This is a genomic window from Streptomyces sp. NPDC059499 (assembly GCF_042749285.1).
In the GTDB taxonomy this organism is placed as follows: Bacteria; Actinomycetota; Actinomycetes; order Streptomycetales; family Streptomycetaceae; genus Streptomyces.
On the sequence record NZ_JBHYTT010000002.1, the window covers coordinates 551,881 to 609,117 of the forward strand.

The window sequence follows — 57,237 nt, forward strand, 5'->3', positions numbered from 1 at the left end:
CGTGGTCGCGGGCATGCTCACCGCGGTCAGCGGTGACCTGCTCGGCAAGGTGATGTTCAAGCAGCAGCCGATGAAGATGGCCGCGGCGGAGGCCCTGTGGGAGGGGGAGCACGGCGCGCCCTTCTCGCTGTTCGCGGTGGGCGACGTCGCCGAGGGGCACAACACCGTAGAGGTCTCGATCCCCGGAATACTGTCCTTCCTCGCGGACGACAGCTTCACCTCGTACGTCCCGGGCATCAACGACATCAACAAGGCGGAGCAGGAGAAGTTCGGCCCGGGTGACTACCGGCCGAACATCCCCGTGGCCTTCTGGAGCTTCCGCTGGATGATCGGCTTCGGCATGGCGTCCTTCGGGCTCGGACTGCTGGGGCTGTGGCTGACGCGGAAGAAGTTCATGCTGCCCCCGGCCCTGCGGACCGGTGAGGACGAAGTGCCGAACCTGGTGCTCTTCAAGAACAAGGCGCTGAGCCCGAAGCTCACCCGGCTCTACTGGATCGTCGCCCTGTGGACCATGCTCTTCCCGCTGATCGCCAACTCCTGGGGCTGGATCTTCACGGAGATGGGCCGCCAGCCATGGGTGGTGTACGGCGTGTTCCAGACCCGCGATGCCGTCTCCCCCGGTGTCTCGCAGGGGGAAGTGCTCACCTCGATGATCGTCTTCACCGCGCTCTACGCGGTGCTCGCCGTGATCGAGGTCAGGCTCCTCCTGAAGTACGTCAAGGCCGGACCGCCGGAGCTCACGGAGGCCGACCTCAATCCGCCCACCAGGATCGGCGGCCACGACCACGACGCCGACAGGCCCATGGCCTTCTCCTACTGAGAGCAGCGGAGCTGAGAGATGGAACTCCACGACGTCTGGTTCGTGCTCATCGCCGTCCTCTGGACGGGGTACTTCTTCCTGGAGGGATTCGACTTCGGAATCGGCGTACTGACCAAGCTGCTCGCCCGTGACCGCAAGGAACGGCGCGTACTGATCAACACGATCGGGCCCGTCTGGGACGGGAACGAGGTGTGGCTGCTCAGCGCGGGCGGCGCGACCTTCGCCGCCTTCCCCGAGTGGTACGCCACGCTGTTCTCCGGTTTCTATCTGCCGCTGCTGCTCATCCTGGTCTGCCTGATCGTGCGCGGTGTGGCCTTCGAGTACCGGGCGAAGCGGCCGGAAGAACGCTGGCAGACCAACTGGGAGCACGCGATCTTCTGGACCTCCCTGATCCCGTCGGTGCTCTGGGGCGTGGCCTTCGGGAACATCGTCCGGGGCGTGAAGATCGACGCCGACATGGAGTACGTCGGCAACCTCTGGGACCTGCTCAATCCTTACGCGATTCTCGGCGGGCTGGTCACGCTGTCCCTCTTCACCTTCCACGGTGCCGTGTTCGCCGCGCTGAAGACCGTCGGGGACATCCGGGAGCGGGCGCGCAGGCTGGCGCTCGGACTGGGGCCGGCTGCCGCGGTACTGGCCCTGGGCTTCCTCGTCTGGACCCAGGCGGACAACGGCGACGGCTGGAGCCTGGGGGCGCTGATCATCGCCGTGGCCTCACTGGCCGGCGCGGTCGGAGCCATCGCCAGGGGGCGGGAGGGCTGGTCGTTCGCGCTCTCCGGACTGACCATCGCGGCCGCGGTCGCCATGCTCTTCCTGACGCTCTTCCCGAACGTCATGCCGTCCTCGCTGAACGACGCGTGGAGCCTGACGGTGACCAACGCCTCGTCGTCCCCGTACACACTCAAGATCATGACCTGGTGTGCCGCTGTCGCGACTCCGGTGGTGCTGCTGTACCAGGGCTGGACGTACTGGGTGTTCCGCAAGCGCATCGGCACGCAGCACATCGCCGATCCGCACTGAGGGGCGACAGACGGCAGACGGCGGGCGGCATTCGGCAGGTGAAGGCCGAGAACTCGGAGCCGACGGCCGAAAGGCACAGACGCTGCGTCAACAGGTGCTGCGTCGAACGACTGGCATGAGCTCACTGGGGAGCTGTTTCACGTGAAACCGATCGATCCGCGTCTGCTGCGGTACGCCCGTGCCACCCGTCTGTTCCTGGCGGCCGTGGTGGCACTCGGACTGGTCGGCGCAGCCCTGGTGATCGCGCAGGCCATGCTTGTCGCCGAAGTGGTGGTGGGCGGATTCGAGGACGGGCTGACCGTTTCCGGACTCCGCACACCGCTGCTGCTGCTTGCCGCGGTCGCGCTGGGCCGGGCGCTGGTGGCATGGCTGACCGAACTGGCCGCGCACCGGGCGAGCGCCGCGGTCAAGTCCGAACTGCGCGGCAGGCTCATGGAGCGGGCGGCAGCCCTGGGCCCGGACTGGCTGAGCGGTCGGCGCACCGGATCGCTGGTGGCTCTCGCCACCCGGGGTATCGACGCGCTCGACGACTACTTCTCGCGCTACCTCCCGCAGCTGGGACTCGCGGTCGTGGTGCCGCTGGCGGTTCTGGCACGGATCGTTACGGAGGACTGGGTCTCGGCCGCGATCATCGTGGTGACGCTGCCGCTCATCCCCCTGTTCATGATCCTCATCGGCTGGGCCACCCAGTCCCGCATGGACCGGCAGTGGCAGCTGCTGTCGCGGCTGTCCGGCCACTTCCTCGATGTCGTCGCGGGGCTGCCGACACTGAAGGTCTTCGGCCGTGCCAAGGCGCAGGCCGAATCGATTCGCGCCATCACCTCGCAGTACCGCGTGGCCACGCTGAAGACGCTGCGGATCGCCTTCCTGTCGTCCTTCGCGCTGGAGCTGCTGGCGACCCTCTCCGTGGCGCTGGTAGCCGTGACCGTCGGGATGCGCCTCGTCCACGGGGAACTCGACCTCTACACCGGGTTGGTGGTTCTCATCCTGGCGCCCGAGGCCTTTCTGCCGATGCGGCAAGTGGGTGCTCAGTACCACGCCGCAGCAGAGGGGCTTTCGGCCGCCGAGGAGATCTTCGCGGTGCTGGAGACCGAACTCCGGCCGGTGGGTGCCCAGGATGTCCCGCCCTCGCTGCGGCTGGAACTGGAGCAGGTGACCGTCCGGCACCGGGGCCGTACCGAACCCTCGCTGGATGCCGTGTCCCTGGTGGTGGAGCCGGGGGAGACCGTCGCCCTGGTCGGCCCCAGCGGGGTGGGTAAATCCACGCTCCTGAACCTGGTGCTGGGGTTCGCGGTGCCCGACGGGGGACGGGTGCGGGTCGGCGGAACCGACCTGTCCGAGCTCTCCCCCGAACGCTGGCGCGAACAGATCGCGTGGGTGCCGCAGCGCCCGCATCTCTTCGCCGGAACGATCGCGGAGAATGTACGGCTGGCGCGTCCGGGCGCCGACGACGACGCGGTCATGGCGGCACTGAGGGACGCGGGGGCGTACGACTTCGTGGCCGGCCTGCCGGACGGTGTGCGGACACTGCTGGGTGAGGACGGCGCCGGACTCTCCGCGGGTCAGCGCCAACGGCTCGCACTGGCACGGGCGTTCCTCGCCGACCGGCCGCTGCTGCTGCTCGACGAGCCGACCGCGAGCCTGGACGGCGAGACGGAAGCGGGCATAGTCGACGCGGTACGGAGGCTGGCGGCGGGGCGCACGGTACTGCTGGTCGTACACCGCCCCGCGCTGCTCTCGGTGGCGGACCGGGTGGTGGCGCTGGAGCCGCGGCAGGCCGGGGTGAGCACCGCACGTTCGGCGGTGGCGGACCCGAGCGGGCTGGACGGGGCCGACAGGCGTGATGACCTGGAGGCTCGGACTTCCGGTGAGCCGATGCCGGCGGGCGACCCCGGGCTGCTCAAGGACACCGCCCCGAGGACCGGCGGCCGGGTGCTGGCCAGGGTCAGGGAGGCTGCCGGTGCCCAGCACAGGAAGCTGGGGCTCGCGCTGCTGCTGGGCAGCCTCGCCGTGGGCTCGTCCGTCGGCCTCATGGCTGTCTCCGGCTGGCTGATCTCGCGTGCGTCGGAGCAGCCGCCGGTGCTCTATCTGATGGTCGCGGTCACCGCGACCAGGGCCTTCGGTATCGGCAGGGCCGTGTTCCGCTATGCCGAGCGGCTGGTGTCCCACGACGCGGTGCTCAGGATGCTCGCCGAGCTCAGGGTCGCCGTGTACCGAGGGCTCGAACGTGTCGCACCGGCCGGCCTGCGCACGACACGGCGCGGCGACCTGCTGTCCCGGCTGGTCTCCGATGTGGACGCGTTGCAGGACTACTGGCTGCGCTGGCTGCTGCCGGCGGGAACCGCGCTCGCGGTCGGCGCCGGGGCCGTCGGTTTCACCGGCTGGCTTCTCCCGGAGGCCGGCGCCGTTCTGGCCGTCGGCCTGCTCCTCGCGGGCGTGGGCGTGCCGCTGGTCAGCGGGGCCTGCGCCCGGCACGCGGAACGCCAACTGGCTCCGGCCCGGGCCGCGCTGGCCACTCGGATCACCGATCTCCTCGGTGGGACGGCGGAGCTGACCGTCGCCGGTGCGCTGCCCTCCCGCATGCGTCGGTTGCGCGCGGCCGACGGCGTACTCACCCGGATCGCCTCGCGCGCCGCGACCGCGACCGCGCTCGGCGGCGGACTCTCCGCGCTGATCTGCGGGCTCACCGTCGTCGGTGCCGCACTCGTCGCCGTTCCCGCGGTGTTCGACGGACGGCTGGCCGGCGTGGAGCTGGCCGTCGTCGTCCTCACCCCGCTGGCGGCGTTCGAGGCTGTGACGGGACTGCCGCTCGCCGTGCAGTACCGCCAGCGCGTCAAGCAGAGCGCCGAGCGGGTTCACGAAGTGCTCGACGCCCCTCTGCCGGTCCAGGAGCCCACCGCGCCGGCCGAGGCGCCGGCCTCGGTCTTCCCGCTCTCCGTCAGGGCGTTGTCGGCGCGCTACGAGGGAGCCGAAAGGGACGCCCTGCACGCAGTGGACCTGACGCTGCTTCCGGGAAAGAGGGTGGCTGTCGTGGGGCCGTCGGGCTCCGGGAAGACGACACTCGCCCAGGTTCTGCTCCGTTTCCTGGACGCACGGGAGGGGACGTACCGGCTCGGCGGCGTCGAGGCGGCCGCGCTGGACGGGGACACGGTCCGGACGTTCGTCGGGCTGTGTGCCCAGGATGCCCATGCCTTCGACAGTTCCATCCGGGAGAACCTCCGGCTCGCCCGCACCGGCGCCACGGACGGCGAACTGCGGGACGCACTCGCCCGGGCGCGGCTGCTGGACTGGGTCCGGTCGCTGCCGGACGGCCTCGACACCCTGGTGGGCGAACATGGTGCCCGGCTCTCCGGCGGCCAGCGGCAGCGGCTGGCGCTGGCACGTGCACTCCTTGCGGACTTCCCCGTTCTCGTCCTCGACGAGCCCGCCGAGCACCTCGATGTGGCCACGGCGGATGCGCTGACGGCCGATCTGCTGGACGCCACTCAGGGACGTACGACCGTGCTGATCACCCATCGGCTGGCGGGACTCGACGCGGTGGACGAGGTGTTGGTGCTGGACGGAGGCCGCGTGGTGCAGCAGGGGACGTACGCCGCGCTGGCCGCCCAGGACGGGCCGTTGCGCCGAATGCTGGATCGCGAGCAGGAGCCGGAACAGCTGAAAGAGACGCGGCGGGAGACGCTGCCCGTGGAGGTGCGGGTGTGACGGGTGGAGACGTCAGCCGACTTTCCGGACGAATCATGACTAACTAGGCTCGGCTCATGCCTGAGCAGGACGCGAAGGACTCACCCGATGCCTCGGCGCAGGCTGACGAAAGCCGGCAGGGACTCTCCACGGAGCTGACCGCCCGTGTTCCGCAGCTGCTGGACGCCATGCGCTCCCTCGGTACGGGGCTGCAGCTCCATTCCACACTCGAGCGCATCTGCGAGACCGCGGCCGAGCTCACCCACGCCCGCTATGCGGCGATCGGCGTGGTCGACGAATCGGGCGACGGTCTCTCCGACTTCATCAGCCACGGGGTCCCGGCAGAGATCGCTCACGCCATCGGGCACCCGCCCGATGGCCGTACCGGGCTCCTGGGCGCGCTGATCCGCGATCCGGTTCCCATCAGGCTGTCGGACGTATCGGCCGACCCGCGCTTCACAGGGTTCCCGCCCGACCACCCCAGGATGCGGACCTTCCTCGGGGTTCCGATCCGCGTCCAGGGCGACGTCTTCGGGAATCTCTACGTGGCGGAGAAGCACGACGGGGCCGACTTCGACGACCACGACCTGCACATGCTGCGGGTGCTCGCCACGGAGGCCGGGATCGCCATCGGTCACGCGCAGCTGTACGAGGCCGCGCGCCAGCGGGAACGGTGGATCGAGGGTTCGGTGGCCGTCACCACGGCTCTGCTCTCGGGTGGGGACGCCGACGACGCGCTGGCCGTCGTCGCCGAACAGTCACGCCGTCTCGCCGATTCCGCCGCAGGAATCGTCCTCCTGCCGGCCGAGGAGGGCGGCCTGGAAATCGTCGCCGTCGCCGGTACCAAGCCGTCCGCCTCGCTCGGAGTGATCATTCCGGCACGAAGCCCTGTGGTTGCGGCGCTCCTCAGGGGCGAGGCGGTCTTCATGGATGACGCGGCGACCGACCCCCGCATGATCACCAGGCTGTCCCACCAGTTCGGCCCGCACATGCTGCTGCCGCTGCGCAGCGGCGGACGGGTGCTCGGCGCGCTCGCCGTGCCGCGGGAACGGGGCGGCCGCCCGTTCACTCAGGCGGAGCGGACGCTGGCCACCCAGTTCGCCGCGCAGGCAGCCCTCGCCCTGAAGATGGCCGAGGCCCAGCGCGACCGGGAGCGGCTCGCGGTGTACGAGGACCGGGACCGGATCGCCCGGGACCTCCACGACCTCGTCATTCAGCGCCTGTTCGCCGCCGGGATGATGCTGGAGCGTGCGCAGCGCCGCTCGTCCGTCCCCGCGGTGCGGAACGGCGTCGGACGGGCCGTCGACGAACTGGACGTGACCATCCAGGAGATCCGCACCGCCATCTTCGCGCTGCAGCAGGAAACGGCCGAGGAACCGTCCGGACTGCGGACCCGTGTGCTGCGGGAGATCAACATGGCGGCGGTGCCCCTGGGCTTCAAACCGACGCACCGCTTTCTCGGGCCCGTCGACTCGCTGGTCGGCGAACTGGCGGGCAAGAACCTCATCGCGGCGCTGCGCGAGGCACTGTCCAACACCTTCCGGCACGCCGGTGCTTCCAAGGTCGAGGTGAGCGTGGACGCGACCGCGATCCTCCCGGACGGACGGGACGCGGTGCGGCTCTCGGTCGTCGACGACGGCGTGGGTATCCCGGACAGCGGGCGGCGCAGCGGACTGCGCAACCTCGCACGTCGTGCGGAGTCCCTGGGGGGAGCGAGCTGGTTCGGACCGGGGGAGGACGGTGGCGGTGCGGTGGTGGTCTGGGAGGTCCCGCTCTGACCGTGCCCGGGTCAGCGGGCGGGCCGGTTCAACGGGCCGGTTCAGCGGGCGGCTCAGCGGGCGGCGAGGATCCGCTCGATGACGACCGCGACACCGTCCTCGTTGTTGTTGAGGGTCACCCCGGAGGCGGCAGCCACCGCGGCCGGGTGGGCATTGCCCATCGCGAACGAGGCGCCGGCCCAGCTCAGCATCTCGACATCGTTGGGCATGTCCCCGAAGGCGACCACTTCGGCCCGGTCGATGCCACGCTGCGCACAGCATGCGGCGAGCGTGCCGGCCTTGGAGACCCCGAGTCCGCTGATCTCCAGCAGGGCGGTGGGACTGGAGCGGGTGAACGAGGCGCGGTCCCCCGCAGCCTCCCGGGCCAGCGTGAGGAAAGTGTCCGGAGCCAGCTCGGGGTGGTGTGCCAGGACCTTCAGGACCGGGGCGGCGGAGCCCGGCGCCTCCTCGTGGAGCAGCTTCTCCGCAACGGCGACCGTGGCCCCCGGGTCCATGTGGAAGGGCGGGTAGGCAGGTTCGTAGTGGATGCCCGTGGTCAGCTCGACCGCGAAGGAGACCCCCGGTGCGGCCTCCCGCAGGACATGAACCACGTCCAGGGCCACGTCGCGCTCCAGCGGACGGACCTCGATCAGCCGGCCGTCCCTGTGCAGATCGGCGACGGCGGCCCCGTTCGCGCAGATCGCCATGCCGTGGCCGTGCACATGAGCGGTCACGACGTCCATCCAGCGGGCGGGACGTCCGGTGACGAAGAAGACTTCGATCCCCGCCTCCTCGGCTGCCGCGAGGGCGGCGACGGTACGGTCCGACAGGGTCTTGTCGTCGCGCAACAGGGTGCCGTCCAGGTCGGTGGCGATCAGCCGGGTCACGGCAGGCAGAGGCGAGTCGATAGCTGAAGTCACCTGCCCATTCTCCCGCATGGAGTTGCACGGGCGTGCAGAGGGGCGCACATCTGAGATGGCGCGCCCCTGAACTGCAGAACATGTCGAGGGCATATGCCGACGGCGTTTCGTCGGGAATCGTCGCCCGAACGCCGGAGAGCGCAGCTCCGCAGGAGGGTGTGGCGCAGCCGGACGCGGGCCCGGACGGTCAGCCGAGCTGGGACAGGCCCTCGGTGGCGATCCGCTCGAACACCTTCTCGTCGACGGCGAAGTCGGAGTCGGGCACCGGCCAATGCACGACGATCTCGGTGAAGCCGAGCTCGGCATGCGTACCGGCGAAGTCCACGAACGCGTCGAAGGACGACAGCGGACGGTCCGGCGTGAACCCGGTGAGCAGTACCTTGTCCAGCTCCGAGACATCCCGGCCCACGGACTCGCAGGCCGCGCCGAGCCTGGAGACCTGTCCGCGGATGGCCGCGACGGACTGCTCCGGGGTGCCGCTCTCGTACAGCTTCGGATCGCCCGTCGTCACCCACGCCTGTCCGTACCGAGCCGCGAGCTTCAGTCCCCGCGGTCCCGTGGCGGCGATCGCGAAGGGCAGCCGGGGGCTCTGTACGCAGCCCGGGATGTTCCGGGCCTCGTTCGCGGAGTAGAGCCGCCCCTCGTGCGTCACCGAAGGCTCCCGCAGCAGCCGGTCCAGGAGCGGCACGAACTCCTCGAAGTGGTCGGCGCGCTCCCGCGGTGTCCACGGCTCCTCGTCGCTCCTGCGCAGAGTCGTGGCGTCGAAGCCGTTTCCGCCGGCGCCGATCCCGAGCGTGATCCGCCCGTCGGAGACGTCGTCCAGCGTGATGAGGTCCTTGGCGAGTGTCACCGGGTGCCGGAAGTTGGGAGAGGTGACCAGGGTGCCGAGCCGCAGCCGCGATGTGGCGGCAGCGGCGGCCGTCAGGGTCGGGACGGCGCCGAACCACGGGCCGTCGCGGAAGGTCCGCCATGCCAGATGGTCGTAGGTGTACGCCGCGTGGAAACCCAGTTCCTCGGCGCGGACCCACAGCGCCCGGCCACCGTCGTGCCAGCGGCGGATGGGGAGGATCACGGTGCTCAGGCGGAGTGAGGACGTCATGCACCCGACTCTACGGCGACGCGTGGCACCCTCCGCATCGGTATGGCTCCGCGCGGGCGATGGTGCGGGCGCGGGCGCGGGTGCGGGCGGGGCAGGGCAGGGGGCGGAGCGGGCGCCGGGCGTCCGGTCCCGGCGGCGGTACTGCTCGTGCGGTCACTCGCCCAGCCGCAGGAACTGCGGTGGCACGGAGTCGGTGAGCCACACCCCGTTGGTACTGACGTGAAAGACGTGGCCCGCCCGGTGCATGGCTCCCGCGTCCACGGAGAGGATGACAGGCACTCCGCGCCGGGCGCCGACGCGGGTTGCCGTCTCGCGGTCGGGCGAGAGGTGGACGTGGTGGCGGGCCATGGGCCGCAGCCCTTCGGTACGGATCACGTCGAGTACCCGGCCCACTGTGCCGTGGTAGAGGTACGCGGGTGGCTCGGCCGGTGGCAGGCCGAGGTCGACCGTGACCGTGTGGCCCTGGTTCGCCCGGATGCGGTCGCCGTCCACGGCGAAACGCTGCTTGTCGTTGGCGGCGACGACATGGTCGAGCTCCGCGCGGGTGACGGGGAATCCGTGTCCGGCGCACGCCCGCATCAGTTCGTCGATCGGCACCCAGCCGGAGGGATCGAGGGTGATTCCGATCCGTTCCGGCTGATGCCGCAGGTGTTTCGACAGGTACTTGGACACCTTGACGGTGCGTCGTTCGTCCATCCCGTCAGAGTGCCCGCAGCGTTCGTCCCGGCGCACCCCGATTTCGCTCAGAGTTCGTGACACTCATGGGGCTGCTCATGTTTGATCCACAGCCAACTCAAGTTATCCACAGGGGATTTGGCGATTCTGTGGACAAGTGTTGTGGCATTTAGGGCTTTTGTTCAAGTCCTTCTGTTATGGCGTGAGATGCGGTCAAGGCATCCAATGCCCTGGTGTGAACCTCCCGTTCAGCTGCCGCGGCTACGAAGGCGGCGATGCCCTGCGGCCCAACAAGGTCCTGGACCGCCTGCATTGTGGAAGCCGGAAGGAGCACCGGTCGCGGTGCGGGGCGCTCAGCGGGGACGTCGGGTGCGGTGAGGTGATTCTGCAGATGGCGTACTGCCAACCGTCCCATGGCGCGGGCCAGTTCGGCATCCACCACTTGCTGGGCGAGCGGGCGCAGGTGGCGCACCATCGAGGCGGCCTCCGCCGCGTCCGTGTCGGTTCGACTTCGATGGTCCGCGTAGCGGGCGAAGACGTGTTCGGCGGTGAACTCCAGGAAGCGGCAAGCGATGTGCTCGACCTGCTGCCGGAGTTCCCCCAGGTGACCGGAGATTGCGGAGAGAGGCACTCCGGCGGCGTGCAACTCCACGGCCACCGAAAGTTCTTGGGGACTCGGAACCAAAAACTCGTCGACGCTCCCCGGGGCGGGCTCGAGTACGCCGAGAGCAACCGCGTCCGCCACCGCTTCGGCGAACCCGTCCGTCACCGCACCCTCGACCGACGCGCTGCCCGGCATCCCACCGAACTTCGCCTCCAGCTCCACCCTCGTGATCCGGCCCGCCTCCTCGTCCGACCACGGGCCCTGCACCTCGGCGACCAGACCGAGCACTCCGCCGAGCCCGCGCCCCGTGTCCCAGGCGTCCAGCAGCTCCCTGATGCTGGTCAGGGTGTAGCCACGGTCCAGCAGGCCGGCGATCTGCCTGAGGCGGGTCAGATGTATCTCCCCGTACACGTTGGCCCGCCCGCGCCGCTCCGGTGCGGGCAGCAGGCCGCGGTCCTGGTAGGCGCGGATCGTACGGACGGTCGCACCACTGGCCTGCGCCAGGTCCTCGATCCGGAACTCCGGGACGACCGGTCCCCTGCCGTCCGGGTTCGCCGGAGCGTTCCGGCTCTGCGCTCCTGACGGTCGGGGCTCGCTCACAGCGGCGGCTTCAGCCGGGCGATCCCACGCAGCACTCCGGGGCTGATCCGCGAGAGCAGCCGGGAACCGCGGGCCTCGGGCGTCACCGGCACGACGGCCCGGTTGTGCACCACGGCTCCGAGAATCGCGTCGGCGACCTTCTCCGGAGGGTAGTTGCGGAGCGCGTACAGGCGGCCCGTGCGCTTCCGGAGGCGGTTCTCCTCAGCCGCATCCGTCCCGGCGAAGCGAGCCGTCCCGGTGATGCCGGTGTTGACGATGCCCGGGCATATCGCACTGACGCCGATCGACTGCTCGGCCAGCTCCGCACGGAGGCATTCGCTGAGCATCAGCACGGCGGCCTTCGAGGTGCTGTACGCGGGCAGGGTCCTCGACGGCTGGTAGGCGGCTGCCGAAGCGATGTTGACGATATGACCGCCCTGGCCACGGGCGGCCATCTGCCTGCCGAAGATCCGGCAGCCGTGGATGACACCCCACAGATTGACGTCGAGGACGTTCCGCCAGTCCTGGCTCGTGGTCTCCAGGAAGGAACCGGACAGTCCGATGCCGGCGTTGTTCACCAGGACGTCGACGACTCCGTACTCCGCCGCGACCTTCTCGGCGAGCTTCTCCATCGCCTGCTCGTCGCCGACGTCCACCACCTCGCTCCAGGCGTCCTGCGCACCGGACCGCAGGGCCTCCTGCGCCGCCCGGGCCGCCCCCTCCGGGTCCCGGTCCACGACCACCACGCGCGCGCCCGCTGCCGCGAACGCCAGGGCGGTGGCGCGGCCGATGCCACCGGCCGCGCCCGTCACCAGGACCAACTGCCCGCTGAACCGGTCCGCGTGTGCCCCGGTCGCCACGGTCTCCGGCGCGGCCGCGCCACCCTTGCCTGCCGCTTCGCCGGCAGTGACGAAGTCGCTGATCCAGGCGGACAGCTGATCCGGCCTCGTACGCGGGACCCAGTGCTTGGCAGGAAGGGACCGACGCACCAACCGAGGTGCCCAGAGGCCGAGTTCGTCGTAGAGCGTCGCCGAGAGGAAGATGTCACCGGTCGGGGTGATCAGCTGGACGGGCACATGGGCGACCGCGTCGGTGCGAGGTCTGCGCAGGCGGGCCCGGACGTTGTCGCGGTAGAGCCAGGCCCCGTGCGACGCGTCCCTCGGAAGCGAGGGCGTCGGATAGCCGTCCGCGGGCACCTTCTCCATCCGCCGCAGAATGCGCGGCCACTGCTTGCCGAGCGTCCCGCGCCAGGCGAGCTCGGGCAGGACGGGCGTGTGCAGGGCGTACACGTACCAGGACTTGGCGCCCTGGCCGAGCAGCTGACCGAGGCGCCGTGGCGTGGGGCGGGACACCCGCTGCTTGATCCAGTGCCCGAAGTGGTCCAGGGACGGGCCCGACATCGAGGTGAACGAGGCGATGCGGCCCTTGGTCCGCTCGACCGTGGCGAACTCCCAGGCCTGGACCGAACCCCAGTCGTGGCCGACCACGTGCACCGGCCGGTCCGGGCTCACCGCGTCCACGACGGACAGGAAGTCATCCGTCAGCTTCTCCAGCGTGAAGCCGCCGCGCAGGGGTCTGGGCGCCGTCGACCGGCCATGTCCCCGCACGTCGTACAGCACGACATGCCAGTGCCCGGCCAGCCGCAGCGCGACCTGCGACCAGACCTCCTTGCTGTCCGGATAGCCGTGCACCAGGACGATGGTCGGCAGTGTCGGGTCGCCCAGCTCGGCGACGCACAGCTCGACTCCGCCCGTACGAACCCAGCGCTCGCGCGCGCCTTGCAGATTCACGCAGCCCCCTTGGTCTGTGCGGTGTCGCGATACGTGCCCGTAACGTGACACCGATGAATGTGACAATCCCTGACGGCTGCGTCAAGGGGTGCGCCGGGCCTGTGGACAACGGCCTGTGGACAACGGGATGTGGACAACCCGGTGCGGACGCGGACGCCGTAAGGGCGGGCACGGTGTGAGGGCGGCACGAGCAAGGCGCCGGGGCCGTGTGTCCCGGCTCGGGATGGTGTGCGGCTCCCGGCTCCTCCCTCGTGGGGTCCCCCCTACGGGTCCGTACGCCTGGAGTCGGACGCGGATACCACCGTCAGGTCTGACGACTCCTGTGGTGCGCGCCACTACCTTCGAAGACGTGACTGTGATCGCGACCGAAAGCCTGAGCAAGCGGTTCCCCAGGGTGACCGCTCTTGACCGGCTCTCCTTGGACATCGGACCGGGCGTAACCGGCCTGGTGGGCGCCAACGGAGCCGGCAAGTCCACATTGATCAAGATCCTGCTGGGTCTGTCCCCCGCCACCGAGGGCCGGGCCGCGGTGCTCGGGCTCGACGTCGCCACCAGTGGCGCCGCGATCCGGGAACGGGTCGGGTACATGCCCGAGCACGACTGCCTGCCCCCTGATGTATCGGCGACCGAGTTCGTCGTGCACATGGCGCGGATGTCCGGACTGCCGCCGACGGCAGCGCGCGAGCGCACCGCCGACACGCTGCGCCACGTCGGTCTGTACGAGGAGCGCTACCGCCCCATCGGCGGCTACTCGACCGGTATGAAGCAGCGGGTGAAGCTGGCGCAGGCTCTGGTCCACGACCCCCAGCTGGTCCTCCTCGACGAGCCGACCAACGGGCTGGACCCGGTGGGCCGCGACGAGATGCTCGGTCTGATCCGTCGTGTACACACCGACTTCGGTATCTCCGTGCTGGTCACCTCGCACCTCCTGGGCGAACTCGAGCGCACCTGCGACCACGTCGTCGTCATCGACGGCGGTGCTCTGCTGCGTTCGAGCTCCACCAGCGACTTCACCCAGATCACGACGACCCTGGCGGTCGAGGTCACCGACAGCGACGACCACCCGGACGGCACCGACGCCCTGCGCCGGAGTCTCACCGGAGCCGGGGTCAAGCTCATCGGCCTGGACGGTCTCGACTCGGAGGGTCTGCCCGGCGCGGGCCACATCCTCCTGGTCGAGGCGACGGGCGAGGAGACGTACGACCTGGTCCGCGACAGCGTCGCCGGACTCGGACTCGGTCTCATCCGGATGGAACAGCGACGGCACCACATCGCCGAGGTCTTCCGTACCGAAGAGGCACCGCAGGCCATGACCGCGACAGCCGGGGCCGTACAGCAGAAGGGGAGCGGTCGATGAGCACCGAGACCGGGACCGTGACCGGGAGCGACACCTCCCGGATCCACAACATCGGGTACCGCTCCTACGACGGGGTCCGCCTGGGCCGGGCCTATGCCCGCCGTTCGCTCTACTCCCAGTCCCTGCGAGGCTCGTTCGGGCTGGGCCGTTCCGCGAAGTCCAAGGTGCTGCCGATGCTGCTGTGCGGGGTGATGTGCCTGGTGGCGCTGATCATTGTCGCGGTCGCGATCGCCACGCCGAACATGACGAAACTTCCCATCAAGTACACGGCGTTCGCGATCTACCTGCAGGCGGTGATCGGGCTGTTCATCGCCTCGCAGGCACCGCAGTCCGTGTCGAGGGACCTTCGCTTCAAGAGCGTTCCGCTGTACTTCTCGCGGCCGATCGAGCGCGTCGACTACGTGGTCGCCAAGTTCGCGGCCATGGCTTCGGCCCTCTTCATCCTCACCGGCCTGCCCCTCATCATCCTTTACGCGGGCGCGCTGCTCGCGAAGTTCGACTTCGCCGACCAGACCGCGGGCTTCGGGCAGGGGCTGGTCTCGGTGGCGCTGCTGTCCGTGCTGTTCGCCGGGATCGGACTGGTGGTGGCCGCCCTTACGCCGCGCCGCGGGTTCGGTGTCGCCGCGGTGATCGCCGTACTGACCATCACCTACGGTGCGGTCTCCACGGTCCAGGCGATCGCCTGGTCGACGGACTCCATGGGAGCCATCACCTGGCTGGGTCTCTTCTCCCCGATCACGCTGATCGACGGGGTGCAGACCGCGTACCTCGGTGCCACCACCAACTTCCCCGGCGGAGTGGGCCCGGGTGCCGGTGCCGGGGTGGCCTATCTGATCGTTGTACTCGCGCTCGTCGCCGGCTCGTACGCCGTACTGATGCGCCGCTACCGGAGGGTCGGGCTGTGACCACCATCGAGATCGACCACACGTCGCGCTGGTTCGGGAACGTGGTCGCCGTCAACGACGTGAGCATGACCGTGGGGCCCGGTGTCACCGGGCTGTTGGGCCCCAACGGTGCCGGAAAGTCCACGCTGATCAACATGATGGCGGGATTCCTGGCTCCCTCGACGGGCAAGGTCACGCTCGACGGCAAGACCATCTGGCGCAACGAGGCGGTCTACAAGGCGATCGGGATCGTGCCGGAGCGGGAAGGCATGTACGACTTCCTGACCGGCCGGGAGTTCGTCGTCGCCAACGCGGAACTGCACGGGCTCGGCGACGCGGAGGCGCGCAGGGCGCTGGCCACGGTCGAGATGGAGTACGCGCAGGACCGCAAGATCTCGACGTACAGCAAGGGCATGCGCCAGCGCGTGAAGATGGCGTCCGCCCTGGTTCACGAGCCCTCGGTACTGCTCCTCGACGAGCCGTTCAACGGCATGGACCCGCGCCAGCGCATGCAACTGATGGAGCTGCTGCGGCGGATGGGGGCGGAGGGGCGCACGGTTCTCTTCTCCTCCCACATCCTCGAGGAGGTCGAGCAGCTCGCCTCGCACATCGAGGTCATCGTGGCGGGGCGGCATGCCGCGTCCGGTGACTTCCGGAAGATCCGCCGGTTGATGACGGACCGGCCGCACCGCTATCTCGTGCGGTCGAGCGACGACCGGGCACTGGCTGCCGCGCTCATCGCCGACCCGTCGACCGCGGGGATCGAGATCGACCTGAGCGAGCAGGCCCTGCGTATCCAGGCCGTCGACTTCGGGCGCTTCACCACGCTGCTGCCGAAGGTGGCACGCGAACAGGGCATCCGGCTGCTGACCGTTTCGCCGTCCGACGAATCCCTCGAATCGGTCTTTTCCTATCTCGTAGCGGCCTGAGTAGTGGCCTGAAAGGAGCTGTGAAGCGTCATGTACGACCCCACAGTCGCCCGGCTCACCTACCGGGCCCTGCTCGGCCGGCGCCGGGCCGCCATCCTGTTCATCCTGCCCGTTCTGCTGGTGGCCATCGCCGTGGCGGTACGGGCGTTCGCCGGGGCCGATGACGACGTCGCCTCCGGTGTGCTCGGCGGTTTCGCCATCGCCACGATGGTGCCGCTGATCGGCGTCATCGCCGGGACCGGAGCCATCGGACCGGAGATCGACGACGGTTCGATCGTGTATCTGCTCGCCAAGCCGGTGAAGCGGCCCACGATCATCTTCACCAAGCTGATCGTCGCCATCGCCGTGACGATGCTCTTCTCCGCGCTGCCGACCTTCGTCGCGGGCATGATCCTCAACGGCAACGGCGGGCAGATCGCCGTGGCCTACACGATCGCGGCGCTGGTCGCCTCGATCGCCTACAGCGCGCTGTTCCTGCTGCTCGGCACGGTCAGCAGGCACGCGGTGGTCTTCGGCCTGGTCTACGCGCTGGTCTGGGAAGCCCTCTTCGGCAGCCTGGTACCGGGGGCCAGGACCCTCAGTGTGCAGCAGTGGTCCCTCTCGGTTGCCGAGAAGGTCGCCGGGGAGGGCCTGGTGACCTCGGACGTCGGCCTGCCGCTCGCAACGGTTCTGCTGGCGGGCGTCACGATCGTGGCCACGTGGTACGCGGGGCAGAAGCTGAGGGCCCTGAAGCTCGCCGGCGAGGAGTGAGACCGCTTCCACCCGCCTGGTATGCCGTGCAACCCCCGTCCGATGGGCGGGGGTTGTCCTATGAGCGGACAGTGGAACGCGTAACTGTACGGTTATCGGCTCGTTGACCTGGATGCGTGGAGGCAACTGGGATCTGTGGCGTCGAGCTTTCGTGAATCAGGGGAATGCCGGCATGGGTGGGGCTGTGTCCCGCTGTACCGGTCATCGAGTGAGTGGCAACCGTGAGCGTCCTCCGCCCTCGTAGCCCGGGGACAGGGCCGTCCGTCGTCGTTTCCGCGGTACGAAAGGTATGCCCATGCCCACGGAAGTTGCCCTGCTCGAATCGCACGCCCTGCGCGTGGAGCAGATGGGGCGCGTCGACGCCCTCGACAAGGTCAAGAGCCTTGTCATGCTCCCTGACGGGATTCACGTTCGCACAGATGACGTGGCTCGTTACTTCGAAGTATCCACAGAGGTCATCAAGAAGGTGACGCAGCGCCATCGTGCTGAGGTGGAGGAGAACGGACTCAGGCTCCTCCGAGGGTCTGAGCTGCGCGTCTTCCATAGGGACATGATGTCCCTATGGGGCGGGGAGGTACGTGAAAGTTATCCACAGGCGGCTACGCAGCTCACGCTGTACACCCGCAGGACCGTGCTCAACGTCGCCATGCTTCTTCGCGACAGCGACATCGCCCGCTGCGTCCGGACCTATCTGCTCGATGCCGAGGAGGACCTCCGGGCGTCCATCGCCTCGCTCGACCAGCGGGTCACCCGTGTCGAGGGGTGCCTCGTCGGCGTCGGCAGCGCGCTCCAGGAGCTCGGTCCCGTACTGGGCAGGATGTCGCACCGGCTCGATGTCCTCGACCGGAAGCTGGACGTCACCCACCAGGTCGTCGGGGCCATCAGCCTCCGGCTCACCGACGTCTCCCAGGACATCGTCCGGCTGGACGCCCGCATGGACGACTTCGCCCGGCACCTCAAGGACCTGAGCCGCAGCAAGCACAGCTGACATCCGGTTTGGGGAGGGCGGCCGCCGGGGGCCGGGGAAAAGCAGTGGCCCCCGGCGGCCGCCCTCGGGCACAGTGAGGGGGACGGCGCACGCGAACAGGGCGCCCACGAAGACCGGGAGAGGAGCGCGGCGATGACCGAGAGTCCGAGTCCGTCGAGTTCCCAGCAGGGTGGTCCGCAGCCGGTACCGCAGTAGCTGACGCATCAGCTGCGCGTGAACCGCTGAGCAGGGCCCCCGGGGTGGCTTTCCCTGCGCATCGCGCGGCCACCCTCCCGGAGGATTGGCCGAGTGGTAAGGCAGCGGCTTGCTAAGCCGTCGTCGGGGGCGTGCCCCCGCGCGCGTTCGATCCGCGCATCCTCCGCCACCATGAGCAGCAGAACCGGACCCATCGCAGAACCGGCCCTGCCGCAGGAACCCCCGCCGCAGGAACCCCTACGCGCGCGTGGCCGTCCTGAGCAGCTCCTCGAGCACCACCGCGATGCCGTCGTGCTCGTTCGACGCCGTGATCTCGTGCGCCACTGCCTTGAGGTCGTCGTGCGCGTTGGCCATGGCCACACCGTGCTGCGCCCAGCCGAACATGGGGATGTCGTTCGGCATGTCACCGAAAGCCAGCGTGTCCGCGGCCTTCAGCCCCAGGCGGCGGGCGGCCAGCGAGAGCCCGGTCGCCTTGCTGAGGCCGAGGGGAAGGATCTCCACGACACCCGGGCCCGCCATCACGACGTCCACCAGGCTGCCGACGGCGCCGCGCGCGGCCTTGGCCAGGGCGTCGTCACCGAGTTCCGGGTGCTGGATGTAGACCTTGTTCAGGGGGGCGGTCCACATCTCGGCGGCGTCGTCCACGAACAGGGCGGGGAGCGGTCCTTCCTGCACCCGGTAGCCGGGTCCGACCAGCACCTCGCCGTCGAGTCCGTCCCGGCTCGCCGCCAGCGCGAGCGGGCCGACCTCCGCCTCGATCTTGGACAGGGCGAGACCCGCGAGCTGCCGGTCCAGGGTCAGGGAGGTCAGCAGCTTGTGCTCGCCCGCGTGGTAGACCTGCGCGCCCTGGCCGCACACCGCGAGGCCGTCGTAGCCCAGGTCGTCCAGGATGTGCCGGGTCCAGGGGACCGCGCGTCCGGTGACGATGATGTGCGCCGCGCCGGCCGCGGTAGCCGCGGCCAGCGCCTCGCGTGTGCGCTCGGAGACCGTGTCGTCGTCACGCAGCAGCGTGCCGTCGAGATCGGTGGCGACGAGCTTGTAGGGGAAGCTCACTTGGAGACCGGCTCCAGAACCTCGCGCCCGCCCAGATACGGACGGAGCATCTCCGGAACCCGTACGGAACCGTCCGCCAGCTGGTGGTTCTCCAGGATGGCCACGATCGTGCGCGGTACGGCGCAGAGCGTGCCGTTCAGAGTGGCCAGCGGCTGGACCTTCTTTCCGTCGCGCATGCGGACGGAGAGGCGCCGGGCCTGGAAGCCGTTGCAGTTCGACGCGGAGGTCAGCTCCCGGTACTTGCCCTGGGTCGGGATCCAGGCCTCGCAGTCGAACTTGCGGGAGGCCGAAGCACCCAGGTCGCCGGTGGCGACGTCGATCACCTGGAAGGGCAGCTCGAGGCCGGTGAGCCACTGCTTCTCCCAGTCGAGGAGCCTGCGGTGCTCGGCTTCGGCGTCCTCGGGGTCGACGTACGAGAACATCTCGACCTTGTCGAACTGGTGGACGCGGAAGATGCCCCGGGTGTCCTTGCCGTACGTACCGGCCTCACGGCGGAAGCAGGGCGAGAAGCCCGCGTACCGCAGGGGCAGCTTGTCGGCGTCGATGATCTCGTCCATGTGGTACGCCGCGAGCGGGACCTCGGAGGTGCCGACCAGGTAGTAGTCGTCCTTCTCCAGGTGGTACACGTTCTCCGCGGCCTGGCCGAGGAAACCGGTGCCCTCCATCGCGCGCGGCCGGACCAGCGCGGGGGTCAGCATCGGGATGAAGCCGGCCTCGGTCGCCTGTGCGATCGCCGCGTTGACCAGGGCGAGTTCGAGCAGCGCGCCGACCCCGGTCAGGTAGTAGAAGCGCGAGCCGGAGACCTTGGCGCCGCGCTCCATGTCGATGGCGCCGAGCGACTCGCCGAGCTCCAGGTGGTCCTTGGGCTCGAAGCCCTCCGCACCGAAGTCACGGATCGTGCCGTGCGTCTCCAGGACGACGAAGTCCTCCTCACCGCCGACCGGCACGTCCTCGTGGACGATGTTGCCGAGGAGGAGGAGCAGCCGCTTGGCTTCGGCGTCGGCCTCGTCCTGCGCTGCGTCGGCCGCCTTGACTTCGGTCTTCAGCTGATCGGCCTTCTTGAGGAGTTCGGTGCGCTCCTCGGGTGTTGCCTTGGGGATCAGCTTCCCGAGCGACTTCTGCTCGGAGCGGAGTTCGTCGAAGCGGACGCCGGACGACCTGCGCAGCTCGTCGGCGGAGAGCAGGGCGTCGACGAGGGCGACGTCCTCTCCACGGGCGCGCTGGGAGGCGCGAACACGGTCGGGGTCCTCACGGAGCAGGCGAAGGTCAATCACCCCCCAAGGCTACCGGTGCGGGGATCCGCAGCTCGAACCGATATCGACGAGCGTGTCCGTTTGCCCGAATTGCCGGGATTGGTAATCCTGGCGGAGAATCATCGGGGCTGGTGGCGGGCATTCCACGGCAAACGTCGGGCGGGCCAAGGGGGCGGTCGCCAATGTCATCGATGTCGCCAATGTCGTCAATAAGGGGCCCGATTGCTCCGAAAGTGGAGCAAGTGCCTTCACGCCCCGGTGCATCGTCGGTGCTTCGGGCGGGAGTTGAGGGTGTGGGCCGGGGTCTTGTCCACAGGGGTGCGTAGGTTCATTTAGTTATCCACAGGCTGTGAAGAAGATCTGTGGACATCGGAAGAGATCGTTCCGAATGCCGCATGAAGGTGGATGGATTCCTTCCGAAACCTGGTTCGCGCACTCATTCGGGTGGGAATTGATCGCTCTGGGGAGTTGATCAATGGAATTGGGCCGACAGGTGCAGGACTGGGGGGCTGCGGGGGATCCGGGCTCGCTGGGGTGATTTGTCGACCATGTCGTGTTGCGCTGTCGACTTGTCCCCAGGTTGCGAGGGTGCCTGTGGATAACTTTGCGCCGGGCATGAGATCCGAAAGTAGAACCGGGCGGTCACGCGCGACGGGTCCCTCCCCGCCCCTGTTCCCGCCCTGGCGACTTCTGCCGTGTCCTGGCTTGTCAGGCCCGGCCGTCCTGGCTGCGTGCGAGCCAGTCCGAGGCCTCGGTGAAGTCCCTGTCGGACGTCCCGGGGCGCACGGCACGTACGTCCTCGGGCGTCACTCCGGCTCGCGGATACGAACCCAGGAAGCGCACCTTCGGGCAGATCCGCTTCAGCCCCATCAGGGCCTCCCCGACCCGGCGGTCCGCGATGTGTCCTTCCGCGTCCACGGCGAAGCAGTAGTTCCCGATGCCCTCCCCCGTCGGCCGTGACTGGATCAGCATGAGGTTGACGCCTCGCACGGCGAACTCCTGGAGTAGTTCGAGGAGGGCGCCCGGGTGGTCGTCGCCGAGCCAGATGACGACCGACGTCTTGTCCGCACCGGTCGGTGCCGACGGCCTGGCGGGCCGCCCCACCAGGACGAAGCGCGTCTGCGCGTTCTCCGCGTCGTGGATCTCCGTGACCAGTGGCTCCAGCCCGTAGGTCGACGCGGCGAACTCACCGGCGAAGGCGGCGTCGTAACGCCCCTCCTGGACCAGTCGGGCACCGTCCGCGTTCGAGGCGGCGGACTCCCACACCGCGTTCGGCAGATGGGCCGCCATCCAGTTGCGTACCTGCGGCTGCGCGGCCGGGTGAGCGGTGACGGTCTTGATGTCCGACAGCTTGGTCCCGGGGCGCACCAGCAGCGCGAAGGTGATGGAGAGCAACACCTCGCGGTAGATCATCAGCGGTGCGCCGCTGGCCAGCTCGTCCAGCGTCGCGGTGATCCCGCCCTCGACGGAGTTCTCGATGGGGACGAGTGCCGCCGCCGCCTCCCCGTTGCGTACCGCGTCCAGTGCCGCCGGTACGGAGAGCATCGGGGCGAGCTCACGGGTGGCGGCTTCCGGAAGGGTACGGAGGGCAACCTCGGTGAAGGTGCCTTCGGGGCCGAGATAGGCGTAGCGCGTGGCTGACATACGGTCACCCTAATGGGCCGTACGGGAGGGCCCGAGCGAACTCACCCTTCCAGCAGACGCTGCCCCACGTACTCGCCGGGCGCGGTACCACCCGGAACGGCGAAGACGCCGCTGGCCTCGTGCCGGATGAACGGTGAGAGCGCGTCCCCCCGGTCGAGTTTGCGCTGTACCGGAACGAAGCCCCTGAACGGATCGGCCTGCCAGCAGACGAAGAGCAGCCCGGCGTCCGGAGTGCCGTCCGTGGAGATGCCGTCGTGGTACGAGAACGGGCGTCGCAGCATCGCGGCTCCGCCGTTCTTCTCGGGGGAGGAGATCCGGGCGTGGGCGTTGTCGGGGATCAGCAGCCTGCCGTCCCGGCCTGCCTTCTCCAGGTCCATCCCGGTGGTCTCCGAGCCGCCGCTCAGAGGTGCGCCGTCCGCCTTGCGCCGCCCGATGACCCGCTCCTGGCGGTCGACCGTGAGCTTCTCCCAGTCGTCCAGGAGCATCCTGATCCGCCGTACGACCGCGTAGGAGCCGCCCGCCATCCACTCGTGGGCAGAAGCGGAGGAAGACGAGCCCTCCGATGCACCTGAGGTGCCTGCGGCGTCTGCCGACGGGACGAAGATCCGCCGGTCGAAGTCGCTCTCCTCCGGCTTCGGGTTGCCCGTCCCGTCGATCTGGCCCATCAGGTTGCGGGCGGTCATCGGCCGGGCGGTTGCTCCCGGAGTGCGGTTGAAGCCGTTCATCTGCCAGCGCACCCGCGCCGTCGCGCCGGCCTCCTTCTGGATGGTGCGCAGCGCGTGGAAGGCGACGAGCGCGTCGTCGGAGCCGATCTGCACCCAGAGATCACCGTTGGACCGCTTGGCGTCGAGGTGGTCGGAGGAGAACGGCGGCAGGGGGTCCAGTGCGGCAGGCCGGCGGGAGACCAGGCCCGTGCGTTCGAAGAAGGTGCGGCCGAATCCGAAGGTGACCGTCAGAGAGGACGGTCCGGCGTCCAGGGCGACCCCCGTGTCGTGGCCGGTGCCGCCCCCGGCCGGCTTGCCGGCCATCAGCAGCTGCGCCAGTACCGACCACCGGCGCATCAGGGCGGCGGCTTCCTTCCGGCCCGCGCCGGGCGCCAGGTCGAAGGCGATCAGATGTCCGCGGGCCTGAAGCGGAGTGGTGATCCCCGGTTGATGTTTCCCGTGAAACATCGCCTCGGTCGAACCGACGGCGGTGAGCGGGGCCGGTTCGTCGCTCGTCGCCGCGTATCCGCCGGCGCCTCCGGCCGCGCCCAGCACCAGGCCGGTGGCTCCGGCTGCTCCGGCGCTGCCGATCAGCCGCCTGCGGGAGATACCGGCGCCACCGACGCCTTCGCTCTTCCTGCCCTTGTTCCTGCTCATCCTGCTCAGCCGATCTTCACGTTCTTGTCGACGGTCGTCTGGTCGATGTCCGACGTGCGCACGGTCACCGTGACCTTCCAGTCGCCCGCCATCGGGATCTGCACACCGCCGGCCGTCCAGTGTCCTGTGGTGATGCGCTCGGGGACGACCGGCAGGGGGCCGATGTCCTTGGACTCCAAGGTGAAGGCGAGCTTCACCTCGGGGACATCCATCGGGCGGTCGCCCGGCCCGTCGACCCAGACGTGCACGTTGTTGGCGCCGGTCCCGCCGGGGGTGACGTCCAGCCGTACGGTCCCCTTGCCGTTCTGGCCGCCCGTGTCGAACGGCATGCTCAGGTTGATCTGCCCGCCGGTCAGAGGCGCGGCGACCGCTGATTTGCTGCGGGCTGCCTCCTCCTCGGTGCGTCCGGGCTCGGTGGACGTCAGGATCGTCGTGACCGCGAGCAGCACCACGGCGATGCCCGTCTCCACCATGACCGAGCGACGCAGTCCGGAGCGCTCCGGATCGGCGTCCCGGGCGCGCTTCTCCTTCGTCGCCGTCAGTGCGGCGCGCTGCCTGGTGAGTTGGACGGCGCGCTCGGGGTCCACCTCTCCGGCGTTTCCGGCCGAGGGACTCTCCGCCTCGTCGTCGGCTTCGGAAGTCCCCGCCTCGGCCGCAGGCTCCTCGTCCCCGGCCAGCCGCCCGGTCCACCGCCGTGAGATCCACGCGACGCCGACGAGTACGGCAACCAGGGCCACCTTGATGAGCAGCAGCTGCCCGTACCGGGTGCCGGTCAGCGCGGACCACGAACCCAGCTGCCGCCAGGACTGGTACAGCCCGGTCGCGGTGAGTACGAGCACGCTGCCGAAGGCCATGCGGGAGAACCGCCGTACCGCGCGGCTCGTGATGTCCGGTGTCCTGTACAGGGCGACCAGCAGTGCCGTGAGTCCGCCGAGCCAGGCGGCGACGGCGAGGAGGTGCAGGACGTCGACCGGCATGGCGATGCCCGGCTGGATGCCGGTCGAGGCGTGCTCGGCCAGGGCCCACGTCCCTGCGATCCCGGCAGCGATGACCGCTCCGCCGATGGCGAGCCCGAAGGTGAGGTCCTGCTTCTCCTTCTCGTCCTCGCGCTTGGCGTACGCCCCGAACAGGACCGCGACGAAGAGCGCGGAGGCGCCGAGGAGGAGCAGCCGGGAGACGAGCGCAGCCCCCGGTTTGGTGTCGAGCACGGACTGCAGACCGTCGAGGTCGAAGGCGTCCGCCAGCTTCCCGGAGCCGGTGTAGGGGCTGCGCAGGAGCAGCATGGCGAGGGTGGCCGCGGTGAGGGTGACCCAGCCGCGTACGACGAGACGCTGCAGGGGCCGGGCGCCCGCCCCGCGCTGCCAGCAGGCGAGCACGAACGCGGAGCCGCCGGCGAGGAGGATGAATCCGGCGTAGGCGGCGTAGCGCGCGATGCCGTAGAGGGTTCCGACGAGGCCGCCGCCGGCTCCGTCGGAGGGCAGGGCCACCGTGGTCTGCGACGGAGCGCCGACGGAGAAGGTGAAGGCGCCGGAGACCGGGTGGCTGTCCGCGGAGACGGCCTGCCAGGCCACGGTGTAGGTGCCGTCGGGCAGGCCGCTGTGGAGGGTGATGCCGTACTGCACGGTGCCGTTCCGCAGCTCGCGGGGGCTTCCGGTGTCGGCCCGCTTCCCGCTCGGGTCGAGGACGCGGATCGAGTCCTCACCCATGGCGATCTGCTCGGAGAAGTTGAGCGTGACCTCCTTGGGGGCGGTGGCGACCACCGACCCGTCCTGCGGGTTGCTCCCGGTGAGGGCGGCGTGCGCGGACGCGGGACTCGCGCCTGCCAGCACCAGGCCGAACAGCAGGCTGATCAGCGCGGCGAGGAGCGCGACCGCGGCGAGCGGCCGTCGTATCGGGGAGAGCCCGAAGGGCGGGGCGGTGGCTGTCATGGGGTGTCAGTACCTCACTGCTTCTTCGGGTTGTAGGTGGTCGCCTTCACGGGAACGTCGACCTTGATGGGGTCGGCCGTCTCGAAGTGCAGTTCCAGGGAGACCGTTTCGCCCTGCTTGGGCCGCTGCTTGAGGTCCGTGAACATGATGTGGCTGCCGCCGCGTTCGAGGTCGAGCTCGCCACCGGCGGGCACCTCGAACGAGGAGGCCATCCGCATGGCCTGGTTCTTCGTCTCGTGGATGGTGACGTGGTCCGAGAGGGGGCTGCTCACCGAGGTGAGCCGGTCGGTACCGCCGTCGTTCTTCACGACGAGGAAGCCGGCCGCCATGTCGCCGACAGGCTGCGGCATGAAGGCACCGGTCACCTCGAGTGCGGGCTTGTTCTCCGAGGAGCACCCCGTCAGCGCGAGACCCGTGGTGAGGACGAGGGCACCGAACAGAGCCGTGCGGCGGTTCACGGCTTCTCCCCCTTGATGATCTTCGGGAGGTCCTTGGCGTAGTCGTCGGCCGTGGTGTCCTCGCCGTACAGCACGTACCCCTTGTCGGTCTTCGGGGAGAACGCGATGACCTGGGCACCGTGCATCGACACGACGGTGCCGTCCTTCTCCTTCTTCGGCGGGTCGATGCCGATGCCGATCTGCCGTGCTCCCGCCTGGATGGTCGGGAAGTCGCCGGTGAGGCCGGTGAAGGCGGGGTCCTGGGCCTTGAGCCAGCTGCCCAGGGACGCCGGGGTGTCCCGTTCGGGATCCGTGGTGACGAAGACGACCTGGAGCTTGTCCCGGTCGGCCGCGGGCAGGGCCCGCTTGGCGAGAGCGATGTTGCTCATGGTCAGCGGGCACACGTCGGGGCAGTTGGTGTAGCCGAAGTAGATGAGTGTCGGCTTGCCCTTGGTCTGCTCACGGAGGTCGTACGACGTGCCGTGCGTGTCGGTGAGGACGAGGTCGGGCTTGGTGAACGGCTGGTCGAGCACCGTTGCGGCCTTCGTCTCGGACTCGACGGAGACGTCGACGACGGGCTTGCCCGCCGACGCGTCGCCACTGCCGCAGGCCGAGAGGGTCAGTGCGGCCACGGCGGCGAACGCCGCGGCCAGCACTGTCTTCTTGTTGCGCATGGAGAGTTGTTTCCTGGTCTGTGGTGCGGGTGGGGCCGGTGGGTCAGGCGCTACGGCGACGGCCCGCGAGCACGCCGAACGCCACGCCCGCGATGCCGATGACGATGCCGACGATGCCCAGAACGCGTGCGGTGCTGTCGGACGACGAGGAGGCCGAGGACGAGGACGCGGTCTTCGAGGACGCGGTGGTGTCCTTGGACTTCGCGGCGTCCGCGTCGCTGCCCTTGTCGTCCGCGGCGGCACCGTGGGCGTCGGCCGAGGCAGCGGTCAGCTTGAGGACGGGCGCCGGGCTCTCGGGCTCGTCGCCACCTGCGGTGGGCTCCTCGATCCAGCGGACGACTTCCTTGTTGCTGTACGTCTGCAGGGCCTTGAAGACCAGCTGGTCGGCGTCCTCGGGGAGCTGTCCGACCGAGAGCGGGAACTGCTGGAAGTAGCCGGGAGCGATCCCGGTGCCGTCGGCGGTCCAGGTGACCTTGGAAACGGCCTCGTTGATCTTCTTGCCGTGCACGTCGAGCGGCTTGGCCAGCTTGCTCTTGGTGATCTCGATCTTCCAGCCGGGCAGGGCCTGCGCGCTGACGGAGGCCAGCGGGTGGTCGGTCGGGAAGTTCACCTCGAGCTTGGTGGTGGAGGCGTCGTCGCGCTCGTTGGGGACCTTGAAGTTGATGGTGGCGTAGCCGCCCTTGGCGGCCTCGCCCTGCGGCTGCACGCTGACGTGCGCGGAGGCGGTACCGGCGAGCAGCAGGACGGTGGACGCGGCGACGCCGCCCGCGATGGCGATGCGTGAAACGTTCATGGCAGAGATCACTCCACAGGCACAAGGGAAAAGGTGGTCCGGCACGCGGGTGCGCGACGGCATCGCGACAGCTCTCCCCCGGGTACGGATCCGGGATCCGGGGCCGGGCGAGGAGTCGCGTCAGGCTGCGCGTACGTATACGGGTGGAGGCCCGCGCCTGATCACCATGTGCTGCAGAGGATCCCCGGTCGCGGGCGCCGGAGCGTCCACGGCGGTACGGGGAAGGAGCGGCCCGGTCGCGGGGCGCCCCGGAAGTCCCGCACGCAGTGTGCGTACGAGGGCCATGGCTGCCCGCAGTGCCCGCAGCCTGGCTCCAGCCGCCAGCTGCCGGCCGCCGTACGCCGAGAGCCTGGCCAGCCGGAAGAGCGCGACCTCGCCGCGCCGCAGGAGCCAGCCGGTGGCGAGTGCGGCGAGGAGGTGCCCGAGGAACATGGGCAGACTCGGCAGGAGGTCCGGCATCAGGGCGCCCGCGCCGGCCGCGGAAGCGGCGTCCGTGGCCGCCGCCCCGCCGGATGCGAGGTGGGTGTGTCCGTGCGTCACGGTCGCGGGGTCGATGCCCGCGGTGGTGACGATGCGGTGGGCCTCACCGGCGCTCAGCTGTGCCGGCCCGGCACCGCAGACCAGCCCGGCGGCGAACCGGATCAGTGAGTCGTCCCCGGACGACGTCGCGGGGCCGGGCGTGTGGCGGCCCGGTCCGAAGAGGACGTGCAGGGCGATCTGTCCGGTCGCGAGGGCGGCGGTGATCGACGGGAGTGACCGCTCGCGCCCGGCGAGCAGTGCCGCGGCGGCGAAGACTCCGAGGAATCCGGCGAGGAGTGTCCACCCGGGCACGGCCGTACCGGCGGCCAGCGTGTGTCCTGCCGCGGCCAGCACGACGCAGACCGCGGTGAACACCGCGGTCCTCAGAAGCCGCAGACCGGCTCCGGCGCGTGCGACAGGCATAGACATGGCCGGGACATCATCGCACTGCGCCCCCTGCTCCCGTACGGCAGGTCCGGAAGGTCGGCAACTGTCCGCATCGCGGGTGAACGGGGAGTGTTGCACCTGTTCAGGAGCGCTCATCGGAGTATCCGGTGCCGGGCATACACCGGTATACGGAACATTCGCATCCGCCGAATGAGCGCTGTCACAGCCGATCCGTGCTTACGAAGTGCTCTGCGCGGCAATACGTATCGGTATGTCGAGCCGCAGCCAGGAGGCTGGAGCATGAGCATGTGGTGGTCACTCCATTTGCGGCGCGAAGCTGCGAGCGTTCCGCTCGCCCGTCGTTTTCTGCTCGGCACCATGGAGACCGCGGGGGTGGATCCGGACATCTCCTACGACCTGTCGGTCGCGCTCAGCGAAGCCTGTGCGAACGCCGTGGAACACGGCGGCGACCTGGGAGACGCCGGTGACCTCGCCGGCCTCGGTCCCACCGATGACGAGCAGCCCGTACGTGGTTCCGGCCAGTACCGGGTCACCGCCTATCTGGACGGCGAGAAATGCCGTATCGAAGTCGCCGACTCGGGGCCAGGTTTCCCCGCCCGGCGCACGCTTCGCACCGCCGCGCAGCAGTCCGCCGGGTCTCCGTCGGATCCGCAGCAGTCCGCCGGGCATCCCCCGGCGGGTCACCCGCCGCCCGCGCGCTCCACAGGCGGGTGCCCGGCGGGAACGCAGCCCCTCATGGCGGAGAGCGGCCGGGGACTCGGCCTGATCGAGGAGCTCGCCGATCACGTCCACTTCGGCAACCGCCCGGGGCGTGGAGCGGTCGTGAGCTTCGACAAGATTCTGAAATGGCGGGAGGGCGCGCTGCTCATGGTGTCCTGAGCAGCGCGCCCTCCCGGCGCACGGGGCGCGGCCCCGCGCCCCGTGCGTGTCAGCCCTTGAGCCGGCCCATCCACGCCTCGACCTCGTCGGCCCGGCGCGGCAGTTTGTCGGACAGATTACGGTTGCCGTCCTCGGTGACGAGGATGTCGTCCTCGATCCGGACGCCGATGCCCCGGTACTCCTCGGGCACGGTCAGGTCGTCGGCCTGGAAGTACAGTCCGGGCTCGACCGTGAGGCACACGCCGGGCTCCAGGGTGCCGTTGACGTACGACTCGGTGCGTGCGGCGGCGCAGTCATGGACGTCCATGCCGAGCATGTGACCGGTGCCGTGCAGGGTCCAGCGGCGCTGCAGGCCCAGCTCCAGGACCTTCTCCACGGTCAGGTCGCCCAGCAGGCCCCACTCGACGAGCTTCTCGGCGAGGACGCGCTGCGCGGCGTCGTGGAAGTCGCGGAAGGCGGCGCCGGGCTTGACGGCCGCGATGCCCGCTTCCTGGGCCTCGTACACGGCGTCGTAGATCTTCCGCTGCAGCGGGGTGAACGTGCCGTTGATCGGCAGCGTCCGTGTCACGTCGGCGGTGTAGAGCTCGGTGGTCTCCACGCCGGCGTCCAGGAGCAGCAGCTCACCGGAGCGGACGGCTCCGTCGTTGCGGACCCAGTGCAGCGTGGTGGCGTGCGGGCCGGCCGCGCAGATCGAGCCGTAGCCGATGTCGTTGCCCTCGACCCGGGCGCGCAGGAAGAAGGTGCCCTCGATGTAGCGCTCACTGGTCGCCTCGGCCTTGTCGAGGACCTTCACGACGTCCTCGAAACCGCGTGCCGTGGCGTCGCAGGCCTTCTGCAGCTCGGAGACCTCGAAGGCGTCCTTCACCAGGCGGGCCTCGGAGAGGAAGACGCGCAGTTCCTCGTCGCGTTCGGCGGTGACCTTGTCGGTCAGGGCGCTCTCGATGCCCGCGTCGTGACCGCGGACGTTGCGTACCGGACCGGTGGCCTCGGCCAGCGCGGCCGCGAGCTCGCGGACGTCCTTCGCGGGGATGCCCAGCAGCTGCTCGGCCTCGGCGAGGGAGTGGCGGCGGCCGACCCAGAGCTCGCCCTGGCCGTCGAGCCAGAACTCACCGTTCTCGCGGTTGGAGCGGGGCAGCAGGTAGACCGTCGCGTCGTGCCCGGCCGTGTCGCCGGAGCCGGTCGGCTCGAGCACCAGGACGCTGTCCTGGTTCCGGTCGCCGGTGAGGTAGGCGTACTCGGTGGAGGGACGGAACGCGTACTCGGTGTCGTTGGAGCGGGTCTTCAGGTTGCCCGCGGGAATGACGAGCCGCTCGCCGGGGAAACGCGCGGAGAGCGCGGCGCGGCGGGCGGCGGTGTGCTCGGCCTGGGCGATCGGCTCGAGGCCGTGGAGCTCGGTGTCGGCCCAGCCGGACTTCATGCTTTCGGCGAGCTCATCGGAAATGCCCGGGTACAGGCCGTTCTTCCGCTGCTTGATCGGCTCTGCTTCGGTGGCTTCCGGGGTCTCCGGGGTGAGCTCCTCAGACACGATTTGTCTCTCCTTATACGACACTGGACCCCATCCATCGTACGGGCGTACGGAAGGGGGCCCAGGGCCGGAAGACCTCTTACCGGTCCGATGCGGCCGTCAGTCGAAGTGCGCGGCCAGCAGGACCACGTCCTCGGTGCTGTCGCTCCGGTCCAGGCCCTCGGGCAGGACGGTCCGCAGAACATGGTCGGCGACGGCTCCCGGGTCGTGACGCAGCGCCTTCGGTACGCCGGCGGCCGCCGCGTGCAGTCGTGCGAACGCCCGGTCCATGGGATCGCCGGTGCGGCGCAGCAGCCCGTCGGTGTAGAGCAGCACGGTCTCGCCGGGGGCGGGCGTGAACTCCACGCTCGGCGCCTCCCAGCAGGCCAGCATGCCCAGGGGTGCGGAAATTGTCGTCTCGACGAACTCGGTGCGCCGGTCGCCGATGATGAGCGGCGGGGTGTGTCCGGCCCCGGCGAGCAGGATCGTGCGGCGCTCGGGTTCGCAGTAGGCGTAGAGCGCGGTGGCGGCGCACGAAGGTTCGGTCAGCCGCAGCAGGAGTTCGAGGTCGGAGAGTACGGCGACGGGGTCCTCGCCCTCCATGACGGCGTAGGCCCGCAGGCCGGCGCGGAGCCTGCCCATCGCGGCCAGGGCGCTCGGACCGGAACCGCTGACCGAGCCGACGGCCAGGCCGAGCGCGTTGTCCGGGAGGGCGAGTGCGTCGTACCAGTCGCCGCCGCCCTTCGGGGCGGTCCGGTGGCGGGCGGCCAGCTGTACCCCGGGTACCCGGGGCAGCCTGGTGGGGAGCAATTCCTCGGCGATGATCGCGGCGTCCGCCCTGGCGCGTTCCAGTTCCAGGAGGCGGGCGAGGTGCTCGGTGGCGTAGCGGGCGTACAGGCCGACGAGGTGGCACTGGCGTTCCAGTGGTTCGGCGGGCTCGTCGTACAGCCAGACGGCCACGCCGAGCCGGCCGGAGGACCGGGTGGCGAGCGGGAGGGTGTAGCCGGCGGCGTACCCGAGCGTGGCGGCGACTTCGCGGCAGCGGGGGTCGATGCTGTCGTCGCCGAGGATGTCGGGGCTGGCCATGGGGGTGTCGGTGTCCGGGAGGCCGTCGAGGAAGCGGCCGTAGGGGGTGGCGCTGCGCGGCACGGTCTCGATGGTTCCGAGTTCGGCGTGGGCGAGTCCGAGGCCGATGGTGAGGGACGGGCCGCCGCCGTCGGCCGGTTCGAGGACCAGGAGTCCGCGACGGGCTCCGACCAGAGCCGCTCCGGCGCCCAGCAATTCGTGGAGGGCGGTGTCGAGGGTGCTGGTTCCGGCCAGTCGCTCGGTGAGTTCGTGCAACGTGGTGAGGTCGGAGACCCAGCCCGCCAGCCGGTCCTGGATGAACGCTCCCGGCGCGGCGGGCACAGCCTTGAGGGGTGCTGCAGTGTGCGTTGAAACAGGAACCATGGGATCGATTCCAGCCACTTTCGGAAGATGTGGGGCGCTCATGGCCGTCGGCTTTCCGACTGGTGTGTTTGGTCGAATAGCATCGCAAACCCCCATGTCATTCTGCGCCGCTATCAGTGCATCCACATGTACACGTACAAGTAAGGTGATGTCCAGCATTGTCCTTGCGATATTTGTGGTGTCCAAGGGTCTGTTAAGTTGGCCAAAAAATGCACCCCCGTGCAGCTATTTGCGGTCGACTGGGTGTGCTCGACAGGGGGCGCCCTCGGGGTGAAGTGCCGGAGGGAGCGTCATTCCGGGCATGCTGGGTACGTAACCGTTGATGGCCAGGGGCAGTTGCGATCGCCCCGGAACCCGACAGCGCGCCCGGACGTCCTCACCCGTGACGGCCGCACCCCCACCCGCGAGTGGCGGGGTTTGCACAAGGGACGGCGAGCGCGACGCGCACGCCGCCCGCGCGATGTATTGACTGGACTCGGCTCGGTTCCACACGGTTCGACTCGGCTCAGCTCCATTCTGTTCGGTTCCACTCTGCTCGGCTCGGCTCACGCTCGGCGCGGACTGCCTGTCCGTACCGCAGCCCGGTGAGCATGCACGCACAGCGAAGAGACGCACACGTGGTGTAACGAGCACGTGGTGTGATGTGGACCTCGGCGTTCAACGGAAAGGAACGAGCGCTCATGCGCGAGATCCTCGGAAGGCGACGCAGGCACCGGCCCCGGCGCAAGGCAAGTCCCGCCCAGCTCGACGCGGCGCTGACCTGTGCCACCGCTTGGAAATGGCCCGTCCTCCCCGGAGCGGGGCTGGCGACGGCAGGTGTGCGCGGCGAGCGCGGCCGCGGTTGCGCCTGCCCCGATCCCGAGTGCGCCGTGCCCGGCGCACATCCCTTCGACCCCGGTCTCCTCGCGGCGACCACCGACGCGCGCATGGTGCGCTGGTGGTGGACCAACCGGCCGGCCGCTCCCGTCGTGCTGGCCACCGGTGGCCAGGCGCCCTGCGCGCTGAGCCTGCCGGCCGTGGCGGGTGCCCGGGCGCTGACCGCGCTCGACGCCATGGGGCTGAGACTCGGCCCGGTGGTGGCGACGCCGACCCGCTGGTCGCTGCTGGTCGCTCCGTACACGCTGGAACGGCTCGGAGAGCTGCTGCACGCGAAGGACTGGGTGCCCAGCTCCCTGAGGTTCCACGGTGAGGGCGGCTACCTCATCCTTCCCCCGTCCGAGGTGGGTACGGGTCAGGTGCGCTGGGAACGGGCACCGTTGGCCGGTCCTGCAGCGCCGTGGCTCCCGGACGTGGAATCCGTCCTGGACGCGCTCGTCGAGGCGAGCAACAGCGCTCCCGACGGCGGCAGCCGGCTCGCGTACTGACGGACCGGTGACGGCTGCGGTAAACCGCTGACGCAGGAACGACGGGCGGCTCACTCGTAAGGGTGTGAGTCCGCCCGTGTTCTGCGCAGACGACCCGGGCGCGCACGGGACGAGTTCAAATTCGTCCCCGAAATCCCCGTCCCGAATCGATTGAATCCCCGTGCCGGGCGCAAAATGCGCTGATCGCAGGCTTTCTGATGACCTTTCCGCAGAAGATTACGGAAACGGTGCGGGAGGGCGGTCCGGGCGGAAGTCGAGGGCACATGCCCTTGCCGAGTCCTCGCCCCTGCGCACGACGCCTCTGTGGTGCCGGACATCTGTCCGAAAGCAAACACTCCGTCACCGCCCGTAGCCCTGAAGGGAGACGGTGCGCGCCGGTGTTCCCGGACCTTCGGTGTGCGTATCGGAACCCTTCCGCGTGCAACGGCCGAGGCGTGCAACTGGCGGCGGAGCGAGTGCGCGGAGGGGGTGCTGACATCGGGCGCGGCCAGAGTGCCGTGGCGGGGCTGATCCGCCGGTGCTCCGGCGTGCGCCCCCGCGTGCCCTACCCGGAAACGCGGACGCCCGGCCGCTGGCGACGGGGGATGCACCAGCGACCGGGCTTCCAGAACGGTAACAAGAGATCTGCTGTGAGCAAATTCGATCTCGCCTATTCGGACAGCGATTTACTTGCGAGTACGGCGAGTTGTGACCGGGGTCACCGAACCGTCCGCGGCGCCGTCACTGTCAGCTGAGCGTCACTTGGCGGTTGGTGAGCCCACCACGTGCCCGCCGCTCCTCACCGGTGAGCGGGGCGTCCGACGCGAGAGCCTCGGCGAGCTGCTCCGCGAACTTCGCCGCGGGCTTCTCGCACTCCTCGGCGCCCATCGCGGAGGGCAGGTCCCAGACCGGGACCATCAGCCCGTGCGCCCGGAACGAGCCGACCAGCCTCGTTCCCTCGCCGAGCGAGGACGCACCCGCCGCGTGCAGTCGCGCGAGCGCGTCCAGGAGCTGCTCCTCCGGGTGCGGCATGACCCAGCGCAGGTGGTTCTTGTCCGGCGTCTCGCACCAGTACGCGGCGTCCACTCCGGAGAGCAGCGTGGTCGGGATCGCCGCGGCGTTGGCGCGCTCCAGGGATGCCGACACCTCGGGGGTGGCGTTCTCCGCGTCCGGGACCCAGAACTCGAACCCCGAGTGCACGACCGGCTCGAACGGGGCGCTCGGGTCGAGGAGGTCCTGCAGCCGGGGGCCGTCGGCGGACACACGGCGGGCGGCGACCGGCGAACCGGGCTCCACCTCCAGCGCCCGCTGCAGGGTGTCGGCGAGGTCGCGGCTGAGGTCGCCGGAGGAGGTGTCGTTCTGCAGGGCGAGCAGGACGGAACCGTCGTCACGGCGCAGAGCCGGCCACGCCATCGGCAGTACGGTCGCGAGCGTCACGGACGGTACGCCCTCGGGCAGACCGCCCTTCAGCGTCAGCTCGACCGTGGCGGCGGGCACCAGTTCGCGCAGGGCGATCCAGTCGCACTCCCCGGAGAGTCCCTCGAAGGGGCGCTGGACCAGCTCGGTCACGGCCTGGGCGGCGGCGCGTCCGTGACACGCCTTGTAGCGGCGGCCCGAACCGCAGGGGCAGGGCTCGCGGGCCCCGACGACCGGGATCTCACCATCCTTGAGCTGCTGCTTCCCGGCCTTGGACTGAGGGCGCTTCTTGGCCATGGTGGGCGTTCTCCCGATCGTGACGGTGCGGTCTCCGGCGCGAGCCTAGCCGCCCCCGCCACCGCGGGGTCACACCTGCCGCCGGGCCTGCCACGGCAGTTCCGCCCCGGAGTGCGGCCGGCCGGTGCCCGCGCCGCTCCTGCCGAGCCGCTTCAGTCCGCGTCGTCGAACGCGTCGAATGCGTCGGCGAAGTCCATTCCCTCCAGCGCGCCGAGCCCGTGGTCCGCGGAGACCAGGGCCCATACGGTGACCTCACCCGAGGTGTCGTCCCGTACGCCCCACTCCTGGGCGAGGGCGCTGATGATGTTGAGCCCGCGTCCGCCGCGCGCGGTGACCGACGGGGTGGCCGGAATCGGCCTGGTCGGGCCGCCCCCGTCCGTGACCTCGACGGTCAGGCCGCCCGCTCTGTCGACGCGCCACGCGGCGCGGACATCGCCGTCACCGACCTCTGTGTGCAGGCCCAGGGGCCTGCCGTGGCGGCATGCGTTGCTGAGCAGTTCGGAAAGGATCAATACGGCGTCGTCGACGACCGTGTCCGACACCCCGTTGCTGCGAAGCTGCTCACGCATGCAGTGCCGTGCCTGCCCCACGCCTGCAGGGCCATGAGGAACGGCCATGCTCGACGACGTGGGCACCTCTTGTGCCACCACCAACGTCACCCCCGAGACCTCCTTTGCCCCACGCCACGGATTGGATGCCCCTCTGGGCTTCACCGGAAACCGGCCAAAGCCCTGGCAGTGATGCACTCGTAACGATCGATAGCGGAGCGAATGCGCCGGTGTACCCCCTGTAACTGATACTAAAAGCGACCCAGTTGCGAAAGAACCTGCTTCGGGCGGTTTGTGATGATCGCGTCCACGCCGAGGCTTACGCAGAGCTCGACGTCCTCCGGTTCGTTCACCGTCCATACGTGCACGGAGTGGCCGGCCCGGTGCAGGCGTTCGATGTACCCGGGGTGGCTGCGCACGATCCGCATCCCGGGGCCGGCGATCCGTGCGCCGGCGGGAAGCCGTCCGTCGCGCAACCGCGGAGAGACGAACTGCATCAGGAAGACGGTGGGCAGGGTGGGTGCCGCCGCCCGGATGCGGTACAGGGACCGTGCGGAGAAGCTCATGACGCGTACGGGGGAGGGCCCGCCCGCCGGGGGATTGTCCAGGCCGAACTGCTTGAGCAGCAGGAGGAGGCGTTCCTCCACCTGCCCGGCCCAGCGGGTGGGGTGCTTGGTCTCGATGGCCAGCTGGAGCGGGCGCCCGGTGGCCCGCACCTCGCTGACCAGCTCGAGGAGCCGTTCCAGCGTGAGTACGGAGGTGAGCTCCCCCGGCACCGGATCCCAGTCCGGGGACTCCTCGTGGTCCTTCCACGAACCGAAGTCGAGTGCGGCGAGGTCGGCGAGTTCGAGGGCGGAGACGGCACCGCGCCCGTTGGAGGTGCGGTTCACCCTGCGGTCGTGCACACAGACGAGCTGTCCGTCCGCGGTGAGGCGTACGTCGCACTCCAGGGCGTCGGCGCCGTCCTCGATCGCCTTCCGGTAGGCGGCCAGGGTGTGCTCGGGGGCATCGTCCGAGGCTCCGCGATGGGCGATGACCTGGATGGGAGGGGGCATGCTGTGCTGCCGTGCGTGGGTCACCGCGTCATGGTGCCACCGTGACGCGGCGGGTGCGGGCACCTTGTCACGGGGGACCGTTTTGCCTGATGTAAAGATTGGTGTGCGGATGCACAGGTCCTGCTTACAGTGGCCTGACGTGCTGTGGGAAAAGCTGACCGCAGACACGTGCACAGCGGATCTCTTGCCGAATGCCGAGTGGAACCGAGGAGTAAAGAGCTGTGAGCACCGAGAACGAGGGCAACGAGGGCAACACGGTTCCGTCCGTACCGTCTGTTCCGTCCGTACCTCCCGTGCCGGCTGCCGCTCCTGAGGGCACCCCGCCGGGCGGGCTGCCGGCGGCCGGGGCCACCCCGGCCCCTCCCGCGGACGCGCCGACGGCGCAGTTTCCGGCTGCCGCCGCGCACCAGTCCGGCCCCGAGCCGTCCATGCCGCACCACGAACAGCCTCAGCAGCCCTACGGGCCCCCGTCGCAGCAGCCTCCTGCCGGTCCGGCCTCCTGGCCGCCGCCTCCTCCGGCCGTCCCGTCGTACGCGGACGGCGGCGGCACCCCCGTGTGGGGCGCCCCGGCCGCGGCGGAGCCCGAAGGCCCTCGCAGGCGGCGCGCGAGCGGTCTGATCGCGGCCGTCGCGGCGGCGGCGCTCGTCGCGGGCGGCGTCGGCGGAGCCCTCGGTTACTGGGCCGCCGACAGCAACGGCTCCGGTTCCTCCTCGGGATCGACCACGGTGGCGGCCTCCAACAGCCCGAAGGACTTCAAGCGCGAGGCGGGCACGGTGGCGGGCGTCGCGGCGAACGCGCTGCCCAGCGTGGTCACCATCGACGCGCAGTCCGGCGACGGCGAGGGCGGCACGGGCACCGGCTTCGTGTACGACAAGGAGGGCCACATCCTCACGAACAACCACGTGGTGGCCTCCGCGGCGGACAACGGGCAGCTGACCGCGACGTTCTCCGACGGCAAGAAGTACGACGCCGAGGTGGTCGGCCGGGCCCAGGGCTACGACGTGGCCGTCCTGAAGCTGAAGAACGCTCCGGACGGACTGACTCCGCTGCCCCTCGGTGACTCCGAGAAGGTCGCGGTGGGCGATTCGACCATCGCGATCGGCGCGCCGTTCGGTCTGTCCAACACGGTCACCACCGGCATCATCAGCGCCAAGGACCGTCCCGTCGCCTCCGGTGACGGTTCCAGCAACAAGAACTCGTACATGAGCGCCCTGCAGACCGATGCCTCGATCAACCCGGGCAACTCCGGCGGTCCGCTCCTGGACGCGGGCGGTGCGGTCATCGGCATCAACTCCGCCATCCAGTCGACCTCCGGGGGCGGCGCGGGCCAGTCCCAGGCGGGCTCCATCGGCCTCGGCTTCGCCATCCCGGTCAACCAGGCGAAGAACGTCGCCGAGCAGCTGATCAAGACCGGGCAGCCGGTCTACCCGGTGATCGGAGCGACGGTCACGATGGAGGAGAAGACCGGCGGCGCCACGATCTCGGACCAGGGCGCGGCAGGCACCCCCGCCGTCACGCCGAACGGGCCCGCGGCCAAGGCCGGGTTGAAGGCCGGCGACGTGATCACGAAGTTCAACGACACGGTGGTCGAGAGCGGACCGACCCTGATCGGCGAGATCTGGACCCACAAGCCGGGCGACAAGGTCACGCTCACCTACAAGCGCGACGGCAAGACGGCAACGGCCGAACTCGTCCTGGGCGAGCGCAAGGGCGACAGCTGACCCCGGTCGGGACTGTTCGAACGCCGCACATGGGAGGGGCCGCCGAATCCTCGGCGGCCCCTCCGGCACGTGTGGCCGGCCCCCCTCCGGTCGGTGTTGCCCGGAGGGATCAGCGACCCGGTACGCTGTAGGCGCTCCGACGCAGGTCGGCGGGGCGAGGGTGGGTTGCCCGAGCGGCCTAAGGGAACGGTCTTGAAAACCGTCGTCGCAGCGATGTGACCGTGGGTTCAAATCCCACACCCACCGCAGATGAACGGCCCCTGACCAGGTGATTCGGTCGGGGGCCGTTCTTGTTCGCGTGGCGCGTCGGGTCTGGTGACCGGCCGTCAGTTTCCTGTGCGCCGGGTGCGCGGGGGGTTCACAGGGCCTCGGGGCGTTCCGATGTCAGGCGGGCCGCCGATGCGATCGCCGCGCGGGCCTCCTGTTCGGAGAGGCCCGTGCGGACTGCGGCGTCGGTGAGGGCGTCCGCGAGCGCGTCGCCGAAGCCGTGTTCGTAGGCGCGGCAAGCTGCCCAGAAGAGGCGGGTGTTGCGCTGGCCCTCGTGCGCGGCGAGCACGAACTGGACGAGGCCCTGTCCCTGGCCGGCGCGGGAGGGGCGGCTCGTGGGGTGGTGGGGGCGCGCGGGGGGCGTGAGCAGGCGCAGGAGGGCGCGCGGGCACGGGGCGGGTGAGAGATGGGCCGTGCCGGGGGCGAGCCGGTACCTGCCGTGGGTGGTGACCGATCCGGGTCCGACCAGATAGCCGCCGCTGCCACGGACGTCGATGCCCGGGGCGAGGCGGCTCGCGGAGTTGGGCACGGTGGTGCCGGACGGTCCCGTCAGCCACAGGTGGCGGCCACCGCTGGGGGTCAGCACCGTCACCGTGGCCGGGATGGTGAACAGGTGCTGGAGGGCGATCTGCTGGAGTGCGGCCACGGAGTCGTTGCCGTGTGCCCCGTCGATGTCGAGGTCGATGCCGATGAGGCGGTGGGGAGGCCGTCCGCAGGCGATTCCGTACCCGGTGGCCCGGGGCGCGGCGGCGAAGAGTGCCCGCACCGCGGCCGGGTCGGTCGTGGCGTCGTGGACGCCGTGACCGGGCAGTCCGCAGGCGCCCCGGCAGCGTACGGGAGGGTCCTCGCCGTGATGCGGGGAGCGCAGTGCGGGGAGCTTGGTCGCGGACAGGGGGAAGACGGGGAGCCCGCGTTCGGCGGCGGAGAGCGCGTGCGCCAGGGCCAGGGTGGCGGTCTGCCGGTCGATGGTGGCCATGCCTCTATGTTCGTACAGATGTTCGAAGAAGGGAAGAGGGACGGAGGGCGCGCGGGGCGGCGGAACGCTTCTTCCTGTGCGGTGCGTGGAGTGGAGGTGTGTGCCGACTTGTGGGTGTGGGAGAGGTTTATCGGGTGTTCCTCATGCTTGCGAGGGAATCGTGAACTGTGGGTGGTTCGCCATGGATTCGGTGGGCAACTTTCGTCTCGCGACGTCGTGACCAGCACCGAGGCGGTCGGCCAACTGCTTCGGAACCAGCCGTACCAAGCCGCACTTTCGGTTCCTGGAGGAAATTGACATGGCAAGCACCCGTACCGCTCGTACCCTCGCCGCCGTTGCCGCCCTGCCTCTCGCTGCCGCACTGTTCGGCGGTGTCGCGATCGCCGACAACGGCTCGTTCGCGAGCGACGGATCGAACGCGGCGGTGGCGACGATCGGGACCGCCGGGGTCGGAGGGAACAACTCCGGCAATTCATCGACCTCGCAGCAACAGGCCGTCGGCTCCGGCGCGTCGAACCACAGCAATTCGGCCCAGGTGAGCGGATCGGCCTTCACCGCGATCGACCAGTCCACGGACATCGTCGCGGTCAACTTCACGCCGCTCTGGTGAGCGCCCGGCCGAGGGTGCCGGGGGGTCGACACCCGGCCGGCTGAGCGGCGGTCCGCGGGGCGGCACTCCGGTGCGCCCCGCGGACCGCTGTCCGCCTGTCCGGGCGGGGCGCCCGGGCGGTCCTTCCCCGGGGTGAGGACCCTGAGGGTGGCCGGCGGTCCCTCCACCTTCAGGAGGTGGAGCCTGCCCCACCCCTACAACCTGAGGCGGACGCCGCTTCGGGACCTGGGGCCGATCCCCTCGGCGGGGCCCGCTCCTAGCGTGGAGACATGACCACGCCAGTCTGCACCGGCGCCTCCAGGGCAGTCGCTGCTTCCGCCGGACACCCGCGTTACACGTCGTTCTCGTCGTACGTACGGGCACGGGGCCCCGTACTGCTGCGTACCGCCCGTTCCCTCACCGCCAACCCGAGCGATGCCGAGGATCTGCTGCAGACCGCTCTCACCAAGACGTACGTCGCCTGGGAGCGGATCGAGGACCACCGGGCGCTCGACGGATACGTCCGCCGGGCCCTGGTGAACACCCGCACCTCTCAGTGGCGCAAGCGCAAGGTCGACGAGTTCGCCTGCGAGGAACTGCCCGAGAAGGAGGCCGCTCCCGCGCCGGATCCCGCCGAGCAGCAGGTGCTGCACGACGCGATGTGGCGTGCCGTGATGAAGCTCCCGGACCGCCAGCGGGCCATGGTCGTCCTGCGGTACTACGAGGACCTCAGCGAGGCCCAGACGGCCGATGTCCTCGGGGTGTCCATAGGTACGGTCAAGAGCGCCGTGTCCCGTGCGCTCCGGAAGCTGCGCGAGGATCCCGGGCTCAATCCGGTCCGATGACGCCGGACACGTGCCCGTGACGGCCCGATTTTGCCGACCGACACCGATTCGTACTCCCGGGACTAGTGACATACCAAGTGGTATGTGAGCAGAATCAGCGCAACCTTACTGCCGCGTAGCGCCCACCGGGAGGACGCCGTGCTGAGCACCATGCAGGACGTACCGCTGACTGTGACCCGCATCCTGACGCACGGGATGACCATCCATGGGAAGTCACAGGTCACGACCTGGACCGGCGAACCAGAGCCGCAACGGCGCAGTTTCGCCGAGATCGGCAGGCGCGCCACACAGCTGGCCCACGCCCTGCGCGACGAACTCGGCATCGACGGCGACCAGCGCGTCGCCACCCTCATGTGGAACAACGCGGAGCACGTGGAGGCGTACCTCGCGATTCCCTCCATGGGCGCCGTGCTGCACACGCTGAACCTCAGGCTGCCTGCCGAGCAGCTGGTGTGGATCGTCAACCACGCGGACGACAAGGTCGTTCTCGTCAACGGTTCGCTGCTGCCGCTCCTCGTGCCGCTGCTCCCCAGCCTGCCGTCCATCGAGCACGTGGTCGTCGCCGGGCCGGGCGACCGCTCCGGGCTCGAGGGAATCGCGCCGCGGGTGCACGAGTACGAGGACCTGATCGCCGGCCGCCCCACCACGTACGACTGGCCCGAGCTGGACGAACGCCAGGCCGCCGCCATGTGCTACACCTCCGGGACCACCGGGGATCCCAAGGGCGTCGTCTACTCCCACCGGTCCGTCTACCTGCACTCCATGCAGGTCAACATGTCCGAGTCGATGGGTCTGACGGACAAGGACACGACCCTGGTGGTCGTCCCCCAGTTCCACGTGAACGCCTGGGGGCTGCCGCACGCGACGTTCATGACCGGCGTCAACATGCTCATGCCCGACCGCTTCCTCCAGCCTGCCCCGCTCGCCGACATGATCGAGCAGGAGAGGCCGACGCACGCGGCCGCCGTTCCCACGATCTGGCAGGGCCTGCTGGCCGAGGTCACCGCGAAACCGCGCGACCTCACCTCCATGGCGAACGTCACCATCGGCGGCGCCGCCTGTCCGCCCTCCCTGATGGAGGCCTACGACAAGCTGGGCGTCCGCCTCTGCCACGCCTGGGGAATGACGGAGACCTCACCGCTCGGCACCATGGCCAACCCGCCCGCCGGACTGACCGCCGAGGAGGAGTGGCCGTACCGCGTCACCCAGGGCCGGTTCCCGGCCGGGGTCGAAGGGCGTCTGGTCGGCCCGGGCGGCGAGCACCTGCCCTGGGACGGGGAGTCCGCGGGTGAACTGGAAGTCCGCGGCCCCTGGATCGCCGGCTCGTACTACGGCGGTGCGAACGGTGAGGACCTGCGCCCCGAGGACAAGTTCAGCGAGGACGGCTGGCTGAAGACCGGCGACGTCGGTGTGATCAGCGCCGACGGCTTCCTCACGCTCACCGACCGCGCCAAGGACGTCATCAAGTCCGGCGGGGAGTGGATCTCCAGCGTCGACCTGGAGAACGCGATCATGGCGCACCCCGATGTGGCGGAGGCTGCGGTCGTCGCCGTCCCCGACGACAAGTGGGGTGAGCGCCCGCTCGCGACGGTCGTCCTGAAGGAGGGCGCCACGGCCGACTACGCGGCGCTCAGGACCTTCCTCGCCCAGTCCGTCGCCAAGTGGCAGCTGCCGGAGCGCTGGTCGATCATTCCGGCGGTGCCGAAGACGAGCGTGGGCAAGTTCGACAAGAAGGTGATCCGCAAGCAGTACGCGGACGGCGAGCTGGACGTCACCCAGCTCTGAGCCGAACCGCTGGACACGGGCGAGGGCGGTACGGGTCTTCCCGTACCGCCCTCGTCGTACGCGTCCGTCCGTCGGCCTCTTCCGAGGCCGACCGTCAGTTGGTCCCTATCTTCGCCAGCAGATCCACGATGCGGGACTGCACCTCGTCGCTCGTGGAGCGCTCGGCCAGGAACAGAACCGTCTCGCCCGAACCGAGCCTCGGCAGATCCGCCTCGTCCATGCCGGAGGTGTAGACGACCAGCGGCGTGCGGTTCAACTGGCCGTTCGCGCGCAGCCAGTCGATGATCCCGGCACGTCGGCGACGTACCTGCATCAGGTCCATCACCACCAGGTTCGGCCGCATCCGCGTGGCGAGCTCGACCGCCTCGCTGTCACCCGACGCCCGCGCGGCCTGCATGCCGCGGCGCTCCAGCGTCTCCGTGAGCGCCAGCGCGATCTCCTCGTGCTCGTCGATCACCAGCACCCGCGGCGGATGCTGGTCACTGTCGCGCGGGGCGAGTGCCTTGAGGAGCACGGCGGGGTCGGCACCGTACGCGGCTTCCCTGGTCGCCTGCCCCAGACCGGCCGTCACCAGCACCGGAACCTCCGCGGCCACGGCCGCCTGGCGCAGCGACTGCAGAGCCGTACGGGTGATCGGACCGGTCAGCGGGTCGACGAACAGCGCGGCGGGGAACGCCGCGATCTGGGCGTCGACCTCCTCGCGGGAGTGCACGATCACCGGACGGTAGCCGCGGTCGCTGAGGGCCTGCTGGGTGGAGACGTCCGGGGCGGGCCAGACGAGCAGCCGCCGCGGGTTGTCCAGAGGCTCGGGGGGCAGTTCGTCGTCGACGTGGAGCGGCTGGGGCCGGTTGGCCACCTCGACCGCGCCACCGGGTCCGTCCAGCGGCTCCGGCCCTTCGGCGCCCTCGTCGGGAGCGCCTATGGCGTACGAGCGCCCCTCGGCCGCGGGGGCGGACAGCAGCTGACCCGAGCCGGAGCCCTGGGTGGTGCCGCCCGGTGCGGCACCCGCCGGCGCGCCCGCGGATCCGGGCCTGGCCGGAGCGACGGGCGACGGGACGGGCTGCGGCGCCGCGGGCGGCACCGGGGGCTCGGCCTCCGGAGGGGCGGCGAGCTTACGGCGGCGTCCGGCACCGCCGAGCGTCTGGTTCTGCTGGTGCGCGAGGTGCTGCGCGAACGGCACACCCTGGCCCAGCGTCCGCACGCTGAACGCGCGTCCCTGCGTCGAGTCCGACGACGCGGGCGACGGCGCCTCGGCGGGCAGCGGCTGGCGCCGCGCGTCCGGTACGGGGACCCGCACGGCCACGGGGGCGTCCGCAGGGCCCTGCGCTTCCGGCGCGGACGCGTCGTCGGCTGCAGGATGCGGAGCCGCTACGGACGCGGCTGCGGCCCCGGGCCCGGAGGGAGCGCCGGCCGCGGGGGGAGCAGCGATGGTGCCCGTGGTGTGCGTGGTGCTGTCCGGGCCCACCCAGGATTCGTCGGAAGGCTGGGCAGGGACGTCGACGGCGTCCGCCACGTCCAGACCCTGTCCCGAGGTGCCGGACTGCGACCAGTCGGGCTGCGGAGGGACGGCGGGCAGCGGCTGCCCGGGGACGGAGTGGTCCGGCCGGTCCTGCTGCTCCTGCACGTCGGCTGCGCGCGCCCTGCGGCGACCCGACGGCACGGGGTGCGCCTGCGGCGGTGTGTGGTCCGCGTCCGGTGTGCTCCGTACGGTGTCGTGGCGCTCGGGCAGCGGGACGGACGGCCCGCCCTGCGCGACGGGCGGGACCCGGTCCGCATCGGCGGGAGGCAGCGCGAACGCCGTACGCGGCTGTGCGGGCTCTGCCGGAGCGGAGTGCTCCGGCGCAGCCGAGAGCGCCCTCCGGGCCCGTCGCCCACCGGTCTGCTGTGCCTCTTGTCCCTGTGCCTGACCCTGGTGGGCCTGCTGGGCTCCGGCGTCGGCCGACGCGAGGGCCGGGAGAGCGCGCTGATTCCCGCCGCCGGGACGCGTCTGCCTGCCCTGGGCCTCCTGCGGCACACCCTGCGGAGGCACGGTCTGTCCGCGCTGCGGGCGGCCACCCCCGCCCTGCGCACCCTCGGCCGCCGTCACCACGGAGCCTTCGGAGGGAGCCGGAGGAGTCGCGGAGGCAGGGGAGGGCGCCGGAAGAGCCAGGGCCTCCCGGGGCCGGTCCGCCTGAGCCTGAGCCTCCGACTCCGCAGGGCTGGGCCGCCCGCGCCTGCGCCCGGAGCCCTCGCTCCGCTGGGGCGCGACTTCCTGTTCCTGCTGCTCCTGTGGCACGGCCGGTCCGCGACGCGCCCTGCGCCGCCCCGTCGGCTCGCCCGCCGCGGCCTCTCCTGCCTCGGCAGCCGCGTCCACGGGGCTTTCCAGGAACGCGTCCGTCGACGCCCTCCGGGCCCTGCGCCGGTTGCCGCCGGCACCACTGGTCGCGGGCTGGGGGGCGGCTTCCGGCAGCGCCTCCTCGGGCACAGGAACGGGCTCAGGCACCGGCGGGGGCGCAAGCGTCCCGGAGCCCGCGCCGAGCGGCACCTCCAGGACGTACGCACTGCCGCTCATTCCGGGCATCTCGTGCGTCTGGAGCACACCGGCGTGGGCCCGCACGATCCCGCGCACGATCGGCACGTGCACGGGGTCTCCCCCGGCGAACGGTCCGCGCACCTCGATCCGTACGACGTCACCGCGCTGCGCCGCGGCCACGACCACCGTCGAGTCGACGTAGCCGCCGCCCGGCACCAGCCGCGCCTTGCCGGTCGAGTCGACACCCGCCACGTCCGCGACGAGGTGGGCGAGCGCCGTGATCAGCCGGCCCGGGTCGACCTCGGCCTCGATCGGGGGCGCGTGGACCGCGAACTGCGCGCGGCCGGGGCCGATCAGCTCGACCGCACCGTCGATACCGGCCGTCACCACCGAGTCGAGCAGCACCGTCTGCTTGACGAGCGCCTCCGTGCCGTCGTCCAGACGCTGGTAGCTCAGCACGTTGTCGACGAGCGTCGTCATCCGGGCGTAGCCCGCGGCGAGGTGGTGCAGGATCTGGTTGGCCTCGGGCCACAGCTGGCCGGCCGGGTCGGCGGCGAGCATCGAGAGCTCGCCGCGCAGCTCCTCCAGCGGGCCGCGCAGGGATTCGCCGAGCACCGCGGTCAGCTGGGTGTGCCGCTCGCCCAGTTCGGAGAGCTGATCGGCCTGTTCCTCCAGCTCGGAGGCGTAGCGCTCGGTCCGGTCGGCCAGCTCGGCCGCGTGGCGTTCGGTCAGCCCGGCGACCTCGGCACGGTGGCTCTCGGTGAGCTCGGCGACCTCGGCGGCGTGCCGTTCGGTCAGCCCGGTGACCTCGTCGGTGTGCTGTTCCGTCAGTTCCTCGTAGGGCCTGCGGTCGGTGAAGGTCATCACCGCGCCGACCAGCTGGTCCCCGTCGCGCACGGGCGCGGTCGTGAGGTCGACCGGCACCTGCGCGCCGCTCTTGGACCAGAGGACCTGGCCGCGCACCCGGTGCTTGCGGCCGGACTTGAGCGTGTCGGCGAGCGGGGACTCCTCGTACGGGAAGGGGTCGCCCTCCGCGCGCGAGTGCAGGATCAGCGGGTGGAGTTCCTTGCCGCCGAGGTCGCTGGCGCGGAAGCCGAGGATCTGTGCGGCGGCGGGGTTGACGAGGACGACCCGCCCGTCCGTGTCCGTACCGACGACGCCTTCGGAGGCGGCCCGCAGGATCATCTCGGTCTGGCGCTGCGAACGGGCCAGCTCGGCCTCGGTGTCGACGGTGCCCGAAAGATCCCGTACGACGAGCATGAGCAGCTCGTCGCCGGTGAAGTTGGAGTGGATGTCGTTGTATCCGGCCTGGCCGCTGTCGAGGCTCGCGCTGGTGACCTCGACCGGGTACTCGGTGCCGTCGGTCCGGCGCGCGGTCATCCGCGTCGGCTTGGTCCTGCCCTGCTCGTCCGCAGTCTCCGGCCTGCGCATCGACCCCGGGATCAGCCTGGAGTCGAACTCCGGAAGCAGATCGAGCAGTCCGCGTCCCACGAGCGCGGTGCCCGGGGTCTCGAACATCTCGAGGGCGATGGTGTTGGCGTTGACGACCGTGCCGTTGCAGTTGACGAGCAGGAGCCCGTCCGGGAGGGCGTCGAGTATGGCTGCGAGGCGAGCAGCGCCTCGGGATGGCCTGCTGCTCACGAGACGCTTCCTCCCTGAATACCGCACCTTGCCGACAGCGGGCCCCATCCTGCCCCTCGGGCCTCAGGCTGTCACGAAAGGAGTCTAAAGGCACCGAGGGCACATGGGGCGGCGGATGAGGGGGAGCTCTCACCAAGGTTCTGTGCACACGGTGTACGCCGGTGGTCCATTTCATGACCGCGGGCGCCCCCTGTGACGTGCGGCGACGCGCACCGGTGGTCCCGGCAGGAGGCGCCGTACACGCCCCGCGGAGCCGGTTACCTGGCGGAGGGGAGCACCGGCACGAGGTTGTTCCAGCGCGAGATCTCGCAGCCGTTGGCCCGGCTGAACCGCGCGTCGACGTTCTCCCCCTGCCAGGTCCCCTGGACCCGGGCGGCGGCCGGCCCGCCCGCCTGCTGCGTGCACATGGCGTTCCGGTCCGTCGGTACGAAGGGGTTGTCGCCCGCCTCCGCCGCGTCCGCCAGCAGGTCGCAGGCGCGCTGAGCCGTGGGGTGGGTGCCGCCGGCCGGGTCGCACTCCAGCTCGAACGTTCCGTCGGCCGTCGGATTGCCCGACTCCGAGACCGTCACCGTGAGCCGGGTCCGCGTGTCCTGCCCACCCGTCCAGTCACCCTGGAGAACGGGGAGCGGGGGCAGCGGCAGGAGAGGGGTCACGGCCGTTGCGGCGGGAGCGGCGGCCGACAGTGCGGCGAAGGACGCGACGGCGGTGAGCGTGAGACGGCGCAGCATGCGGGGCTCCTGTTGTTCTGGCGCACCGAGGGGGCGCGCCGGGCCGCTCCGGTGCACGCCGGGTGGGTGCGCGCGCCGGGCGGAGGGACGGTGGCGGACAGAGGGCGGAGCCCTCGCCATCTCTAACGCTCCGCGCGTCCGCACGTTGCGCAACTCCTGGGGGGCCGACCGGATCGCCGCGCTGCCGGGCGGCGCTTTGCCTCGCCGCCCGCCTGCCTAGTACCGTGGGCGGCGATTGGTGACAGCGCGCTCGACTGTGTCATCATCTGCACGCACCACTCGCGCTCGCGCGGGGTGTGCTGGAGGCGTCGCCTAGTCCGGTCTATGGCGCCGCACTGCTAATGCGGTTTGGGTCTTAAAGCCCATCGAGGGTTCAAATCCCTCCGCCTCCGCAAGATCCCGAAGCCCCGCACCTCTGGTGCGGGGCTTCGGTCGTACTACTGGTCCGGAGGTGTCCCGCGGGCGGGCCGCAGGCCTGCTCCAGGACAGCGTTTTCGCAGGTCAGGAGCGGTATGGCTAATGGATTTCGCGTGACGGCGCAGGTCATGTAATGTTGTTCCCGCAACGCCGACCAGGCAGAAAAGCCCGGAACGCCAAGCACTCGTAGCTTAACGGATAGAGCATCTGACTACGGATCAGAAGGTTGCAGGTTCGAATCCTGCCGAGTGCACACAGCTCAAAGGCCCCCTGGACATCGTCCAGGGGGTCTTTGACATCAGCGGGTGACATCAACGCCCCCTGGGATGCCCCAGGACTGCACTTCACGTACGTCGGCCGGGCCGACGACGTGATCAAGGCATCCGACTACAAGATCTTGCCGATGGGGCGTCGCCCAAGGCGTCGTCCATCTGATCCGCAGCCGCGCGCAGCGTCGTGCCCATCACGTGCGCGTAGGTGTCCAGCGTCATGGTGATGGTGCTGTGGCCCTGATTGAGTTCCTGCGCCGGGTCGGCCTGCCGGATGCCGAGATGCTGGTCGATGACCCGCAGATGGTCGAGTGGCGGGGTGGCCGCGCCCATGAGTGGGACGCGGCCTGACACGAAGGACCGCTGATCACGACAGGGTGTATCGCGATGGTGCGAAGAAAAAGATCTCGGTGTCTTCACTTTCCTCATGGGCGTCATGATGATCTCTCCATGACGCAACACCCCGAGGACACCATGCGCACCAGCATCATCACCGCGCTCATCGCGGCAAGCTTGCTCGCTTCGCTCACCGCGTGCGGCAGCGGCGACCCGTCCTACACCGTCCGCCTGGATCGCAACAAGGATGGTTCGGCCATGGCCTATTTGAACCTACCCGATGCCACCACCGACGAAGCGGAGGCGGCAATCCGCGACTACGCCAGCACTATCAGCGGATCAGAGTGGGTGACCATCCTGATTTCTGACGAGACCGGCCCCGACGGGGGGCTCATATGTAGCGCCACGTGGATGAAGGATGAGAAGGCCGCGCAGAAGTGGGGCGGTCGCTTCAAGTCCGACACGTGGCCCGGTCTCGATGTGCGGTGCCCCGGGGCAGGTGAGGTTGCGTGAGGAGGCGCCGACTTCCGGTCCCGCACCAGGATCAGGGTGCCGTCCACGATCCACAGCCGTTCCACGGCGTCGGCGGGACGGGTGGCCGGCTCTATCGCTAGGAGCGGCCGCAGCCGATGGATGGCCCGGCATACGGTGGCCGGCGAGCAGCCGAACAGCGGCGCGAGCTGCCGCATCGTGAGGTTGGTCCGGTAGTAGACGGGCCACCAGCAATACCCGGTCCGCCAGCGGCAGGCACCGCGGCCGACCCTTCCTCGCCTTCGTCGGCATAGCCGTAACCCTCATCTGCCACCGCCGCCTCGTCCGCGTGGACAGGCAGGACCAGTCAGTGTGAGGCTCCGACACTGCTGACCCAGACGTGGAAGGGTGCGAACTCCGACTCGGTCTCGGTCTGCTCCGAGCGGCTCTTCACGTCCTCCAGGTCCGACCACGCGATGGAACCGGGCTCGCTGTCTGCCAAAAAGCCCTCGACGATCGGACCGAGGTCGTCGGAAGCCACATAGGTACCGCCGAACGGCAACGCGTCCGGGGGCACGGAACCGGTCGAGCACCGGAGCTGCCCGGCCTGTTCGTCGTGCCACACGTAGAACGTCGCCGCCCCGGAGAAATTCAGACCAAGAATGCGCTCCTGGATGGCTGCAGCAGTCCGCTCGAAGGCAGCCACCACCTCGGCGGCGGACAACGAGCTCCTGTCCTCGTCCACCGCACCCAGCGACCAGGTATTGGTCTCCCACTCCACCCGCCGGTCAGCTGGCTCAAGCACCAAGGGCTCGTCCGCCACCTCAGCAATCCACGTCAACAGCACAGCAGCAGTATCCCTGCATTGCTCGGGGCCCAACGGCGTCTATAAGAAACGATGTCTAAGAGGGTGTTTAGCTCATATTTGGGCCGCTGTGCCCGGGTGTGGGTCTGGACTTGCCTGGGGCTGGGGATGCTGGCTTGAATGGTGGTGCACGAGTCGTGGTTCTCGCGCCGTCTTGGCCTGGCTACTCCTGTTTCATCCCAGGACGCCGGTTCGTGCGCCGTGTGCTTCGGGCGCCGGTGTCTGCGCCCGGGCCTGCCGGGTCATCAGTGGGTAGCCCGAAATCGTGTCTGAACGTCGTCGTTATCCCAGTGATCTGTCCGATGCCCGGTGGGAGTTGGTCGAGCCGGTCCTGACCGCCTGGCGGTCCGAGCGCCGCGGCCGCGGCCTGGACATCGGCCGGCCACCGGATCACGACCTGCGCAGTCTGCTGGATGCGGTCCTCTACGTGAACCGGACCGGGATCCCGCGGCGCTATCTGCCGCACGACTACCCGCACTGGAACACGGTCTACGCCTACTTCGCCCGCTGGCAGGCGGAAGGCGTCTTCGACCAGCTCAACAGCTTGCTGAGGCGTCAAGTCCGCAGACAGGAAGGCCGGGAGGATGAGCCGACCGCATGTGTCATCGACTCCCAGAGCATCAAGACCTCCACCAACGTCCCCGCGGCCGGGCAGGGTATCGACGCCGGGAAGAAGATCGTCGGCCGCAAGCGGAGCATCGTCATCGACACTGTCGGCCTGCTTCTGACGGTGCTGGTCACCGCCGCGAGCGTGCAGGACTCGATCGCCGGCCGGACCCTGATCGAAAGGGTCGCGGTCGAGCATCCCACCGTTCGCAAGACCTGGGTCGACGGTGGCTACCGCCAGCACCTCGTCGAGCACGCCGCCACCCTCGGCATCGATATGCACATCGTTCGCCGCGACCCCACGACCAGGGGATTCTCTGTCCTGCCCCGCCGCTGGACCGTCGAGCGAACCCTCGGCTGGCTCATGAACCACCGCCGTCTCGCCCGCGACTACGAGGCCAAGCCCTATCGCTCCGAAGCCATGATCCAGCTCGCAATGATCAACCTCATGACCCGCAGACTCACCGCCGAATCCACCCCCACATGGCGCGGCGCATGAACCCTCCCGCAACATGGCAATCCGGGATGAAACAACGGGATGAAACGCCCTCTAAGGCGCCAGCCGAAGCCTGGCATCAGCGCCTGACATCAACGTCGGCGCACACGGGAGCACGCAAACATGTCCCGGTGGCCACGCCAGGCCGTGTGATGTGTGGGCGCACCCGCCTACGGATCAGAAGGTTGCAGGTTCGAATCCTGCCGAGTGCACAGCAGGCCAGAGGCCCTCAGGAGAAATCCTGAGGGCCTCTCGCGTTGCCCGTACAGCAGCGAAGTACGGCAACCGTGTCAGCCGGTTCCGCCCATCGGGTCGGACACCCGGGTGTGTTCGCCCTCGCGGCCGTCCGCGAGGAACTCCACCAGCGCCGTGGCGACGAGCCAGACCAGTGTGATGGTGAGGACGACCAGCGCCGTCGGGTAGCTCCACAGGACGTACGTCAGGACCGCCAGGCCGACCAGGATCCAGGTGATCCACGCGCGGTGGCGTCGCAGGAACGGTCCGACCGGGCCCGTGCGCATGCCCATGCGGTCGGCGGTGGAGCGGACCGCCCCGATGCCGGAGTGCCACGACTGCCGTACGAAGGTCGCCGAGCGGCCGGGGCCGCTCAGCCAGGCGGCCAGGGCGACCACCACGCCGAGCGTCACCGCCATGCGGACCGTGGTGCGCAGATAGCGCGTGAGCGTGTCGTAGACGGACTCGGCGGCGGCCTGCGAGACGGTGTCGGGCAGTGCGTTCAGATAGGCCACGCGGAAGACGGTCAGGCTCAGGCCGAGCATCAGCACGGCGAAGGCGAAGCCGAGCGCCGCGGTCACGAGAACGCGCCGGCGGTGCCTGGACAGCAGGACTCCGGCCGCGATGAGGACCACCGAGAGCACGGGCAGCCAGAACCCGGCGATCTGCAGGACCCGGAAGTACGTCTTGACGTTGCCGATGTTGTCGACGCGCAGCACCGTGAAGTCGGTGTGCACCTCGGGGATCTTCGAAGCCACCGTCATGCCTGCGTCGACGAGGCGTTGTTCGACCTGTGCGACGACCGGGCCGAGGTCGACGGAGACCGAGTTGTCGTTGATCTTCACCGCACCGCCGCCGGAGCCCGTGAGGGCCTTCTCGACGGCCACGTGGATGCGCCGGTTGGCCTGGATCCAGATGTTCTCGAAGGTCTCGGAGGCGATGACCTCCTGCGACTTGTCGTGGACGAAGCTGCGGACGGCACTCTCCAGTGAGTTGCCGAGCTTGCCGAGCGCCTTCTGGACCAGCGGACGGTCCGCGGGTGCCACGCCTTCGAGCAGGGTCGGCAGGTCGATGTGCTGCATCACCGCGTCGGTGACCCTGTTCGCCGCGGCGTTCTGGATGGCGGGGTCGGAGGCGAGCGGCGTGACCGTGTCCACGTAGCGGTCCTTGTCGCCCACGATGTCCGCCGCCCAGGAAGCGAACGCGGCATGCGGAGCGAGAACGCAGCCGATGATGATGAGCAGCGCGGAGAAGAAGGAGCGCCACCGGTGGTGGGGCGCCCGGGCGGTTTTGTCGGCCTCCAGCGCGTCGACGCGTGACCGTAGTACGTCCAGCTCGGGCTGTTCGCCTGCGGCCCCCGAAGCGTCAGGCTCCTTGCCGTCCGGACCCGCTGACCTGTCGTCCGGCATGGCGCGCCTCCGGGTGTGTCTGGTGGTTTGCTGCCAGCACATCCCGGAGGCCGGACACGCGCGAGCGCTCGGCGGCCGTCAGGGTGAAGGGCACAGTGGCGCCACGGAGCCGGCAACCAGGGTCGCGGGGGTGGGCGGGGGCGCTCGGTCCGGCAGCCGCGTACGTGCCGGAGCGGACGTCAGCGACTGCTCTCGGCCGTGCTGAGCGAGAGGCCCTCGGACAGGAAGTCCCGGTGGCCTCTCGCCCACGCCGTCAGGCCGACGCCTCGGCGGGCGAGCCCTCCGGGGTCCGCTCCCGCACGATGCGGCGGGGCCTGGCCGGCAGCCCGAGCAGCGGGTTGGCGACGCCCCAGGCCGCGCCCTTGCAGATCAGCTCCTTGTAGACGGCGGCGAGCCGTCCCGTCAGGGCCGCACCGACGGAGCGGTCGTCCGCGGTGACGTACTGGATCAGGCCTTCCCTGCGGCCCAGCGAGATGCACTGGTTGAAGTAGCGCAGCGGCGTCTTCGGGGTCTTCCCGCCGGTCAGGCGCGCCGCGATGGCGTCGGCGGCCTGCCACGCCATGGGGGTGCCCGTGGCGCACGACATCCGCAGCGGCTTGTCGCCGGGGCCCATCGCCATGGCCGAGTCGCCGATGGCGTACACGTCCGGGTGCGAGACCGAGCGCATGGTCCGGTCGACCACGATCTGGCCGGTGTCGGTGACTTCCAGGGCGGTGGCGCGGGCGATCGGGTGGACCGCGAAGCCGGTGGTCCAGACGGTGACCGCGGCCGGGACGGACGTTCCGTCGGCGGTCGTGACGTGGTCGGCCTCCACGGCCGTGACGGCTGCCTGTTCGTGGACGGTGATGCCGAGCTTGTCGAAGACCTTCCGTACGTGGTCGCGGCCCTTGGGCGACAGCCAGTCGCCGAGCTCGCCGCGGGCGGTGAGGGCGACATCGAGGTCCGGGCGGGCCTCGGCGATCTCCGTCGCGGCTTCCAGGCCGGTGAGGCCGCCGCCGACGACGACCACGGTCTGCCCGGCGTCCAGGCCGGCCAGGCGCTCGCGCAGCCGGAGCGCTCCGGGGCGGCCGGCGATCTCGTGGGCGTGCTCGGCGGTGCCGGGGACGCCTCGGCTGTTCCAGGCGCTGCCGAGGGCGTACACGAGGCTGTCGTACTCCAGCTCCTCCGTGCCGTCCCCGTCGCCCTGGTCGGTGACGGTGACTGTCCTGCGGTCGACGTCGACGCCGGTGACCCTCGCGAGCCTCAGCTCGACGCCGGTGCCTGCGAACATCTCGCTGAAGGGCCGGGCCTTGAGGTCCTGGCCGGCCGCGAGCTGGTGCATCCGCACGCGCTCGACGAAGTCGGGCTCGGCGTTGACGAGGGTGATGGCGACGTCCTCGCGGTGCAGCCGCTTGGCGAGGCGCCCGGCGGCGATGGCTCCGGAGTATCCGGCTCCGATGACGATGATGCGGTGCTGCATGTCCTGGCTCCTGTCTCGCGCGGGTTCACCACCTGAACCGGGCAGCCGTCCGTTTCCTGACAGGAGTGGGATGTGAAGCAGCTCACATCGGGATCAGAAGGCGTTGAACAGGGGTTCCCCGTGCTCGGTGGCCGCCCACTGCCGGGTCGCGCGTTCGAGCTTGTCGGGGTTGACCTGGTTGCGGAACGCGGCGATTCCCCCGCCGGTGATCTCCAGGCACATGACGCCGACGACGCGGCCGTCGAGGACCGCCACGATCGCGGGGGCCCCGTTGGCGGTCGTGACGTAGACCCCGGGTGAGCCGCCGACGATGGCGCGCTTGGCCTGGGCGGGCTTGAACAGACCCCGCATGAACTTCGCGACCGCGAGTGCGCCCTCGAACGCCTTGGCCCGGGCCGGGACCTTCCCGCCGCCGTCGCCGATCGCGATGGCGTCCTCGGTGAGCAGCCGTACGAGCGGTTCGGTCCGGCCGCTGGTGGCGGCGGCGAGGAACTCCTCGACGATCCGGCGGGTCGCGGCCTCGTCGATCTCGGTGCGGGCCTTGCCGTCCGCGACGTGCTTCTTGGCTCGGTGGAAGGTCTGCTGGGCCGCGGCCTCGGTGACGCCGAGGATCTCCGCGATCTCCCGGTGCGGGTAGCCGAAGGCCTCCCGCAGCACGTACACCACCCGCTCGTTGGGGGAGAGGCGCTCCATGAGGGCGAGGACGGCGTACGAGACCGATTCGCGCTGCTCGGCGGTGTCGTCGGGGCCGAGCATCGGGTCCCCGGCGAGCAGCGGCTCGGGCAGCCACTCGCCCACGTAGGTCTCGCGCCGGACGCGGGCCGAGGTGAGCTGATTGAGGCACAGGTTGGTGAGGACCTTCGTCAGCCAGGCCTCGGGGACCTCGATGCGGTCGACGTCGGCCGCCTGCCAGCGCAGGAACGCGTCCTGCACGGCGTCCTCGGCGTCGCTCGCGGAGCCGAGGAGGCGGTAGGCGATGGCCTGCAGGCGCGGCCTGGATGCCTCGAACCGGTCCACGTCGTTCATGGTCAGAGCCATGGCCCGGATCCTACTCGCGCGGCGCCCGCCGGCCCATGGGCCGCTGCCCCCGCGTCGCTCGAGCGGTGCTGTCCGACGGGGACCTGAATATGATCGGCGCATGATGCAGCGAAGGGCCGATGCCGCGTAGGCCCCCGGGTGTGCTCCGGGCAGGGCCGCCGGACCGGCAGACCCGTAGCGGGACCAGCACGTTGCTCATCGGCACGTGCCCCGGACCTCCCGTGTGCACCGCCGTGCACACGTACCTCTTCGTCGACGGCCTCGAGATGATCGGGCGCAGCGACAGCAGAGCCGTGGGACTGCGTCCGGACGTGCTCCTCCGGCCCGGCGGACCGCTGTACCCGGCGGAGGCCGCCCGCAGCGTGGGTGTGGCGTCGTCGCAGGGGCATCCCGGGTCCGGCCCGACTCTCCACATCCGGGTGCGGCTGCGTGGTGCGACGGTCCTCTGGAGCGAGCTGATGTACCCGGGCCGGGACGACGGGGTGATCGAGGAGGTCTGCTTCGATCTGGAGCAGTACGTGGGGGAGATCGAGCGGGCGTACGGCTTGTGCGCGACCGATCCCGCCGGGCCGTCGGGCTGACGAAGAGCCGGGAGTGGGCGAATGGGCTGGCAGTGCACCGGACTGGGGTGGCCCGACGACGGGCCCGTGCTCGGGTGGCGGCGGAGTGACGGGGCGGGCCGTGGCCGGAAGAGCGTTCTGGCGTACGGGAAGGAGCTCGGGTTCCGGGCGGAGGGCGAGCGGCACTGTTCCGGGGCGCGCGGCAACCCGTGCCCGGTCATGGCTGTGGTGTCCGCGCGGAGTATGGGGGCGCGCTGCCAGGAGTGTGCGCGGCTGGACCGGGCGCACTCGGTGGCCGCCGACACGATCGCCGACGACCCGCGGACGTACCGCGTCTACCTCGCGTGGTTCGGGCCGGGAATGGTCAAGGTCGGGATCACCCGTGAGTCCCGGGACGCGGCGAGGCTCCGGGAGCAGGGTGCCGTGGTGTTCACCTGGCTGGGGCGAGGGCCCCTGATGGCCGCCCGGCGTACGGAGGAGCTGCTGCGCTCGGCGCTCGGGGTGCCCGACCGGATCCCGTACGCACGCAAGCGTGTTGTGCGGGGCGAGCTGCCGGTGGCGGCGGAACGGGCCGCCGAGGTCGAGATGTTGTACGGGCGTGCCGCCGGGCTGGAGGGGAGCGGGTGGCCCGAGGCGCTGGAGCGGCTGCCGTTCGAGGCCGTCGACCACGCCGGGGTCTTCGGACTCGACGCGGTGGGGGCGGTGGCCCGGGTGGTGACCGGCCTGGTGGACGGCGGGGTGGTGGCCGGGCGGCTGGTGGCGGCGGCCGGGCCCGATCTGTATCTGGCGACCCCGGCGGACGGGGTCGTCGTGGCGGACACCCGGCTGATCACCGGCTGGGTGCTGGTGGGGGCCGACGCGCGGGCGGGGCTGAGCGTGCCGGTCGTCGCCGTGGGGGGCGGTGGGGTGCAGGACGGGCTGTTCTGAGATCGTCGCGACGTACCGACGAGGAAGGCGGGGCGGATGAGCGGCGACAGTGACCGTGACGATGTGGTGCGGTTCTGGGAGCGGCTCGGACTGCCCGGGATCATCGACGTCCATACGCACTTCATGCCGGAGCAGGTGCTCCGCAAGGTGTGGGCGTACTTCGACTCGGCCGGCCCGCTGACCGGTCTCGAGTGGCCGATCGCCTACCGGCACGACGAGGAGGAACGCCTCGCGCTGCTGCGCTCGTTCGGAGTGCTGCGGTTCACCTCGATGCTCTACCCGCACAAGGCCGGGATGGCGGCGTGGCTCAACGGCTGGGCGGCCGACTTCGCGGGAAGGGTGCCGGACTGTCTGCACACCGCGACCTTCTTCCCGGAGGAGGGCGTGGAGGGCTATGTGCGCGAGGCGGTCGAGGCGGGCGCCCGGGTCTTCAAGTCGCACATCCAGGTCGGCGCGTACGACCCGAACGACCCG

General features: G+C 70.2%; 47 protein-coding genes, 4 tRNA genes and 1 pseudogene (2 of these 52 cut by a window edge). 24 read left to right on the forward strand and 28 right to left on the reverse strand.

Going from position 1 to position 57,237, the window contains the following annotated elements; genetic code table 11:
* The 4 genes from ACFW9O_RS07905 to ACFW9O_RS07920 all read left to right on the forward strand — a co-directional run.
* Nucleotides 1–820: the 3' portion of a cytochrome ubiquinol oxidase subunit I gene (locus ACFW9O_RS07905; RefSeq protein WP_384606291.1), read on the forward strand. The gene continues 689 nt to the left of window position 1, outside the view; only the last 820 of its 1,509 coding nucleotides appear in the window; its start codon lies off the left edge, out of view; the stop codon is at nt 818–820.
* Nucleotides 821–838: 18 nt separating this feature from the next.
* Nucleotides 839–1,840, forward strand: a complete 1,002-nt coding sequence (cydB, locus tag ACFW9O_RS07910; RefSeq protein ID WP_384606293.1) for a cytochrome d ubiquinol oxidase subunit II — start codon at nt 839–841, stop codon at nt 1,838–1,840.
* Nucleotides 1,841–1,981: 141 nt separating this feature from the next.
* A complete protein-coding gene (cydD, locus tag ACFW9O_RS07915) occupies nt 1,982–5,545 on the forward strand; it encodes a thiol reductant ABC exporter subunit CydD (protein ID WP_384606296.1) in 3,564 nt (1,187 codons plus the stop codon).
* Nucleotides 5,546–5,601: 56 nt separating this feature from the next.
* Nucleotides 5,602–7,302, forward strand: coding sequence for a GAF domain-containing sensor histidine kinase (locus ACFW9O_RS07920; RefSeq protein ID WP_384606297.1), 1,701 nt, complete (start codon nt 5,602–5,604; stop codon nt 7,300–7,302).
* 53 nt (nt 7,303–7,355) lie between these two features.
* Here the strand turns inward: ACFW9O_RS07920 and ACFW9O_RS07925 are convergent, their stop codons facing one another.
* The 5 genes from ACFW9O_RS07925 to ACFW9O_RS07945 form a co-directional block, all read right to left on the reverse strand.
* Entirely contained in the window at nt 7,356–8,201 is an 846-nt protein-coding gene (locus ACFW9O_RS07925) for a Cof-type HAD-IIB family hydrolase (RefSeq protein WP_384606300.1), read from the reverse strand.
* Nucleotides 8,202–8,388: 187 nt separating this feature from the next.
* Nucleotides 8,389–9,300, reverse strand: coding sequence for an LLM class flavin-dependent oxidoreductase (locus ACFW9O_RS07930; protein WP_384606302.1), 912 nt, complete (start codon nt 9,298–9,300; stop codon nt 8,389–8,391).
* Nucleotides 9,301–9,453: 153 nt separating this feature from the next.
* The gene (locus ACFW9O_RS07935; protein ID WP_351174407.1) at nt 9,454–9,996 is read right to left on the reverse strand and encodes an RNA 2'-phosphotransferase; all 543 of its coding nucleotides are present in this window, start codon (nt 9,994–9,996) and stop codon (nt 9,454–9,456) included.
* A 148-nt stretch (nt 9,997–10,144) separates the two neighbouring features.
* The gene (locus tag ACFW9O_RS07940) at nt 10,145–11,092 is read right to left on the reverse strand and encodes a MerR family transcriptional regulator (protein ID WP_384606635.1); all 948 of its coding nucleotides are present in this window, start codon (nt 11,090–11,092) and stop codon (nt 10,145–10,147) included.
* A gap of 83 nt (nt 11,093–11,175) precedes the next feature.
* Nucleotides 11,176–12,948: an SDR family oxidoreductase gene (locus tag ACFW9O_RS07945; RefSeq protein ID WP_384606305.1), complete on the reverse strand. Its 1,773-nt coding sequence runs from the start codon at nt 12,946–12,948 to the stop codon at nt 11,176–11,178.
* 394 nt (nt 12,949–13,342) lie between these two features.
* Between ACFW9O_RS07945 and ACFW9O_RS07950 the strand changes: the two genes are divergently transcribed.
* From ACFW9O_RS07950 to ACFW9O_RS07975, 6 genes are all read left to right on the forward strand, one after another.
* Nucleotides 13,343–14,305 carry an ABC transporter ATP-binding protein gene (locus tag ACFW9O_RS07950; RefSeq protein WP_384606638.1) on the forward strand — a complete coding sequence of 321 codons (963 nt, stop codon included), beginning with the start codon at nt 13,343–13,345 and terminating at the stop codon, nt 14,303–14,305.
* Nucleotides 14,302–15,210, forward strand: coding sequence for an ABC transporter permease (locus ACFW9O_RS07955; protein ID WP_351174403.1), 909 nt, complete (start codon nt 14,302–14,304; stop codon nt 15,208–15,210). The genes ACFW9O_RS07950 and ACFW9O_RS07955 overlap by 4 nt, the downstream gene beginning before the upstream one ends.
* Nucleotides 15,207–16,118, forward strand: coding sequence for an ABC transporter ATP-binding protein (locus tag ACFW9O_RS07960; protein WP_351174401.1), 912 nt, complete (start codon nt 15,207–15,209; stop codon nt 16,116–16,118). Before ACFW9O_RS07955 ends, ACFW9O_RS07960 begins: the two co-directional genes overlap by 4 nt.
* A 30-nt stretch (nt 16,119–16,148) precedes the next feature.
* The gene (locus ACFW9O_RS07965) at nt 16,149–16,868 is read left to right on the forward strand and encodes an ABC transporter permease subunit (RefSeq protein WP_329208992.1); all 720 of its coding nucleotides are present in this window, start codon (nt 16,149–16,151) and stop codon (nt 16,866–16,868) included.
* Between the two features lie 295 nt (nt 16,869–17,163).
* On the forward strand, nt 17,164–17,856 hold the full coding sequence (locus ACFW9O_RS07970) for a hypothetical protein (protein ID WP_384606309.1): 693 nt from the start codon (nt 17,164–17,166) through the stop codon (nt 17,854–17,856).
* Nucleotides 17,857–18,130: 274 nt separating this feature from the next.
* Nucleotides 18,131–18,220, forward strand: a tRNA-Ser gene (locus ACFW9O_RS07975).
* Nucleotides 18,221–18,288: 68 nt separating this feature from the next.
* Here the strand turns inward: ACFW9O_RS07975 and ACFW9O_RS07980 are convergent.
* The 9 genes from ACFW9O_RS07980 to ACFW9O_RS08020 all read right to left on the reverse strand — a co-directional run bounded on the left by ACFW9O_RS07980 (nt 18,289) and on the right by ACFW9O_RS08020 (nt 28,142).
* Entirely contained in the window at nt 18,289–19,104 is an 816-nt protein-coding gene (locus ACFW9O_RS07980) for an HAD family hydrolase (RefSeq protein WP_384606312.1), read from the reverse strand.
* Complete coding sequence (serS, locus tag ACFW9O_RS07985; protein ID WP_384606315.1) at nt 19,101–20,378, reverse strand: serine--tRNA ligase; 1,278 nt, start codon at nt 20,376–20,378, stop codon at nt 19,101–19,103. Before serS ends, ACFW9O_RS07980 begins: the two co-directional genes overlap by 4 nt.
* A gap of 687 nt (nt 20,379–21,065) precedes the next feature.
* Entirely contained in the window at nt 21,066–22,001 is a 936-nt protein-coding gene (pheA, locus tag ACFW9O_RS07990) for a prephenate dehydratase (RefSeq protein ID WP_384606317.1), read from the reverse strand.
* Between the two features lie 41 nt (nt 22,002–22,042).
* A complete protein-coding gene (gene efeB / locus ACFW9O_RS07995; protein ID WP_384606321.1) occupies nt 22,043–23,362 on the reverse strand; it encodes an iron uptake transporter deferrochelatase/peroxidase subunit in 1,320 nt (439 codons plus the stop codon).
* A 5-nt stretch (nt 23,363–23,367) separates the two neighbouring features.
* A complete protein-coding gene (locus ACFW9O_RS08000; protein WP_384606323.1) occupies nt 23,368–25,290 on the reverse strand; it encodes a copper resistance CopC/CopD family protein in 1,923 nt (640 codons plus the stop codon).
* A 14-nt stretch (nt 25,291–25,304) separates the two neighbouring features.
* The gene (locus ACFW9O_RS08005; RefSeq protein WP_384606325.1) at nt 25,305–25,748 is read right to left on the reverse strand and encodes a copper chaperone PCu(A)C; all 444 of its coding nucleotides are present in this window, start codon (nt 25,746–25,748) and stop codon (nt 25,305–25,307) included.
* Nucleotides 25,745–26,401, reverse strand: coding sequence for an SCO family protein (locus ACFW9O_RS08010; protein ID WP_384606328.1), 657 nt, complete (start codon nt 26,399–26,401; stop codon nt 25,745–25,747). The genes ACFW9O_RS08005 and ACFW9O_RS08010 overlap by 4 nt, the downstream gene beginning before the upstream one ends.
* A 43-nt stretch (nt 26,402–26,444) precedes the next feature.
* Complete coding sequence (locus ACFW9O_RS08015; protein ID WP_384606331.1) at nt 26,445–27,194, reverse strand: YcnI family protein; 750 nt, start codon at nt 27,192–27,194, stop codon at nt 26,445–26,447.
* A 120-nt stretch (nt 27,195–27,314) separates the two neighbouring features.
* Nucleotides 27,315–28,142, reverse strand: coding sequence for a hypothetical protein (locus tag ACFW9O_RS08020; RefSeq protein ID WP_384606334.1), 828 nt, complete (start codon nt 28,140–28,142; stop codon nt 27,315–27,317).
* 258 nt (nt 28,143–28,400) lie between these two features.
* Here ACFW9O_RS08020 and ACFW9O_RS08025 point away from each other — a divergent pair, with 258 nt between their 5' ends.
* A complete protein-coding gene (locus tag ACFW9O_RS08025; RefSeq protein ID WP_384606336.1) occupies nt 28,401–29,000 on the forward strand; it encodes an ATP-binding protein in 600 nt (199 codons plus the stop codon).
* 49 nt (nt 29,001–29,049) lie between these two features.
* On the opposite strand, the gene ACFW9O_RS08030 is transcribed toward ACFW9O_RS08025, so the two are convergent.
* Both ACFW9O_RS08030 and ACFW9O_RS08035 read right to left on the reverse strand, forming a co-directional pair.
* Complete coding sequence (locus ACFW9O_RS08030) at nt 29,050–30,525, reverse strand: aminopeptidase P family protein (RefSeq protein ID WP_384606339.1); 1,476 nt, start codon at nt 30,523–30,525, stop codon at nt 29,050–29,052.
* A 99-nt stretch (nt 30,526–30,624) separates the two neighbouring features.
* Nucleotides 30,625–32,112, reverse strand: a complete 1,488-nt coding sequence (locus ACFW9O_RS08035; protein ID WP_384606341.1) for a PP2C family protein-serine/threonine phosphatase — start codon at nt 32,110–32,112, stop codon at nt 30,625–30,627.
* 521 nt (nt 32,113–32,633) lie between these two features.
* Between ACFW9O_RS08035 and ACFW9O_RS08040 the strand changes: the two genes are divergently transcribed.
* Nucleotides 32,634–33,317: a bifunctional DNA primase/polymerase gene (locus ACFW9O_RS08040; RefSeq protein ID WP_351173103.1), complete on the forward strand. Its 684-nt coding sequence runs from the start codon at nt 32,634–32,636 to the stop codon at nt 33,315–33,317.
* 726 nt (nt 33,318–34,043) lie between these two features.
* Here the strand turns inward: ACFW9O_RS08040 and ACFW9O_RS08045 are convergent.
* The 3 genes from ACFW9O_RS08045 to ACFW9O_RS08055 all read right to left on the reverse strand — a co-directional run bounded on the left by ACFW9O_RS08045 (nt 34,044) and on the right by ACFW9O_RS08055 (nt 36,636).
* Nucleotides 34,044–35,009, reverse strand: coding sequence for a DUF5926 family protein (locus tag ACFW9O_RS08045; RefSeq protein WP_351173106.1), 966 nt, complete (start codon nt 35,007–35,009; stop codon nt 34,044–34,046).
* Nucleotides 35,010–35,161: 152 nt separating this feature from the next.
* Nucleotides 35,162–35,755: an ATP-binding protein gene (locus ACFW9O_RS08050; protein ID WP_384606344.1), complete on the reverse strand. Its 594-nt coding sequence runs from the start codon at nt 35,753–35,755 to the stop codon at nt 35,162–35,164.
* A 53-nt stretch (nt 35,756–35,808) separates the two neighbouring features.
* Nucleotides 35,809–36,636, reverse strand: a complete 828-nt coding sequence (locus tag ACFW9O_RS08055) for a glycerophosphodiester phosphodiesterase (RefSeq protein WP_351173112.1) — start codon at nt 36,634–36,636, stop codon at nt 35,809–35,811.
* A gap of 197 nt (nt 36,637–36,833) precedes the next feature.
* Here ACFW9O_RS08055 and ACFW9O_RS08060 point away from each other — a divergent pair, with 197 nt between their 5' ends.
* Nucleotides 36,834–38,333, forward strand: a complete 1,500-nt coding sequence (locus tag ACFW9O_RS08060; RefSeq protein ID WP_384606347.1) for a S1C family serine protease — start codon at nt 36,834–36,836, stop codon at nt 38,331–38,333.
* A gap of 159 nt (nt 38,334–38,492) precedes the next feature.
* Nucleotides 38,493–38,579: transfer RNA gene (locus ACFW9O_RS08065), tRNA-Ser, on the forward strand.
* Nucleotides 38,580–38,691: 112 nt separating this feature from the next.
* Here ACFW9O_RS08065 and ACFW9O_RS08070 read toward each other — a convergent pair.
* Complete coding sequence (locus ACFW9O_RS08070) at nt 38,692–39,576, reverse strand: bifunctional DNA primase/polymerase (protein WP_351173118.1); 885 nt, start codon at nt 39,574–39,576, stop codon at nt 38,692–38,694.
* Nucleotides 39,577–39,874: 298 nt separating this feature from the next.
* On the opposite strand from ACFW9O_RS08070, the gene ACFW9O_RS08075 reads away from it, so the two are divergent.
* The 3 genes from ACFW9O_RS08075 to ACFW9O_RS08085 all read left to right on the forward strand — a co-directional run bounded on the left by ACFW9O_RS08075 (nt 39,875) and on the right by ACFW9O_RS08085 (nt 42,795).
* Nucleotides 39,875–40,186, forward strand: a complete 312-nt coding sequence (locus ACFW9O_RS08075) for a hypothetical protein (RefSeq protein ID WP_384606350.1) — start codon at nt 39,875–39,877, stop codon at nt 40,184–40,186.
* Nucleotides 40,187–40,455: 269 nt separating this feature from the next.
* Nucleotides 40,456–41,010 (forward strand): SigE family RNA polymerase sigma factor, encoded by a 555-nt coding sequence (locus tag ACFW9O_RS08080; RefSeq protein WP_384606352.1) that lies wholly within the window; start codon nt 40,456–40,458, stop codon nt 41,008–41,010.
* Nucleotides 41,011–41,148: 138 nt separating this feature from the next.
* Nucleotides 41,149–42,795, forward strand: coding sequence for a long-chain fatty acid--CoA ligase (locus tag ACFW9O_RS08085; RefSeq protein ID WP_351173127.1), 1,647 nt, complete (start codon nt 41,149–41,151; stop codon nt 42,793–42,795).
* A 94-nt stretch (nt 42,796–42,889) separates the two neighbouring features.
* On the opposite strand, the gene ACFW9O_RS08090 is transcribed toward ACFW9O_RS08085, so the two are convergent.
* On the reverse strand, nt 42,890–46,948 hold the full coding sequence (locus tag ACFW9O_RS08090) for a PAS domain-containing protein (RefSeq protein WP_384606355.1): 4,059 nt from the start codon (nt 46,946–46,948) through the stop codon (nt 42,890–42,892).
* Between the two features lie 257 nt (nt 46,949–47,205).
* Entirely contained in the window at nt 47,206–47,676 is a 471-nt protein-coding gene (locus ACFW9O_RS08095; protein WP_384606358.1) for an SSI family serine proteinase inhibitor, read from the reverse strand.
* 301 nt (nt 47,677–47,977) lie between these two features.
* Between ACFW9O_RS08095 and ACFW9O_RS08100 the strand changes: the two genes are divergently transcribed.
* Together ACFW9O_RS08100 and ACFW9O_RS08105 are read left to right on the forward strand one after the other, a co-directional pair.
* Nucleotides 47,978–48,068: transfer RNA gene (locus ACFW9O_RS08100), tRNA-Ser, on the forward strand.
* A 205-nt stretch (nt 48,069–48,273) separates the two neighbouring features.
* Nucleotides 48,274–48,346: transfer RNA gene (locus ACFW9O_RS08105), tRNA-Arg, on the forward strand.
* A 121-nt stretch (nt 48,347–48,467) separates the two neighbouring features.
* Here ACFW9O_RS08105 and ACFW9O_RS08110 read toward each other — a convergent pair.
* A complete protein-coding gene (locus tag ACFW9O_RS08110) occupies nt 48,468–48,695 on the reverse strand; it encodes a hypothetical protein (protein WP_384606649.1) in 228 nt (75 codons plus the stop codon).
* A 117-nt stretch (nt 48,696–48,812) separates the two neighbouring features.
* Between ACFW9O_RS08110 and ACFW9O_RS08115 the strand changes: the two genes are divergently transcribed.
* Nucleotides 48,813–49,211, forward strand: coding sequence for a hypothetical protein (locus tag ACFW9O_RS08115; protein WP_384606651.1), 399 nt, complete (start codon nt 48,813–48,815; stop codon nt 49,209–49,211).
* On the opposite strand, the pseudogene ACFW9O_RS08120 reads toward ACFW9O_RS08115, so the two are convergent.
* Both ACFW9O_RS08120 and ACFW9O_RS08125 read right to left on the reverse strand, forming a co-directional pair.
* Nucleotides 49,203–49,460, reverse strand: a pseudogene (locus ACFW9O_RS08120) (transposase family protein); the annotation flags it as partial. The gene ACFW9O_RS08115 and the pseudogene ACFW9O_RS08120 overlap by 9 nt on opposite strands.
* Nucleotides 49,461–49,536: 76 nt before the next feature.
* Nucleotides 49,537–49,974: a hypothetical protein gene (locus tag ACFW9O_RS08125; protein ID WP_384606361.1), complete on the reverse strand. Its 438-nt coding sequence runs from the start codon at nt 49,972–49,974 to the stop codon at nt 49,537–49,539.
* Between the two features lie 325 nt (nt 49,975–50,299).
* Between ACFW9O_RS08125 and ACFW9O_RS08130 the strand changes: the two genes are divergently transcribed.
* Nucleotides 50,300–51,139: an IS5 family transposase gene (locus tag ACFW9O_RS08130; RefSeq protein ID WP_384606363.1), complete on the forward strand. Its 840-nt coding sequence runs from the start codon at nt 50,300–50,302 to the stop codon at nt 51,137–51,139.
* A gap of 287 nt (nt 51,140–51,426) precedes the next feature.
* On the opposite strand, the gene ACFW9O_RS08135 is transcribed toward ACFW9O_RS08130, so the two are convergent.
* The 3 genes from ACFW9O_RS08135 to ACFW9O_RS08145 form a co-directional block, all read right to left on the reverse strand.
* On the reverse strand, nt 51,427–52,779 hold the full coding sequence (locus ACFW9O_RS08135; protein WP_384606366.1) for a hypothetical protein: 1,353 nt from the start codon (nt 52,777–52,779) through the stop codon (nt 51,427–51,429).
* 253 nt (nt 52,780–53,032) lie between these two features.
* Nucleotides 53,033–54,238, reverse strand: a complete 1,206-nt coding sequence (locus tag ACFW9O_RS08140) for an NAD(P)/FAD-dependent oxidoreductase (protein WP_384606368.1) — start codon at nt 54,236–54,238, stop codon at nt 53,033–53,035.
* A gap of 93 nt (nt 54,239–54,331) precedes the next feature.
* Nucleotides 54,332–55,276 (reverse strand): RNA polymerase sigma-70 factor, encoded by a 945-nt coding sequence (locus ACFW9O_RS08145; RefSeq protein ID WP_384606371.1) that lies wholly within the window; start codon nt 55,274–55,276, stop codon nt 54,332–54,334.
* A gap of 221 nt (nt 55,277–55,497) precedes the next feature.
* On the opposite strand from ACFW9O_RS08145, the gene ACFW9O_RS08150 reads away from it, so the two are divergent.
* The 3 genes in view from ACFW9O_RS08150 to ACFW9O_RS08160 are tightly spaced (at most 36 nt apart) and all read left to right on the forward strand, a layout consistent with a single transcriptional unit that may run on beyond the window.
* Nucleotides 55,498–55,857, forward strand: coding sequence for a hypothetical protein (locus ACFW9O_RS08150; RefSeq protein WP_384606374.1), 360 nt, complete (start codon nt 55,498–55,500; stop codon nt 55,855–55,857).
* 21 nt (nt 55,858–55,878) lie between these two features.
* Complete coding sequence (locus ACFW9O_RS08155; protein WP_384606376.1) at nt 55,879–56,763, forward strand: DUF2797 domain-containing protein; 885 nt, start codon at nt 55,879–55,881, stop codon at nt 56,761–56,763.
* A 36-nt stretch (nt 56,764–56,799) separates the two neighbouring features.
* Nucleotides 56,800–57,237: the 5' end (the start) of an amidohydrolase family protein gene (locus tag ACFW9O_RS08160; protein WP_384606379.1), read on the forward strand. Its footprint extends 441 nt past the window's final position; 438 of the gene's 879 nt are visible here — the first part of the coding sequence; its start codon is at nt 56,800–56,802; its stop codon lies beyond the right edge, outside the window.

Coding starts and splice junctions, on each gene's coding strand:
- ACFW9O_RS07965 (WP_329208992.1), top strand. CDS start 16,149: ATGTACGACCCCACAGTCGCCCGGCTCACCTACCGGGCCCTGCTCGGC.
- ACFW9O_RS08155 (WP_384606376.1), top strand. CDS start 55,879: ATGGGCTGGCAGTGCACCGGACTGGGGTGGCCCGACGACGGGCCCGTG.
- ACFW9O_RS08070 (WP_351173118.1), bottom strand. CDS start 39,576: ATGGCCACCATCGACCGGCAGACCGCCACCCTGGCCCTGGCGCACGCG.
- ACFW9O_RS08025 (WP_384606336.1), top strand. CDS start 28,401: ATGAGCATGTGGTGGTCACTCCATTTGCGGCGCGAAGCTGCGAGCGTT.
- ACFW9O_RS08040 (WP_351173103.1), top strand. CDS start 32,634: ATGCGCGAGATCCTCGGAAGGCGACGCAGGCACCGGCCCCGGCGCAAG.
- ACFW9O_RS08010 (WP_384606328.1), bottom strand. CDS start 26,401: ATGCGCAACAAGAAGACAGTGCTGGCCGCGGCGTTCGCCGCCGTGGCC.
- ACFW9O_RS08000 (WP_384606323.1), bottom strand. CDS start 25,290: ATGACAGCCACCGCCCCGCCCTTCGGGCTCTCCCCGATACGACGGCCG.
- ACFW9O_RS08140 (WP_384606368.1), bottom strand. CDS start 54,238: ATGCAGCACCGCATCATCGTCATCGGAGCCGGATACTCCGGAGCCATC.
- ACFW9O_RS08110 (WP_384606649.1), bottom strand. CDS start 48,695: ATGGGCGCGGCCACCCCGCCACTCGACCATCTGCGGGTCATCGACCAG.
- ACFW9O_RS08075 (WP_384606350.1), top strand. CDS start 39,875: ATGGCAAGCACCCGTACCGCTCGTACCCTCGCCGCCGTTGCCGCCCTG.
- ACFW9O_RS08045 (WP_351173106.1), bottom strand. CDS start 35,009: ATGGCCAAGAAGCGCCCTCAGTCCAAGGCCGGGAAGCAGCAGCTCAAG.
- efeB (WP_384606321.1), bottom strand. CDS start 23,362: ATGAGCAGGAACAAGGGCAGGAAGAGCGAAGGCGTCGGTGGCGCCGGT.
- ACFW9O_RS08020 (WP_384606334.1), bottom strand. CDS start 28,142: ATGTCTATGCCTGTCGCACGCGCCGGAGCCGGTCTGCGGCTTCTGAGG.
- ACFW9O_RS07930 (WP_384606302.1), bottom strand. CDS start 9,300: ATGACGTCCTCACTCCGCCTGAGCACCGTGATCCTCCCCATCCGCCGC.
- ACFW9O_RS08095 (WP_384606358.1), bottom strand. CDS start 47,676: ATGCTGCGCCGTCTCACGCTCACCGCCGTCGCGTCCTTCGCCGCACTG.
- ACFW9O_RS08115 (WP_384606651.1), top strand. CDS start 48,813: ATGACGCAACACCCCGAGGACACCATGCGCACCAGCATCATCACCGCG.
- ACFW9O_RS08035 (WP_384606341.1), bottom strand. CDS start 32,112: ATGCTGGACATCACCTTACTTGTACGTGTACATGTGGATGCACTGATA.
- ACFW9O_RS08135 (WP_384606366.1), bottom strand. CDS start 52,779: ATGCCGGACGACAGGTCAGCGGGTCCGGACGGCAAGGAGCCTGACGCT.
- ACFW9O_RS07935 (WP_351174407.1), bottom strand. CDS start 9,996: ATGGACGAACGACGCACCGTCAAGGTGTCCAAGTACCTGTCGAAACAC.
- ACFW9O_RS07955 (WP_351174403.1), top strand. CDS start 14,302: ATGAGCACCGAGACCGGGACCGTGACCGGGAGCGACACCTCCCGGATC.
- ACFW9O_RS07920 (WP_384606297.1), top strand. CDS start 5,602: ATGCCTGAGCAGGACGCGAAGGACTCACCCGATGCCTCGGCGCAGGCT.
- ACFW9O_RS08145 (WP_384606371.1), bottom strand. CDS start 55,276: ATGGCTCTGACCATGAACGACGTGGACCGGTTCGAGGCATCCAGGCCG.
- ACFW9O_RS08015 (WP_384606331.1), bottom strand. CDS start 27,194: ATGAACGTTTCACGCATCGCCATCGCGGGCGGCGTCGCCGCGTCCACC.
- ACFW9O_RS08080 (WP_384606352.1), top strand. CDS start 40,456: ATGACCACGCCAGTCTGCACCGGCGCCTCCAGGGCAGTCGCTGCTTCC.
- ACFW9O_RS07970 (WP_384606309.1), top strand. CDS start 17,164: ATGCCCACGGAAGTTGCCCTGCTCGAATCGCACGCCCTGCGCGTGGAG.
- cydB (WP_384606293.1), top strand. CDS start 839: ATGGAACTCCACGACGTCTGGTTCGTGCTCATCGCCGTCCTCTGGACG.
- pheA (WP_384606317.1), bottom strand. CDS start 22,001: ATGTCAGCCACGCGCTACGCCTATCTCGGCCCCGAAGGCACCTTCACC.